Raw genomic sequence first — 53355 nt, 5'->3', positions numbered from 1 at the left:
AAGGAAAGTTTAAATAATAAAGGAATCAATCGTCTAATTGAGATTTATCGTAATTAAATAAAATATCCTAAATAGTCATAATTATTATTTAAATGAACCTTTCCATATCTATATCTATTTAATTTTTTTAGTAATGCGAATTAAATCATTTATTTAGACTAATGTTGAATTTTTTTATCACTATAAATTGTGTGAATATGACACCAAATTACTTTGGTGAATGACTTCTGTTTGGGCTGAATTAGCACATTATAAAAACTGAAGGGCGCTAGTTAAAGTGCAATGAAACAATAGCTCCTAGGAGGTGAATAATGTCAGCTAAAGCAGTGAATGTGAATGATATTATTGATCGTGCAAAATTTTCAGGTTTCCATTTTCAAGTTGTTGCTTGGTGTTTACTAATTATTTTATTTGATGGTTATGATTTGGCAATTAATGGTGTGGTATTACCATTATTAATGGAAGACTGGGGCTTAAGTTCTGTGCAGGCGGGTATGCTTGCCAGTACTGCCCTAGCCGGCATGATGTTTGGTGCAATGATATTTGGCTCCTTAGCAGATAAAATTGGCCGTAAAAAAGTCATTATGATCTGTATTGTGCTTTTTAGCGGGCTTACCTGTGCAGGTGGTTTTGCATCAAATCCAACGGAATTTGCGATTTTACGTTTCCTTGCAGGACTTGGAATTGGTGGGGTAATGCCAAACCTTGTTGCGCTGACATCTGAGTATGCACCACAAAAAATGCGCAGTACCTTAGTAACCACAATGTTTAGTGGTTATGCTGTGGGTGGTGTAATGGCTGCATTGTTAGGTGCGTGGTTTACTCCAAGTTTTGGTTGGCAAATTATGTTTTTTATTGCCGGTATTCCATTGTTGTTACTACCCGTTATTTGGAAGTTTTTGCCCGAGTCTTTGACTTTTATTGTGCAACAAAACCGTCAGGCGGAAGCACGTAAAATTGTTCGTCGTTTAGCACCAACAGTGATAGTAAAAGAAGATACAACTTTTGAGTTGCATCAGGTTGATGTGCCAGAGTCTGCAAATGTTGTGAGCTTATTTAAACGTGGGCGCGCAGTAAATACCTTGTTATTTTGGCTGGCGTTCTTCACCTGCTTACTGACTATGTATGCTTTAAGCAGTTGGTTACCGAAGTTAATGATGGCAGCAGGCTACTCAATGGACAATAGCTTGATGTTTATGATGGTGATGAACATTGGTGCTGTGATTGGTATTGTGGGTGGAGGGATCTTGGCTGATCGCTTCCATTTGAAACCTGTGCTGATGTGCTTGGGCATGATGGGTGCTGTTGTAATGAGCTTGATGGGCTTCCAATCGAATCAATTCCTTTTATATATTTTAGTATTCTTGGCGGGTGCTGCATCCATTGGTTCGCAAATGCTGCTTTATAGCTATGTCGCTCAGTACTATCCACTTGCTGTTCGTTCAACGGGGATTGGTTGGTCGTCTGCGATTGGTCGTATGGGTGCAATCATTGGACCAATTTTAATCGGAAGTTTGTTAGGTATGAATTTACCTGCTCACTTTAATTTTATTGCAGTGGGTTTACCTGTGTTGATTACTGCTATTGCGGTTGCACTGATTATGCATGAAGATGAATCTGAAAAGATTGGTGCAAGTCAGCCTGCGATTTCGAAAGCTTAAGAGTCATTTAATTGAAAGCCTCCAAATTGTGGGGGCTTTTTGTTATATTGTTTTAATCTTAATAAATTAAAAGAAATTTAAAAAATGAGTTTTTTTGAAACGATTGGGTTGGGACTTTTAACAAATTTTCTGAGTGACCTTTTAAAGAAAAAACTCAAGTTTAAGATGAACAGGACTGATGTAGATAAAATCGCTGATCGCTTAAATTTAGTTTTGTCATTAATGAATGAAGGACGAGATGAAAAATTTACTGTAGCTCAGTTTAGTAAAATTTTAGAATTAAAAAAAGTAGGTGATTTAGAGAAGTACTTTATAAATATTGAAGAACCAGAGTTAGAATTTTTAGAAATTTTTTCCCAAACATTTGCAATTAATTATGAGTGGTTAACAGAAGGAAAAGGACATCCGTTTAAGTGCGATCAACAAATTTATATAAGTATTTACGATTGCTTAGAACGCATTGATCAAATAAAACCATTTATTATTTATTTTGTAAGATCCCAAAGTTTGCGTGGTGAAACTTGTATTCTATTAGAAGTTAGAGAGCATCATTTTATTGTTCTGAATAGCTATATCCATTTTAGTGAACAGGTTGGATTTGGTGGAAGTTGTGAGCTGGTAGCATTTAGGAAATTAGTGATGGAGTTAATTTTAGTACGTAAATATATAACTAAAGGTGTGATTGTTTCAGATCAAAACTTTAAAAAGTTGTATAAAGGGGAAATTCATCCGAAAGTTGCGTTAATGGCACGTAAGGGTAAATTTGAACATTGGCATGATGATTTTACTGATATTGATAACCAAAGATATGGTTATCGGCATCATGGTAAGTATGATAAGAACTTTAAAGATGCATTTAATATTGTGAAAAATAATATTGAAAAAAATGGAGAGCTTTAATATTTGTTGACCACAGAGTACTTTATGCATTTAATAAATCCAAAGCTTTGGAATAAAATATATGAAACTCAACTCATTCTCCCCAATTCCTGAAAACGATGATGAACTGCACTTACCTGAATTGGTGTATTGGGCGTCTTTAGGTGAACTAGCTGAAGTAGAAAAAAGTCTCGCCAATGGTGTAGATGTGAACTCTACTGATGATGAAGGTTATAGCGCCCTCCAAGCGGCGGCTGAAAATGGCTATCTAGATGTGGTAAAACTACTGGTTGAAAAAGGTGTGAATGTCCACTACAAAGGTGAATATACTGCGCTTCAACTGGCTGAAATGGCTGAACATGTAGAAATTATTGAATACTTAAAAAGTCTGTAACTTTTAAAAATGAATAAAAGAGCCTGCTCAATATCAGGCTCTTTTTTTTTGCATCTTAAATGCACGAATTGGATTCAATTTCTTTCAATATCACTTGATTAAAAGCGGGAAGATCCTTTGGACTACGTAAGCTGATGAGCGTCCAGCCACCTACTTTACATTTGTGAACGGCTTCATCGACCCATATAGCACCTGCATTTTCCAGATCGAGTCTTATATTCTTATGCGAAGTCAGATGCTTAGTTTTAATCTGTTCAGCTTTAATCAAAACTAAAGGCGCATGACAAATCACAGCTATTGGTTTGGCTTTGTTGCTAAAACTTTGGATAATTTCGAGAGCTTTGGGATGTTGGTGTAATAGATTGGCATTAACTGCACCGCCGGGGATAATCAGCAAACCGTAGTCGTCATAATGAACATGATCCAAATTGACGTCTGGAGGATAGCTTGCTGCCGATTCTGAGTCCATTTTAACAGTTCGAACATCGCGAGCTTCAATCGCGGCATGAATGCATTCTATGCCTTTGGACTGTAGAAAATGGAGAGGCTGAATTAGCTCATCATGCTCTACGCCTACATTTGAGGTTATAAACAATACTTTTTGAGTCATATAAACCCCCTAAAAAATGTCTATGCTTTAGCCTAACAAAGCAGCATGATTCAGATGTTTTGATTTAACGGACTCTTGTAAGTAAGTGAAAGCAGCCGATGTAGTGTTTCGTGTAATTCTGGACTGTGTGAAGGTTTTAATGATCCTTTTCAATAATTGATATGCATTAAGACATCCATAAAGTCTAAAACTAGACAGGAAATGAAAAACAATCTGCTCAAAAAATGTAGGTTTTTCGAATTTTTTATGCTATAAAAAATAAAACGGCACAAAAATTGCTTATAAAGCGTGCTTTAAAAATAGCTGTATTGATGAGTAGAGTTTTATGAAGTTATCGGTTGGATTGAAAGTTTCGAACTCTTTGTCGTTAACCCCCCAATTACAACAAGCTATTCGATTGCTTCAATTGTCGAGCCTTGAACTTGAACAAGAAATTCAGATTCAACTCGACAGCAATCCACTCTTAGAAAAAGTAGAAGAACAGTCATCTATCGAAAGCTTATCCAGTGTGCAAGAGCAAGAACAGGATAAGAAAGATTTGACCAACGAACTCAACGCCGACCATTTACCCGATGATTTACCGGTCGATACCGACTGGGATGATGTCTATACCCATCAACCGACCAGTTTGGGCGCAGCAGAGTTTGAAGAACGAGAAGATAATCGCCAAGGTCATTTGGGCTTAAAAGAGCATATGCTCGAGCAAATCAATCTGTTGCATTTTTCGCAAGTAGATATGTTGATTGCTTATTGCATTATTGACTCGTTGGACGATAAAGGTTTTTTAGACAGTGATATTTCAGAAATAACGACTTCAGTTCAACATCTTTTAACCAGTATGGACTATGACGACGAAGTCGAAGATGACGAAGTGGTTGTGGTGCTCAAGCATATTCAGCGTTTAGACCCACTTGGCGTTGGGGCGCGGAATCTTGCAGAGTGCTTAATGGTACAGTTGGAAGCCTTGCCGATGCAGACCGCATGTCGAAATGATGCCATGAATCTGCTGAAAAACTATGAACTATTGATCAGCAATGAACTGGCAAAACTAATCAAACAAACAGGTTTAAATCAAGAGCAGCTCAAGTGTGCGGTTGATTTATTGAAAACGCTAAAAGCACATCCAGGACTTGAGTTTGAAGATAAAGACTCGGATTATCAAATTCCTGATGTCGTGGTAATGAAGAAAAACGAACAATGGCAAGTGGCTTTAAATCCTGATGTGATGCCAAAACTTCGTGTGAACTCGTTTTATGCCAATATGATTAAGCGTGCAGATCAAAGTGAAGATAATCAGTATTTACGTAATCAAATGTTGGATGCGAAAAACTTTATTAAAAGTGTCGATGAACGCCATAAAACTTTACTGAAAGTGGCGACGTGTATCATTGAACATCAGCGTGCATTTTTAGAAATTGGTGCTGAAGGGATGAAGCCTTTGGTACTTCGAGATATTGCAGAAGAAGTTGAATTGCATGAGTCGACCGTTTCTCGGGTGACCACCAACAAATATATGCTGACACCACGCGGCTTGTTCGAATTGAAATATTTCTTTTCAAGTCATGTGGGGACTACTTCAGGCGGTGAAGCATCTTCAACTGCAATTCGCGCCAAGATTAAAAAATTGATTGCTGAAGAGAATGCACGTAAGCCTTTGTCAGATAACGCAATTGCCAATCTGTTAAAGGACGATGGAATTGATGTAGCGCGTCGGACAGTGGCAAAGTATCGTGAATCGTTACATATTCCATCATCTTCAGAACGAAAAGTCTTGATCTAAAATTTAAAATCTGACTATTCTAGAGGTTCATTATGACAACATAATGAACCTCTTTTTTCTTTAAGGAATGGCTAAAATGATTTGATGCTTCAATGTGTGCTGGTTATTTTGCAGTCATTAAATCGTCTTGGCTTTTCCTCATTAATCCTAATGAAGGTGAGGGATAGATATATGCAAATAACAATTCGTGGACATCATTTGAGCATTACCCCAGCTATTGAAGATACCATTCGCTGCAAATTTGCAGAAATGACCAAGCATATTGATCAGGTGAACAGTATGCAGGTGAAATTAACCAAGGATCATCAGGTCGATAAGCATACTAAAAAAGGCAGTAGCAATCATATTGCAGAAGCAATTATCCGTTTACCGGGCATTGAATTTTTTGCTCAGGCTTCAGCAGATGATATGTATACGTCGATTAAAAAATTATCAGAAAAACTAAAAAGACAGCTCGATAAGCACCGTAAAATGCAGCAGGTTTACCAACCGATCGCCATTTAGTTTTATTTTTATGCAAAAAGAGGTTTTTTAAAACCTCTTTTTTTATATATAAAGTGTGCGGGTTTATGATTTATTTTTCAGATTTATAGTAAAATGGCAGGTTTTTACACCGTTGGTCCTATAAGAGGTCTTTGTGATGAATAGTGAACAGCTCACTGAAATTTTAAAAGCTGCTTTTCCTGAAGCTGAAGTTGCAGTTAGTGGGCAAGGCGGAAAGTTTGACTTACGTATTGTCGACGACCAATTCGAAGGCAAACGTCCTGTTGCACGTCAGCAAGCTGTTTATGCACCATTAAATTCTTATATCGCAAGTGGCGAAGTGCATGCGGTGACTATTCGTGCAATGACTAAAGAAGAATGGCGTAAAGCAAGCTTATTCGGAGCTTAAAATTAGATGGATAAATTTTTAATTCAAGGTGGCACTAAGCTCGAAGGCGAAGTTCGTATTTCGGGTGCTAAAAATGCTGCCTTGCCGTTGCTTGCAGCAATGATTTTGCCTGAAACCCCAACCAAGCTCACCAACGTGCCGCATTTAAAAGATGTCAATACTTTGGTGCAGTTGATTGGTGGTCTAGGCATTACCATGACCTACGAAGGTGACACGGTTACTGCGGATACCTCAACACTGGACAATCAGTTTGCACCGTATGAGTTGGTGAAAACCATGCGTGCATCTATTTTAGTGCTAGGCCCATTGGTGGCGCGCTATGGTAGTGCAAAAGTGTCTTTGCCGGGTGGATGTGCGATTGGCTCGCGCCCAGTCGATCAACATTTAAAAGCTTTAGAAGCTTTAGGTGCAGAGATTGAAGTTGAAGCGGGTTATGTACACGCTAAAGTTGATGGCCGTCTGAAAGGTGGTGAAGTCATTTTTGATATGGTGACCGTGGGTGGTACTGAAAATATCTTAATGGCTGCGGCATTGGCCGAAGGCGTGACTACGATTCGTAATGCGGCACGTGAACCTGAAATTACTGACCTTGCGAAAATGTTGATCGCGATGGGTGCAAAAATTGAAGGATTAGACACAGATACCTTAGTGGTAACAGGTGTTGAAAAACTACATGGCTGTGAATACGCTGTGGTTGCTGACCGTATTGAAACAGGTTCGTATTTGGCTGCTGCGGCCATTACTGGTGGTCGTGTAAAAACCACACATACTGATCCAACTTTGATGGAATCGGTCTTAGAAAAGTTTGAAGAAATGGGCGCGGAAGTGACCCGTGGTGATGATTGGATTGAACTGGATATGATGGGTAAACGCCCGAAAGCAGTGAGTTTCCAAACGCTTCCACATCCTGATTTCCCAACTGATATGCAAGCACAGATTATGGCGGTCAATGCTATTGGTCGTGGTTTTGCTACTATTTCTGAAACGATTTTTGAAAACCGTTTTATGCATGTACCTGAATTGTCACGTATGGGTGCCAATATTCAGGTCGAAGGTAATGATGCTGTCGTGACGGGTGTAGAGAAACTTTCTGCAGCACCTGTGATGGCAACAGATTTACGTGCTTCTTTCTCTCTAGTGTTAGCTGCACTTGCTGCTGATGGTGAGACGCTGATTGATCGTATCTATCATATTGACCGCGGTTATGAAGATGTCGAAGCGAAATTACAAGGTATAGGCGCCCAAATTAAGCGAGTAAGTTCATGAGCGATATGAGAAACGATGATCCAAATTTTGACGTAATGGGCAATTTTGATCATGGTTTAACATTGGCATTGAGTAAAGGTCGTATTTTAAAAGAAACCCTGCCTTTACTTGAAACGGCTGGAATTAACTTACTGGAAGATCCTGATAAGTCACGAAAGTTAATTTTCCCAACCACCCATAAACAAGTCCGTATTTTAATTTTACGTGCTTCTGACGTACCTACCTATGTGGAAAATGGTGCGGCTGATATCGGTGTTGCGGGCAAAGACGTGCTTATGGAACATGGCGCGCAAAACGTTTATGAACCGCTCGATTTAAAAATCGCAGTATGTAAACTGATGACCGCGGGAAAAGTTGGTATGGAACGTCCAAAAGGGCGTTTAAAAATTGCCACTAAATACGTAAACTTAACCCGTCAGTACTATGCAAGCTTAGGTGAGCAAGTCGATGTGATTAAGTTGTACGGTTCAATGGAGCTTGCACCGTTGGTGGGTTTGGGCGATTACATTGTTGACGTGGTCGATACTGGGAATACTTTACGTGCCAATGGTTTAGAACCTTTGGAAGAAATTTGTAAAGTGTCTTCACGTCTGATCGTGAACAAGGCAAGTTTCAAACGTAAGCAAGCATTGTTAAACCCAATTCTTGCACAGTTAGAAACAGCAGTCGCTGAACGTGAAGCGTTAAAAAACAAATAAGTTGATCTTTTTTGTTTAAAGAAACCGCTATCGATGATGGCGGTTTTTTTGTACCTGCTCATTTTTTAATATTTTTATTGGATTGAAATACAATAGGATTGAATTTGGGCCAGTTGATTCAAATTGTTAAAATTATAGACATCACAAGCAGAAATTCGCGATGTCTGCTGGGTGTCATGAAATTGCGCTTCCCCTTGAACAATCACATGATGACCCGTTTGATGAATTGCTTGAATATGGAACTCATGCGCGACCGTCGTAAAATAATGCTCGATAGACTGGCAATGCTTGAGCACTTGATCAAAACCTGAAAGCCGTTGTTCACCCACAATTTCCCATGTAATGGTTTCTGAAAAATGCTGTTGGATTCGACTAAATTGCCCCGTTGAAAAGTATGTGGCTATGTCCGTGAGGGTCATCTCGTTTTGCCTGTTTTTTAGTCATGTTTAATAATTCTAGTTTAAAAATATTGAATCAGATTCATTTCCCGATGAAGTTAAAAGTAATTTTTCATTACACTCCGTGTTTAGCTGGAGGATTGTTGCCCACAAAATACAGGAAACAAGGTAAACTAAAGCTTCCCTTTATTTTCATTGTGGATAAATTGATGCGACGTTTATCGACTCAAGATCAGAACTTTAAACAAGTCTTTGCTGATTTGTTGGCTTTTGAAACCGTGAGTGACCCAGAACTTTTAAAAACCGTAGATCAAATCATCGCTGATGTTCGTCAGCATGGTAATGCTCATGTTCTTAAACTCACTCAACAGTTCGATCGACATCCCGCGCATCAATTCTCAGATTTAGAACTGACCCAAGAACAATTAAAAACTGCTTTTGAGGGTTTGAGTACTGAAGTCCGTGAGGCGTTAGAGTTTGCTGCAAACCGTATTCGTGAGTTTCACCAAGCGCAAAAACAAGAAGGCTGGACCTATTTGGATGCCTTGGGGAACACACTTGGGCAAAAAGTAACGCCTTTAGATCGCGTTGGTATTTATGTACCAGGGGGCTTGGCATCTTATCCGTCTTCTGTGTTAATGAATGCTGTGCCTGCGCATGTGGCGGGTGTACCTGAAATTATTATGGTGGTGCCTGCACCGAATGGTGAGTTGAATCCTTTGGTGTTAGCAGCTGCTTATTTGGCTGGTGTCAGCCGTGTCTTTACCATTGGTGGGGCACAAGCGGTTGCGGCTTTAGCTTATGGTACAGAAACGATTCCAGCCGTGGATAAGATTACAGGACCGGGCAACCGTTTTGTCGCGGCTGCGAAACGTGCAGTATTCGGACAAGTCGGTATCGACATGATTGCAGGGCCGTCTGAAATTTTAGTCTATGCCGAAGGCGTAAATAACGCACAATGGCTGGCGATGGATTTATTGTCCCAAGCTGAACACGATACTGTGGCACAAGCAGTGTTTATCACACCGGATGAACAGTTATTAAATGAAGTAGAATTGGCTATTGAAGCGCATTTGCAAGCGTTGCCTAAAGCTGAGATTGCACGTACTTCAATTGCCAATCGTGGCGCATTAGTGCTTGTGAAAAACCGCGCTGAAGCAGTTGAACTAATTAATCAAGTCGCGCCTGAGCATTTAGAACTGTGCCTAGATGAAGCACAGGAAATGGCTGAAGATATTCGCCATGCAGGCGCAATCTTTATGGGGCGTTATACGCCAGAAGCGATCGGTGACTATTGTGCAGGGCCAAATCACGTTTTGCCAACTTCAGGTACCGCACGCTTTTCCTCGCCGCTGGGTGTATATGATTTCCAAAAACGTTCAAGTTTGATTATGTGCTCTGAGCAAGGTGTGAAAACTTTGGCGAAAACCGCGGATATCTTAGCGCAACAAGAAAACTTAGATGCGCATGCGCGTTCGGCACGTTATCGTTATCAATAATATAAATTTAGATCCCTCATTTGTTCAGTAATGAACGTTCCGTTCCTCTCCCTATGGGAGGGGTTAGGAGAGGGGAAAATATTTAATTCAGTTTGGGACATCATAAACCTCTCCCAAACCCTCTCCTAGAAGGAGAGGGCTTATATAAAAGTAAGTTGAGTGCATAAATGAGATAGACAATGTCTAACATTACCACAGAACAAATGCGTTTTTGGAGTCCTGAAGTACGTGAATTAGAACCGTATGTACCAGGCGAACAACCGAAAATTCAAAATTTATTGAAGCTCAATACCAATGAAAATCCATATCCACCCTCACCAAAAGTGGTGGAGGCTGTTCAAGCAGTCTTGGTAAACTCAGCAGATGTATTGCGTTTATATCCAGATCCAGACGCTGCTGCATTAAAGCAGGCGATTGCGAAACAACAAAATGTTGTGGTTGAAAATGTCTTTGTTGGCAATGGTTCAGATGAAGTCTTAGCACATATTTTTAAAGCATTTTTTGTGCAAGAGCTGCCTGTACTTTACCCCGATATTACCTATAGCTTCTATCCTGTTTATAGCCAATTCTTTGGGGTCAAAACCAAAATTTTGCCACTCAATGATGACTTTGAAATTGTGGTGGATGACTATAAACAAGCCAATGGCGGCATTATTATCACCAATCCAAATGCACCAACCAGTATTGATATTGGTTTAGCTGCAATTGAGGAAGTACTTCAAGCCAATCCAAATTCAGTCGTGGTCATTGATGAAGCTTATGTAGACTTTGGTGCTGAATCGGCAGTCAGTTTGGTGGAAAAATATGAGAACTTGGTGGTGTGCCAAACCACGTCTAAGTCTCGCTCACTGGCGGGTTTACGGGTTGGTTTTGCGATTGCTCAACCGCATTTGATTGCGGCACTTGAAGCGGTGAAGAATAGTTTTAACTCTTATCCGATGGATCGTTTTGCGATAGCCGCTGCGGTTGCATCATTTGAAGATCAAGCTTATTTCGAAGCACAAAATCAAAAAGTGATTCAAAGCCGTGAACATTTGGTTGAACAATTGACCGCACTGGGCTTTAACGTTTTACCATCAAGTGCCAACTTTATCTTTGCATCATTGCCTACCAAAGATGCTGGTCAATTAGCGGCTGAATTACGTGAACAAGGTATTATTGTGCGTTATTTCAATAAACCGCGTATTAACCAGTTTTTACGTATCACAGTTGGAACTGATGAACAAAATCAACGCTTAGTCGATACATTGAAAAATGCTATTTTAAAATAAACTTTCAACAGTTTTGATCTTTGAAAAGTGAACGTTCATTAATATGAAGGTTCACTTTTTTATTTTGGAGGCTATTCAGTGTCCGTTTGTACAAAGGTATTGAGTAAATTAAGCAGTGCTGAGACCTTGTCAAAGCATTCTTGGTATTCAGCCTCATACTCTGATGCAATAGTGATTCCACCGCCAGCCCAAAGCGAAACCTCATCTTGGAATTTTTGAATAGAACGAATCAGAATGTTCCAAGAACCCGTACCATCAAAATTAAAATAACCCATTGAGCCACAGTACGCTCCGCGTGGGGCACCTTCGAGTTCTTCAATAATCTGCATCGCTCGAATTTTAGGCGCGCCTGTAATAGACCCGCCAGGTAGCGCAGAGAGCAGCACATGAAAGGGATGAACTTCTGCTTTCAGTGTTGCTTCGACTTCGCTGACCATATGATGGACTTGATTAAAGCTTTCAATATTAAACAGTTTAGGTGTTTTGACTGAGCCCGTTTCTGCGTAAACACTCAAGTCATTACGCAGTAGATCGACAATCATCACATTTTCAGCTTGGTCTTTTTCAGAAGTCATTAAGCGTTGTTTAGATTGTTCATCTAAGACTGGATCTGCATAGCGCGGCATGGTGCCTTTAATCGGCTTGGTAATGATTTTTCGATGGGTTTGAAAATCAATAAACAACTCGGGCGAACAACTTAAGAGTTCAAAATCATCGCTACGGAGATACCCCGAGTAAGGTGCATCGGTCAATTGCCAAAATGCTTCGACTGCACTTAGGAGTCGACCATGTGCCTTGGCTGTGAACTCTTGTGTCAGATTGATTTGATAGCAATCCCCAGCTTTGATGTAATCCTGTACTTGCTGAAAGGCTTGTTTGTATTCGGTTTTAGTCCAGCGTGCTTGGCAGATCGATGCGAGTTGGAGTGGATGGCTTAAGGCCGATGGCTGGAATAAATACGATTCAATTTTGCGATAAATGTGTTCAGCTTGTGAATCACTACTGCAAAATAGCCAGCCTGCATCAGTCCATTGTAGATAACTGCTGTATAAACCTAAAAATAGGCTTGGCTGTGGCTTAATTTGAACAGGAACGTGTTGCTGGGCGGCATAATCATAACTGACGAATCCAATGAGTCCGCCACTAAAAGATGCTTCTTTTTGTTCTGAGTTTGGCTGAATATTACTGGAAATGTCTATTTCTTTGTCATCGTGGATGTAACAAAAATCCTGAGTGCGTTGAAAGAAAAAGTGCTGGTTTTTTTGAAAAACTTGATAACGCTCAGGTAAAAAAGCAATGACAGGTGCATCGACATTTTGTAAATAGACTAACTGTGTGAGCTCATTCAATGCCTGTAGTATATGAGATACAGAGAGGCTTGAATCACAAATTATCTTTTTAAATGATTGGCTTAGAGTCATGCTAACGCAAATAGGATTAAAAAATTCAGGCTATTTTACCTCATTGTACGTGTACGCATAGAGGAAATACCGTTTATCGGTAAGCTATGGATTGCGACCAACAGCAGTTGATCAAAAAATCACTCGCATATAACTTAGTTCAGGCAATGAAGTCACTCAAGGATAGATGTTAATACTGGGTCAAAATAAAAAAAGCAGTAGTTAACATCGAGTGATTGGTATCACAAAAATAAAGCTCTTAGGAGAGGAACAAGATGAAAATTATTACTAAACTTGCTTTAGTTTCTTCAATGGCAATCAGTGTAAATGCGATGGCAATGCAAGCAATGGATGACGCTTCGCTCAGTGCCGCTACAGGTCAAGATGGTCTAAATATCGGTATCGGTATTTCTAAAATCGAAATTGGTAAGGTTTTTGTTCATGATAATGATGGTTTAGCGACTACATCTCTAGGTGGTACTTCAACTGCTGGTGCTATCGTTATCCAAGGTAATGGTATAGCGGGTGATACGCTGGAAAATCACGGTATTGTTATTGGTGCGAACTATGATAATGCAGGAGCATATTTACTTCCATCTCGTAACTTAGCTGATTTGCAAATTGACACAGATGCAAACGGTGGTAATGCATTTATTAACATTGCAGCTCAAGTTTCAGGTTTAGATATTAAAATTGGTCAAATTGGTGTAGTTGCTTCGGCTGATGTTCCTACAACAGGAGCAACCTCTATCCGTCGTGGTGGTACAGGTACGGTGAATCCGATTTTAAGTGGTTTATCACTGAAAACAGGTCCAATGTCTGCAAACATCCAACTAGGTGCTGCACCGCAAGGCGCAATGATCCAATTAAATGCGACGATGGTTGGTGGTTTAGAAATTAAAAACTTAGGTATTTTAGATAATTCAACTAAAACAGCAACGCGTGCTGCAGGTGAAATCTTTGTTGAAAGCATTAAAGTTGCAGATGCAAACTCTCTAGATTTAACACTGAATCAAAAAATTAGTGTGATTGGTGAAGAAGGTGCGAATAAGGGCTATATTCGTATGATTAGCACAAGTGGCGCGCACGATACTTATGTTAAAGGTGTACATTTGGGTAGCCGTAATGCTGCATCTATTGGTGATGTAGAAGTTCAAGGTATGCAAACATACTTTAGTCCTGCTGCAGGAGTGTATACACCAGGTGCTGTGATTACTATTTCTGGTCACTAAAATTAGCCTTTAGAAAAGCGCGTGAATTCACGCGCTTTTTTTCTAAAATATATTCATAAAAAATGCAAAAAAGACTATTTTTTTTAGATAAAACACAGTATCTTCTTGAATGTATGGATATAGAGTATTAACTCTAAAAACAAAAAATGGGCGGGATGCCTATATATTATTAAAAAAAGTAAAAAGCTATGTTAGAGATCGCATTAGGCTCAGCAATGATGTATTACTTTGCCACCGAAGCCTTTGATATTAAGAAAAAACCAGCGGAAGCGGTTTACTATACTGAAGTTTTAGACTCTCGAAATGCATCTTTTACCAGAATGCATCATGAACCTGTCCTAATTAATCCTGCTGTAGAAGACCAATTTCGAGGCATTGTCCGTCAAGCTTATGACTATAGTTGTGGCTCAGCAGCACTGACCACCTTAATCAATGGCTATGTCGGTGCTCAACTTACAGAACAACAAACCATGGATGGCTTGCTTCGCTATGGCGAATATGAGCGAATTATTGAGCGTCGTAGTTTTTCTTTATTGGACATGAAACGCTTTGTGACTGCACTTGGTTTAGAAAGTGGAGGCTACAAGGGGGAATTTGAAGATTTGGTCAAGCAAGGTCAACCTGCCATTGTTCCAATCTCTTATGCTGGTTTTAAACATTTTGTGGTGTATAAGGGCTATAAAGATGGACGGGTCTATGTTGCCGATCCTGCCTTAGGAAATATTAGTTTTGATGAACAACGTTTCAAGGATGTTTGGGAAAATAACACGTTGTTTTTAATTAATGTTCCGACTGAAATGCGTAAAAATATGTTGGCTTTACAGGAAGCCGATCTGCGACATGTAGATGATGCTACGGTCAATCGCTATGCACTCGTCGATATTCAATATCCGCAACACTATATGGAAAAAATAGCCGATCGTGCATCTACAATTCGCCTAGAGCGTAATAAAAATAAAGAGTCGGAATATTATGGACAGCCGACATACAATTTTCTCAGGCTTTATTATAAAAACAAATAAAGTGTGAAAAAAATAAAACAAGAACAATGGTGTAGGTAAGGACAATGATGAAGACATGGATGAATAAAACACTCCTCGCAGTGAGTGTGCAGATGATTCTTGGGGTGGCCTATGCTGCGGAAGAACCGAGCTTAGGAGAGTATGAAGCAGTCGGTGAAACCGTTGAGGTAGAACAAGCTACTGAGCAGGCGCAAGATCAAGTTGGATCGGATCAACCCACTGTGCCTGCACCACAAGAAAAGCCAGCATCTGTAAACACTGGAAGTGTTGAGCAAGCAGCGTCTTCTGCGTTGCAACAGCAAGAGGGTGATGCAACTAAAGAGACCAACTTAGAAGAAGTTTTTACCTCAAATGAACGTCAGTATTCATTAATTAAACAAGGTGAGATTTCATCTTATTACGACATCGATTATACCTATTACCGAGATACTCAACTTGATTTAGAGATGGCACAAGGTCAGCTCTATCAACTGCGGGTACAAGAAAATGCAACGCACAGTTTAACCAATACTTTTACGGCACAATATGGTTTAAGAGATAACTTAACGTTAACGGCATCATTGCCTTTGGTTGCCAAAACTGACTTATTAAAAGACACCTCTACAGCAGGTCTTGGGGACATTTCCTTTGGTGCTCGTTGGGAACCTTTTCCACTCAAAGCTGGCCGTTTGCCATTGATTTTATTTGGTAACGTTTCTACCAAAACTGGCGATAGCCCTTATGAAATTAATGCCACTTCAGACTTAGCAACAGGCAAGGGATATTATTCAGCAGGTGTTGGGGCAAGTACGCGTAAATATATTGATCCCGTGGTGCTGTTTGCATCGGTCTCTGCGAACTATGGTTTCAAAGAATCGGGCTTAGATCAGCGCCGTGGTAGCCGTGTGATTGAAGCGTTTGAACCAGGGATTAGTGGTGGTTTTGCCTTCGGTTTTGCCTATTCCTTTAACTATGATGTCTCAATGACAATGTCATACCAACAAAGTTTCAATACTGGGGCTGAATTTACCTACAGCTCAGGGGAGCGTTACTCTCCAGCAGATCAAACCAGTTCAACTTTTGCGATTTCCTTAGGTGTACGCATCTCACCTGAAACGATTGTGAATGGGACGGTTGGCCTTGGTTTAACAGAAGATGCACCTGATGTGTCATTAGGGTTGTCTTTCCCGTTAGATATTCTTGGTTTTGGAAAAAAGCTTAAATAATAGGGGAGTCGTATGAAAAATATCCGACTTAGCCCTTTGGTGTCTGCCATATTATTAACGGGCTATTCTAGTGTTACATTTGCTGCTTTAGGGCAAAACTTATCAGTTGATATTCGCTCTTTGGCTATGGGCAATGCAGTCACTGCTGATCCACCTGGGATCAGTGCCATTCACTTTAACCCAGCAGCACTGACCAAAATTGAAGGCTTACAAACGGATGTGCAGGGTATTCTCGCTGATTTTAATATCGAGCGTGAGTTCTCTGTTCCCGCAGGTTATAACGTGTTTGGCTATTCAGATGATCCAATTGTTTGTAATGATGGGCCTGAAGTTGATGCCGATATCTGTACCGACTTCAAAGGGCCAGTCCGCGGTGATGTTGAATACCCGAGCTTATATGTACCTGGTTTGAAGAAAATGGTGGACTTGGGTAAAGGTATGCCTGTGGCTGCCCCGACTGCGGGTATAGCATATAATCCGCCAGGCTCTAAAATGACGTTTGCAACTGCCATGTATGCGCCATTAATTGCAGGATTCGGTGCGGAAGATGGCAATCCCGGTAACTTTATGGGACAACAAGTTGCGCTAGAACGGATCACCTATTTATCACCGTCTATGGCCTACCAAATCAATGATCAACTTTCCATTGGTGGTTCAATTGGGATGTCTTATCAAGCTTTGGCATTAAAAAATGATCTACGTTTTCCCAATGAGTTGATTGGGATGTTGCGGATGATTGATGATGTTGTCTGTACTCCATTTAAAGAAAACTCTGATGTGATTACCGACATTCTCTTGCTGGGCATGTGTAATGCTGAAGAGGGAATGAATCCTTTTGGGCGCTTTGGTCAACTCGAACTTTCAGCAGAACAGTCTCTGAGCCCAAGCTATAACTTGGGTGTGCTGTGGGAGCCAACAGAAGATTTTAGTTTTGGTGTAGTCTACCAAAGTGCTGCCAAAATGCGGATGAAAGGTAAATATCACATAGACAATGCTAAAGCACCACAAGAACTCATTAAAGGGTTGATGTCCTCCCCAACAGGGCAGATTCTGGCTGCTGTTTTAGGTTTTCCAAGTTCTGTACCATCCAGTGAGTCGGGTCTGGTATCGATGGATTTAGAATATCCAGCACATTTCCAAGCGGGGATTAAATATAAGCTTTTACCCGATTTACAAGTTAATGTTGATGTGGGATGGACCGATTATAAAGCATGGGACAAATTTAAATTTGAATTTGACCGTCAAGTTTCGGCGCTCAAAATTGCAAAATTGCTTTCAGCCAATATTTCAGATAGTAGTTTGGCTTTGCCTTTGGCATTTGAGTCACCATGGAACTACGGTATTGGGATTGAATATTCAGCAACAGATCGTTTAAAACTCCGTGCAGGCTATGAGCCACGGACCAGTGCGATACCTGATGATAAACGGAATACGATGGTGCCGATTAACAATGCACGCTTGTTTGGTTTGGGTGTTGGTTATCGTTTTGATGCAGATACTGATTTAGATCTATCGATTGGTTTTTTGCAAAGCCGAGATAAAATTCCTGCAAATTCTAGTAGCTTAGCGAACCAAACTGGGGTAAATAATATTTTATTAAACCCGTATGCCGGTTTAAATGTAAAAACAGATACAACCATTACGATTTTAGGGTTGAACTATAGAACACGGTGGTAAGCACATTGAATACAATAAAAAGGATTTTATTGCCCTCATCACTATGCTTATTGGGTTGGATTTCGAGTGAAAGTTTTGCGGGAGAGTTTTTTACGATTATTGGTCCAGATGGTAGACCGATGGTGGTACAAGGCAAAGCCAGTGAGTCCCCAGATAAGCAAGTGAAACAGGGTCGTAAGCAGGAAGAAAAGGAAACGCGTGAAGTCTCTGAGGTCAGAGTACCAGTACTAATGCCCGCTCAGGAATTTGCACCACAGCCGATACAGCCAATAACCGAAATGAAGGCTCATTTACCAGATACAAAGCCTGCACCAAAAAAGAAACTTTCTGCTGAGAAGCAAGTCACTTCTTCTACAGTGATTCAGGCTGAGCGTCCATTCAGCAAAACTGAAACCAAGGTGCTGGTTCAACAAAAAGTGATTGAAACCACTCAGCAGATCCCGCAAGCCCCAGTGAGTAGTACTCAAACCATTAAGCCTGCATCAACGCCTCAAAGCATAACTCATACGGATTCGGTAAGTGCAGAGAAATCAATTGCATCCTCAAGCATGTTTAATCAAATGGATGGAACTGATTACGTTCGCAACGAATATTTAGAAGACCGTGAATTTAACTTAGAAGGCAAACGTCGTTTTTATACCATGCCTGAAGGAGTGATTGATCATAAAACTGGAGCGACTCGTTTTCAGGTCATTGAGCGAGAAAAAGGAGTGAGTAAATCTGTCCTTAACGCTATGTTTAAACCCAAGCAAAAAGAAAACTTAGCCCCGATTGCCTTAGCATCGACCTATTACCGAATGTCACAACAAGACACGATCACTAGCTTAGGACAAACTTGTTTTAAGGATAAAAAGCTGAAAAAAGCAAAAAGCTTACAAGCCAATCACGATATTAATGTTTGGCCGAAAAAGCCGATCAAAGAAAATTTTGAATTTGAAATCATCAAAGTGGATAGCAATATTCAAAATATTCAATTAAATTCGTATGCATCTACACAAAATAATCCCACATTTTATTGGCCTTTTGCTGTGTTCTTAGACCAAAATGCCTGTGTGCTTGAAGGGGTAGGAGGGTTTAAAAATGATGAAAACTCACCCTCTATGCTATCGCATGAAATGATTGCAGGTATTTTACATGTACCTGAGCAAAGCCATTACTTACTGTTGACACCACTCTCTTCTGCTGTAGATGTCGAACATAAAGTTCTAACCAATCACGGTCAGTTAAAATTAATCGCAATTCGCTAAAAATAAATAGAGTATGAAAATGAAAAAACAAATTTTATGGCCATTTACCTTGTCGACATTGGTTGTTGCCTTAGCTGGTTGTGGTGGAGAAAGTGCCAATGTGAATCCGGAGCCGAATCAAGTGAATTCTGTCAACGGAAGCTGTTTGCTGAAAGATAAAAACTGTGTTGAGTTTGCCTTGGATTATCCAGTTGATGGGATTAACTTTGTCTGTAGTAGCGACCCCGATAATACGTATATGACTTTGATGGAGCCGAAAACCAATGCGGCAACAGGCCGCTGCTCTGAAGGGGACAAAATTCACTTCTTGTTGACTGGAAGTTCGGATAAACAAGTCGAACTCGGTACAGTTCCTTTGTCTGAAATTGGCAATGTGAGTACGGTTTCAGCCTCACTGCCACGCCTTAGTATTTTAGATATGGCAAAAGGGTTAAATGGTGGAACGGCTGCAACCAGTTTGAGTCCAAACGATAAGACCGTAAAAATTGCGATGGCTTTGGCGAAAATTTTTCAAGCTTTAGGTCTAGAGCGTGGTGCTGGGGTGGTTGGAGATGTACAACCTTTTGGTATTTTAGCCTCTAAAAAAGCAGACTTATCACTCCTCTTGGCATCAATTAGTGCTGAAGATTATGCATCAGGAGCATACGTAGATAAAATCCGGCCATGGATTGATGTCAGTCAAGTCAGCAATGAGGATGCTTTTAAAGTGGTCCAAACATTGGTGCTCATGAATAACTCTGCCACCTATCAAGCGGACTTCCCGATTTTTGCAAATGCTCTATCGGACAAGACAGGGATTGGTTTACCGCAAGGCTTATATGGTTGTAATGCTACAGACTGTAAGACTAGTCCTGCTAATCTTCGTCATTTAATTGGAAGCTTTATTATTCTAACGGATCGACAAGGTTATACCTTTGGTTCAGGTGTACAGTGGCGTGGACCATTAAAAGAACAATTAGGCAGTGATTTGGCAACCAGTGTGACGGTCGATTTACTGAAAAATATTGAACCTGCCAAAATGAATGCTTTAGCACAAACGTCTTGGATTAACCCCTTAACTAAAAGTATTCAGCAACCATTTAAGTTTAATCTGACAGATCCAAATTCGGATGATTTCACCATTACCCAAGGCAAGCTGTTTAATGACTATCTAATTGCAGGGACGGAAAAATTTTATAAGCAATTAACCAAGGATCCAAATGCTAGCCCATCATCCTATGGTTTATGGCAGCAAAACTATGGCACAGATACCTTCAAAGGTTCATTTGATGCCTTTAAAATTTTTCCAATTGGCTATTTAGATAATGATGTATTTAAGTCTAAGAACAATGTGGCGGCTGGGCAGAAGTATATTTTTCCACTGTATGCCAACTTAATTTTTAAGGCAAATAACTCTAGTGATAGCCTAGCCTTAGGTATTGCAATTGATGAATCGGGTGATATTCGTACTGATATGCAGTCCGCTAGTAATAAAGCGACGGCATGTACACCGCTACTAACAACGGGTGCAACCTTAACGACAGATAACAATCAAGTACAGTACCGAATTGGAACACTGGGTGCGACAGATACTTCAAATAAAGCTGTAACCTTCCGTATCCTCTTGGCAAATCCTATCTTTGATAAAATTGATGGCGCAGTTATTGGCGCAAATACCAATATTGTGAGTGATGTAAATAGTGAAGGAAAACAAGCATCTACAGTGATTGGTGGGGCACGTGTTAATCTAGGCAATTTATTGTCTGCCAATGTTAATGAAAGTGCTTATATTTCCCTCAGTGATTTTTCTGGTGCAGGGGTAAAGTGGACCAATATCTATAAGGCGTATTTGAATAACTATTATGAAAAAAATAGCATCGCCAATCGAGCGGCCGCAGACTTCCGTGAAGGCGAAGTTTCAATTGAAATTGCTGATTGCTATAAAGTGTTAGCAAAATAATATCGTTGTAACACAAAAAAAGCCTATCATCGATGGGCTTTTTTGATATTAGGCAACATTAACCTGTATGGTCTAAGCGTGTACCTAGGGTTTCGAGATGAAAATTAAATTGATTACTTTTACGGTCGGCAAAATAGTGACGTAAGGTATGTTCGACACTTGGGAAAGCCAGTTCTGACCAAGGAATTTCATCTTCTTCAAATAAACGACATTCAATGCTTTCTTCGCCAGCACCGAATTTTCCATCCACTAAGTTCGCTTTAAAGAGCACATAAATTTGACCAATACGCGGAATATTGTACAAGCAATATAGCTGTTCAATTTCAACTTCCGCTTCAGCTTCTTCACGGGTTTCTCGTGCAGCACCTTGTTCCATGGTTTCAAACAACTCCATGTAACCTGCTGGTAAAGTCCATAGCCCATAACGCGGTTCAATAGCGCGGCGGCATAACAATACTTTATTTTCCCAAAGTGCGAGTGCGCCACAAATCACTTTAGGGTTCACATAATGAATAGAACTACAAGAGGTGCAAACACAACGTAATTGATGGTCGCCAAGAGGGATTTGTTCTGTTGTTTTTTGTCCGCAATTGCTGCAAAAGTCCATATTCATCATCAATGATAAAGTTCAGACTCAGCATAACTTAAAAATTAAATTTTGGCATCATTTCTCTTTTTTCAGTATCAAATTCAGCTATGATGAAAAAAAGAATGATGGGGACGACGTTCAATGGATGAACATTCATTAACACGCATACTGCAGCAACAGTTACGGTTTTCAAGCAAAATTAAATCGGCAGATGCAGCTGTGTTAATCGCGATCACCAATGAAGACGATCCCAAAGTTTTACTGACCCGCCGCTCTGTTTACCTATCTAATCATGCTGGTGAAGTGTCTTTTCCTGGCGGAAAAAGAGATCCGCAAGATACCAGTAATATCGTGGTTGCCTTGCGTGAAGCTTATGAAGAGACCGCATTGAATCCTTTTGATGTACAGCTGCTCGGTGATTTGCCAATGCAAAAAGCCCGTAATGGCATGCTAGTCAAACCTGTGGTCGGGCTGATTCCGCCTGAAGTCGAATTGGTTGCCCAGCCGACAGAAATTGATCGTATTTTCTTTGCATCACTCAAACAGCTGATGGAAGTACCTGCGGTGCCTTATGAAGTTCGTTTTGCCCATCAATCTCTCTATTTTCCCAGTATGCGGGTGGAAAATGAAATTGTTTGGGGGCTGACAGCACGGATGTTGGTTACATTATTTCAATATGGTTTAGGCTACCATAAAGAGTGGCCATTTTTAGTCAATTCACCGACTTTTCGGTTCCCCAAGTAAGTTGAGTATTTTAAGGAAAAAATATGTTGTACAAATTTAAAGGTCATGCCCCACAAGCAATGCATCAACCATGGAATGGCTGGGTTGCGGAAAATGCCACAGTCATCGGTCAAGTCCAATTGGGGCAGCAGGTCAGTATTTGGTTTGGGGCGGTCGTACGTGCAGACAATTGCAAAATTCGTTTAGGGGACTTTACCAATATTCAGGAAAATGCGGTTTTACATACCGATGCTGGGATTGAAATGAATATTGGCAATTATGTCACGATTGGGCATCAAGCCATGTTGCATGGTTGCACAGTGGGGGATAATAGTCTGATTGGGATTAATGCTGTCGTTTTAAACAATGCTGTGATTGGGAAAAATTGTATTATTGGCGCGAATGCACTGATTCCGGAAGGTAAAGTCATTCCAGATAATTCTCTGGTTATGGGCTCACCGGGTAAAGTCGTCAAAACTTTGGACGAAACGGCTGAGGCTCGTTTGAAAATGAGTGCACTGCATTATTCAGAACACTTTAAACAATTTATCGATTTAGAGCCGGCACAGTTATAAGCTTACTTTTTCCCATTCAGCCTAGATTTTTCTAGGCTTTTTTAGCTCTGTTTTGAGAACATCTCGCCTAGTGCTTTTGAGTGGAGTATCATAGCCACGTTTTTATAGATTAAATCATTAAGGTTGTGCATGAAAGTGCTGGCATTGGAATCTGCAAATGAGCAGTGTTCCGTCTCTATTGTAGATGAAAATCAAGAACTTTTTTTCCAATTGGATACGCGCGCAAAAGCACAAACGCATACGATTCTCCCAATGATTGAACAAGGGTTTTTACAGTTGGATATAAAGACAGAAGATTTGTCTTGTATCGCTTTTAGCCGTGGCCCAGGTTCTTTTAGCGGCGTTCGTATTAATGCCGCCGTGACTCAAGCTTTGGCATGGTCGAATGATTTGCCTGTGGTTCCTGTTTCAACTTTACAAGCGCTCGCACAAGCTGCACATCGTGTGCACGGTCTAACCACAGTCACCGCAGTTTTAGACGCTCGCATGGGTGAAGTCTATATTGCAAGTTTTCAATTAGATACGGACGGCATCATGCAAGCCGTCGATGAAGAACAGCTTCTAAGCTATGCCGCGGCTACTGAATGTACACCGTTTACTTTAGTTGGTTCAGGCGCAACCTTAATTGATCCATCACAAATACAATACAAAGATTTAAGTGCAACTGCGCAAGATATTGCCACAATTGCGCGCAAGAATGCACAGCAACAACACTGGGTGAGTGCTGAACTTGCACTTCCAGTCTATTTACGTGATAACGCTTGGAAAAAAATCCCGGAACAGGGCAAAGCATAATTAGGGTTTTTTTATGGATCTTTTACTGCTGCTCAAAGCGGCAATTATGGGTATTGTTGAAGGTATTACTGAATTCTTACCCATTTCGAGCACTGGACATTTAATTTTAGCTTCAGAACTCATGAATTTCTGGACCAAAGAAAAAAGTGATGTCTTTGTGATCGCCATTCAAATGGGGGCAATTGCAGCCGTCATTTATGAATATTGGGCACGTTTGTGGGGGGCAGCAACGGGGATTTTTAGTGGTGAACCCCAAGGTCGCCGTCTCGGGATTGGGTTAATTTTAGCGTCGATTCCTATTGTGCTGATTGGTCTGACATTTGGTCAAACGGTGAAAGAGCTTTTATTTAATGATATTGCCATTGCTATTGGTTTGATTGTGGGTGGCTTGATTATTATTTGGATTGAAAAGCATCCACCACAAGAGCGCGTGCATGAAGTTGAAGACCTGAGTGTAAAAGATGCGATTTGGATTGGTCTGATTCAAGTACTGTCTTTAATTCCAGGGACATCACGTTCGGGGGCAACCATTATTGGCGCGATGTTCTTAGGTGTATCGCGCAAAGCAGCCACTGAGTTTTCATTCTTCTTGGGTATTCCAGTAATTATTGGTGCGGGTCTGTTAGATTTGTACCAAAGTGCGCATGTGTTTGACGGACAACAAGATTGGATCGTATTGGCAACAGGCATTATTGTTTCTTTTATCTCGGCTTTACTGTTGATTCGTGCTTTAGTCGCTTATGTGGCGAAGCGTGATTTCATGATTTTTGCATGGTATCGCATCGCTTCAGGCTTAGTGATTCTACTGTTTGCCTTTACGGGTTGGAAGTTATGGTAGGCCCAATGCGCTTATATGTGGAACAAGAGCATTTAGAAAAAGCACAGCACTATGTTGCTGTGCTTTTTTCTCGTGGTGTCGAAGTCAGCATCGAAGTCGCCGAAAAGTTAAATGCACGTTTCTTCCGTTTTCATCCTGAACTGGGTCTGTGTGCTGATGCCGATGGGCTTTGGCTTTGTGCCAATGGCATGAAAATGCAGCCGGATTGGAAAGCTGAAGTTCCACGTTTAAAGCGTGCGTCGTTAAAGTCTGAAATGATTGCTCGTGCTTGCCACTTGACTGAAAAACCTAAGCTCATTGATGCAACGGCAGGGCTTGGGCATGATTCACTGCTCATGGCACATTTAGGCGCCAATGTCACTTTGGTAGAACGCCATCCCATTTTATTCACCTTGTTAGAGTCAAGTAAGGAACAGGCTTTGCAGGATGCATTTTTAAACCCTGTAGTGAATAGAATTGACTTGGTTTTTTCAGATTCCGCACAGTATTTGCAGCAGCAAGCAGAGCAGGGCAATACGGTTGATGTGGTTTATCTAGATCCGATGTTTCCACAACGTGATCAAAACCAGCAAGCGGTAAAAAAACAGGCACAAGTGAAAAAGCAAATGCAGCTTTTACATATGTTACTGCCTGAAGATGGTGAGATGGATTTGGGCGATCATCTGCTTGGCTTAGCGCAAAAAGTGGCAAAACGGGTGGTGGTCAAACGTCCTCGCTTGGCCGTATTTTTGGCAAATCAAGAAACCACTCATCAGTGGTTGGGTGACGCCTGCCGTTTTGATGCCTATTTTCAGCATGAACGCTTAGACTGAAGTGGAAGACTGCTTCAAAAGTATGCAAAGATTTGTTATATAGTTAAAAACATCATTGATAAAATGCTGATCAAGCATAAACTTAGTGTGTCCCTACGCAAGTCACAATTTAATTAGAATCTTATGATCGACTTCAAACCCTCCATCAACTTTTGGCATGATTTTAAAAGCAACCAAACTGCGGGGATGTGGTTGTTTCTAGGTTCACGACGCTCTTTGCAAATTGTCCATCCTTCGATTATGCAGCTCATCTTTTGGGGGATTTTAGGTGGCTCAGCCAATACTTTATTTAGCTGGTTGAGCGCAGGAGAGATCGGTGACTTTAACCCACAAGGTTTGGTCAGTTATGCACTTTGGCCTTTTATTGCCCTGATTGTCGGGATTTTTCTGTCTCAACGGGTGAATAATCCGCGTTTGATGTTGGTACCAGCACTCCTTTGGTTGGTATTGGATACGCATATCGCGTTATTACAAAGTTTTATTCAATATTTGGGCATGATTGATGTCCTGCCGTATTTCTTCTACGACTACCTGCCGAATGTGTTCATGGTACTGTTTGTTTGGCAGAGTTTGGCGGTGGTTTGGGTGTTTTCACGTGAACTGAAATGGCCTTGGTGGGAGCGTGCTCTGATTGTCTTGGCTACGCTGTTTACCCTTGTGGTTTGGCAAATGTCAGTGACCAGTCAGCCGATTTGGAAGGTAGAAGAAACGCCACCAACCTTTGCAGAAGATGCCTTCTATGCACAAAGTCGTTTACTGAATAAAGCACTAGACTCTGTGCAATATGGCGAATTTGCCCAGTCACATTGGTACTTCCTTGGTGTGGCAGGAGCGAGTTATCAAGATGTATTCCGTTCGGAAGTCGAGCGAATAAAAGAACAGTTCGACACGCGTTTTGGTACGTTGGGCCGTTCGATGGTGTTGGTGAATAACCCTGCTACACGAACAGAAATTCCGATTGCCTCTAAACACAGTATTGAAATGGCACTGCGTCGTATGGGACAGCAGATGAACCGTGAAAGCGATGTGTTATTTTTATATATGACTTCGCATGGTTTACCGAACCAGTTCGAAATGGAAAATGCACCTTTAGACTTAACTCAGGTCGACCCGAAATGGTTACGTGAAACCTTAGATGCATCGGGCATTCGCTGGCGTGTGATTGTGATTTCATCGTGTTTCTCTGGGAGTTTTGTGCCTGCACTGCAAAATGATAATACCTTGATCATTACTGCTTCAGCGGCAGACCGTCAGTCTTTTGGGTGTACCAATGAAGCCGATTATACTTATTTTGGTCGGGCGTTTTTCGATCAAGCAATGCGTGAACAAAACAGTATAGAAACTGCTTTTAGCCAAGCACAAAAAACCGTGAGCCAATGGGAAACAGCACAAGGTTTTGAACCGTCTGAACCACAGTGGTCGATGGGTAAAAATATGGAGCTGATGCTCCCACAACTTGAACAGCGCTTGTTTCCACCTAAAGCTGTTACAAGCCCTTAATTTGGATCTAAAAAGGAACCCTGATGGAATTAGTACAATCTAACCGTAGTTTTGATGGTGAACAGCGTATTTATCGATTTAATTCCATCAGCCTTCAAGGCGAGAGCAGGTTTGGTATTTATTTACCCGCTCAAGCGTTAGCAGGGCAAGCGTGTCCAACATTATTTTATTTGGCAGGTTTAACCTGTACCGAAGAAACCTTTGCCATTAAAGCGCACGCACAGCGTTTAGCAGCACAGCTAGGTCTGATTTTGGTAACGCCTGATACTTCGCCTCGTGGTGAACAGGTTGCGCAAGGTGATCATTGGGATATTGGGCAAGGGGCAGGTTTTTATATTAATGCCACTCAAGCGCCGTGGGCCGAGCATTTCCAGATGGAAAGCTATGTCGCTGAAGAGTTGTATGATTTAGTGATTCAGCAATTTGCTGTACAAGCTGAGCGTATTGGGATTTTCGGGCACAGCATGGGTGGGCATGGTGCTTTAACCTTGGCCTTGAAATATCCTGAGAAATTTAAGTCTGTGTCTGCATTTGCTCCGATTTGCGCACCAAGCCAATGTCCTTGGGGCGAAAAAGCGTTTTCCAACTATTTAGGTTCAGATCAAGCTGAGTGGTTGAAACACGATGCAACCGCTTTGGTGCAAACAAAAACAGCTCATTTTGCCGATATTTTAATTGATCAGGGTTTGAGTGATCAGTTTTATAGCCAGCTCAATCCTGCATTATTTCAGCAAGCCTGTCAGGCTGCGGGCCAGCCACTGACGCTGCGCGAACATGCAGGCTATGACCATGGTTATTACTTTATTCAAAGTTTTATTGATGATCACCTGCAGTTTCATGCCGTACAGCTCGAATCTTAAATCTTGATTTGTCATATTTATTCTTAATTTTTGACTAGAAATCATCCAGCACTGGCATTAACATGGTTGTGTGATTGATTTTTTGTTCTTAAAAAATAAAACAGTAAAATAATAGATAGGGTATACATGCAAAATTCAGAGGCATCTTTGCCACCTGTAGAGGCTTCTTTTGAAGCAAGCTGGCCACCTCCACCAGCCGTTCCCACGGAAGAGCCAAACGCCTATTTGGGACAGACCTTTCGTTTCCAATTCCGTGGTAATGCCCGAGAGTACTTTGGCATTTGGATTGTGAATATCTTATTGACCATTGTTACCTTCAGTTTATATGCACCTTGGGCGAAGGTTAGACGTTTACGCTATTTTTATGGCAACACAGTGTTTTATCGCCGCAAGTTTGACTTTACGGGTGTACCTACACGTATCTTGATTGGTCGAATTATTGCATTGGGCGTGTACTTTGGTGCTTCAGCTTTGGCTCAGGTATCTTGGCAAGCTTCTTTAATTGGTTTCCTCATCATATTTCTACTTGTACCGTGGTTGGTACGTTCTACTATTCGCTTTCGTGCCAGAAATAGTAAATTTGGCAATAGCCGCTTTTATTTTACAGGCACGACTAAAGAAGCCTATATCTTGGCGCTGAAAGGCATTTTGATTTACATCTTTACTCTCGGGATCTTTTTCCCAGTGCTGTTTTGGTATTTTAAAAAATACACGCTGGATAATTTACAACTCGGGCAGTTACGTTTTGAGCTACATGCCGATTGGCCTGACTATATGCGTGCCATGTACGTCCCTGTGTTTTTGTTTATTGGAATCGTGTTTGTTTTAGGATTATTCGTTGCCTTCACTCTTCAAGTGGGGAGCAGTTCTCCAACCCAGTTTGGGATCATCGTGGCGGTGATTTATATGATTGCTGCTTTTATGATTTGGCCGCTGATGATGGCGCGTATTTTTATTACCACATGGAATAAAGCCACGTTGGGGCGTAGCCCTTTCCAAACGGACTGTGGTCAGATGCATTATGCATGGATCGTGATGACCAACTGGATTTTAAAAATCCTCTCGCTCGGTTTGTTATCGGCATGGGCTGCGGTACGTTTATATCAGTATCAAATTGAGTCATTAACTTTAACCCTAAAAAATGATCCAGATCATATGTACAATTTGGCTCAAGATGACCCGAATGCGATAGCTGAAGAGCTGAGTGATATTTTTGACATCGATATTTCGCTGTAACGAGGCTTAAATGCAGGAACAAAACATCACCTTTTATGATGGGCAGATTTCTAAGCCTTATCTAGCCACGATTGCACCGATTGATAGCGAAACGGTCTTGATCTGTTATAACCAACAGCAGCGTCGTTATTACTATGCAGATATGCAGTTGATTGGGGCATTGGGGCAGATACAACCTGTGATTGAGTTGAAAGATGATGCAAGGATTGAATTTCCACAAGCATTGCCTGACTGGTTTGAGCTGAACAAAAAGCATGTACAGCATTCGATTTGGAAATTAGAGCGTTCACCAAGTCTCATCTTATTTAGTGTGGTGTTTGTTGCCGCTTTTATCTTCGCCATTTTAAGATGGGGCATTCCAAGCGCAGCACATTATGTTGCGATGCAACTGCCTGCCGATACCATCTATAAACTCGGCGATGAAGCGCAAGAACAAGTGTTTAAGCTGACGGCACCTTCGACTGTCCCTCCTGCACGTCAAAAACAAATCATACAAAGCTATCAAGACCTTGTTGCCAATGGGCAACCTGCCAAAGTACTGTTTCGTGCAGGCGGACAAATTGGAACGAATGCTTTAGCGCTGCCAAACAACACCATTATTCTGACCGATGAACTTGTCAACCTTGCCAAAGATGATCATGAAATTATTGGCGTTTTAGCACATGAGCAAGGGCACTTGGTCGAGCGACATAGCCTCCAGCAAGCCTTATCCAGTTTAGGTTTTAGTGTGCTGTTGATTGCGGTGACGGGGGACAGTTCGGCCTTATTTACAACTCTGCCTGTGGCTTTGGTTGGTGCCAGTTATTCACGCAATTTTGAAAGTGATGCGGACTTGTATGCCATGCAAGTGTTGGATAAAAACCATATCTCCAGCTTACATTTGGCAAACTTTTTAGCGCGTATGGAAGATGATGCACGTGCCGAAGAGGAAGGAAAGCAGCCGCAAGGGAAGTCCGAAGAAGAGGAGGAAGGAGGCATTGGTTCATTTTTCCAAAGTCACCCTGCGACCCAAGAGCGTATTGCGGCAATTCGCCAATTTAACCAACAGCAACGCTTATCAAACTAATTCATTCAGCCGCTGACTTAAACTTGTGTCCATGTTGCCGTGAGTGGCGTTTGTCCCATACGGATCAGGTGGTCTAAGACTACGTGCTCTAAGTGACTCAGTTTCTCTTCACTCGCCTCAATGCTGACATGTAAATGTTCGGCTTGAGGGCCTAACTGTACGCGGGCTTCAGGCATGATAATGGTAAAACTACTGGGTTCTTGTTCGATTTCAAACTTATGTTTCCAGTGATTTACCAGTCGTTTTGCAATTCGAGCCGCATCTGTCGTGACAATATCCACAGTACTTTTCATATTTACCTCGTCGATTGATCTCTTACCATAACAGTTTCAAGTCAAATGAAAAGTTGAATGTTGCAACGCTACGTTGCAAATTTAGAAAGCTTAACGCTTTCTTTTTTCACAAGTCCCAGTTCAAAAGCTGAATTTGCTATAATGCCTTTATTCCCTTATGTATAAGCCAGGTACACGCATGTCCAAGCCTTATTTAATTGCACCATCTATTCTCTCTGCTGACTTTGCCCGTTTAGGTGAAGACGTTGAACATGTACTTGCAGCAGGTGCAGACGTGGTTCACTTTGATGTGATGGATAACCACTATGTGCCAAACCTGACTTTTGGTGCGGGTATTTGTAAGGCACTCAAGAACTACGGCATTAAAGCCCCGATTGATGTGCATTTGATGGTTAAACCTGTCGATCGCATGATTGGTGACTTCTTAGAAGCAGGCGCGGACATTATTACCTTTCATCCAGAAGCCTCTGACCATATTGACCGTTCTTTACAGTTGATTAAATCAGGCGGTGCAAAAGCGGGTCTAGTATTTAACCCAGCAACGCCGTTACATTATTTAGATTATGTGCTCGATAAAGTCGATCAAGTTTTGCTGATGAGTGTGAACCCAGGTTTCGGTGGTCAAAAATTTATTCCGATGACTTTAGACAAACTGCGTGAAGCACGCAAAATTATTGATGCTTCAGGGCGTGATATACGCTTAGAAGTGGATGGTGGTGTGACGCCTGCAAATATTCGCGAGATTGCAGAAGCGGGTGCAGATATGTTTGTTGCGGGTTCAGCTATTTTCGGAAAACCAGATTATAAAGCTGTGATTGATGATATGCGTGCGGAGCTTGCAAAAGTGGGTGCGGTAAAGGTTTAAGCTCGCAGGTATAAATACCATGCATTCTGTGGATAACTTTATGGATAAAGTGGTGGATATCTATGTTGATAACGATATGGATAACTTGATTAATATTCAAACGTTTACACAGCAATGGTTTAGTATTTAGACGTTAAATGTATAAAAAGGACTCATTTTAGTCCTTTTTTATGCTGTGAAAGCCTGATTGTTACTGATGATTTATTCATCTGTACTTAAAAATAGCGCTGTTTAAAAAATAACTTTATTGTTTAAGTCTACTGAGGTGCTAAACCGTCGCAGTAATTGAATTTAAATTTATAATCTTGTGTATAAGCCATTCTTTGCTTATCCTGTTGATTGGGATCAGCAACAAAAGGTTAGGCATTTACATGCAAAGAGCGTTTTGTTGCGTTTAAATATCATTCTTCACTGACTAAATAGGATTGATTGTGCGTTCATTGCTCAAGACACATTCTTGGTTTGTCTTACTCATTACCTTGGTAATGGGGTGGAGTGGTATTACCCAAGCTTCGGCAGCGCCGGTGCATCAAATGATGCAGCTCAGTATGCAGGCTGCAACCAGTGAGCAAAGTTCAGCGTATGAAGCAGGTATGCAAAGCATGCTCGACTGTCATCAAACGAAGTCATCGAGTCCAGTCTCTGGACATCAAATGCATATGGCTCAGACCGACATAACAGCGAAGAGCAACTGTCATGCTTCGGATATGCTGCAAAATAAGCAAGTTCAGTGTCAGGAGTGTGCACAGTATCACTGCCAAACAACGCTGACACTTTTAGAGGCTGAACTGCTTGCAGTGGTTCAGCTTGAAGCCGCTTTAGCACAATCATCCCCCCATTTTCGTTATCAAGCTCAACATCTAGTGGGCTATTGGCAAGAAATTCTACGTCCTCCCAAAGCCTAATCCTGATTTTTAAAACTTTATTTTTAAAATTATTAGGATTTAGTCATGTCTATTCAATTTAAACAAAGCCTCATCCTTGGGGTGTGTCTGATGTCATCTTCTTGGAGCTTTGCCGCAGTCAAAGAATACCAATTGGTGATTGATGAAAGTCCCGTCAATTTAACCGGCAAGTCGCTCAAGCGGATTAGTGTCAACGGACAGTTTCCAGCTCCCTTGCTTGAATTTGAGGAGGGCGATGATGCGGTCATTCGGGTTAAAAACAACCTCAAAAAACAGGATTCATCGATCCACTGGCATGGTTTGCTTTTGCCTGGGCTGATGGATGGTGTACCCGGTTTTAACGGGTTTAATGGTATTCAGCCGAAGAGCGAATTTGTCTATAAGTTCAAAGTGCGCCAAAGTGGCACCTATTGGTACCATGCGCATTCTAAAGGACAGGAACAAGATGGGCTGTATGGTGCATTGGTCATTTATCCCAAAGACAAAAAGCCTTTAGCTCAGCATGAAAAAGCAGAGCGTGACTATGTGGTGATGCTGTCGGACTTCCATGAGCAGAGCAGTGAACAAATTCAGAAGAATTTGAAGATTTCTGCAGAATATTATCAAAATCAGCGTGAAACCGTTGCTGACGTGTGGAAACAAGTACAGCGCGAGGGCTTAAAAGCCGCGTGGCAAGACCGTTCCATGTGGAACCAAATGCGCATGCTAAAAACGGATCTGTCCGATGTTACGGGTTATACCTTCCTCATTAATGGTAAAACCCCTGAACAAAACTGGACAGGTCTGTTTAAGCCAAATGAAAAAGTTCGTTTACGGTTTATCAATGCCTCAGCCATGTCTTTTTTTGATATCCGTATTCCTAATCTAAAAATGACCGTAGTCAGTGCAGATGGTCAACCCGTCAAACCCGTTCCCGTGGATGAGTTTCGGATTGGAACGGCTGAAACTTATGATGTGATTGTGGAGCCGAAAGCAGGGCATTATCAAATTGAAGCAGAGTCGATTGATCGCTCAGGTTACGCGATCGGAACTTTGCATAATGAGTTGACCCCAATGGCACAGAGCATACATATGCCCGCGCCACGTCCACGCTCATTGTTGACCATGGAAGATATGGGGCACGGCTCAGAACATTCAGATATGGATCATTCACAGATGAACCATGAAACAATGCCTGAAATGGATCACTCAAAGATGAATCATGAAACAATGCCTGCAATGGATCATACGAAAATGAATCATGCGGCGATGGCTGGTATGGATCATTCAAAGATGAATCATGAGACCATGTCTGAGATGGATCATACACAGATGGGTCATGCGCAACAGAACACGACAGCAAGTTCGGTACAGAAAGCTGTTACACCAGTGTATGGTTGGGCGAATGCCTCTACCCCTAAAGGTGATAAGGCATTGCAATATAGCGATCTGAAATCTTTAGCGCCTCAAAAAGATACCCGTGAGGCGACGAGCGAGTTAGTGATTCGTTTGGGTGGAACCATGGAGCGCTATTTGTGGACCATCAACGGGAAAAAGTTTAGCGACGCTGAACCGTTGAAAGTGAAGTACGGTGAGCGTATTCGGATCAAATTTATCAATGACAGCATGATGGCGCATCCGATGCATTTGCACGGTATGTTTATGCAACTGGAAAATGGACAAGCCGCGGTTGATATGCCGAATAAGCACACTTTGATTGTACCACCGGGCAAAACAGTGACCGCTTTGCTGACCGCAGATGAGTTAGGCGAATGGGCCATTCACTGTCATCTACTTTACCACATGAGCTCAGGCATGATGAATAAACTGATTGTGGCTAATGTGAGTGATAGTCAAGTGTCCACAACCCCAATTCAAGAGCAAAAAACAGCAGCTCAAGCTGAACCAAAAGGAGATGAACATGCGCATCACTAATCTTTTTTCAGGTTTTGCCCTAGCTGTTAGTGTCTTATTGAGTTCGTTAGCGATGGCTGCTGAATCTCATGCACAGCATGAAAAACAAAAAGCCAAATCTACAAGCCAAGTTCAGTCCAAAGATATGGCACATGAGCATCATCAGCATAGTGCCGATGAGCATACTCAGATGCTGAAACAGAAAAATGCGGTTGGTCTGCCTTCATCGGAGAAGCAAGCTCAGACTCAACCAAGCAAACAGTCGAAGGCTCAGAAAGGAGATCATCATGTACACCATTAATCTTTTTTCTAAAAGCATAGTGAGTAGTTCTTTCGTGTTGATGAGTGCTGCGGTTATGGCGCATGAAGGGCATCATATGCCTGCTGAAGCAAATGCAAATATGTTCATGACAACTGAGTCCGTGATGTCACAACATGCACAGCATCAGGCGATGACCACTCCAACTCAAGCTGTTCCACAGACTAGCGCACAACATGTACAGCAGATCAATCATGATTCAACAGCACATACGCATGATCACCGCAAAGAGCACGGTGCGCAAATTTATGCGGTCACTACGGTCGATAACAAATGGTTGCTGAATGAAGAAGGCGATGGTGGTTTAAAGTCTGAGTTTGAAACCCGTATCGGGACAGATGAAAATAAGTTGTTTATCAAAGTACATGCGGATAAGCAGGAAGCGCATAAGGCTGAGTATGATGCCAAAGTGCTGTATAGCCGTATGATTTCAGACTTTTGGGATGTACAGGCGGGTGCACGTTACCGAGCTGAAAAAGTGGAGCATGAACAGCAGGGATGGGATACGGAAGAAAAAGTGGATGGGGTGCTTGGCTTACATGGTTTAGCGCCGTATTTCTTTGAAACTGATGCTTACGTATATGCTGGTGCAGACAACTATGCTGCGTTTAGTTTAGAAACTGAGCGGGACTTGTTACTGACCCAAAAGCTGATTTTCAAGCCTTATTTAGATATGAGTATTATTTTCAGTGATGACTCTAAATATGCCAAAAAATCAGGCCTTAGTAATGCAGCTGTCGGTCTTGAAACACGCTATGAGATCAGCAAAAAAGTCATGCCTTATGTGGACATTGCCTATGAATATAGCAAAGGCAATGAAGCGACGGCTTGGCAGGCTGAAAGTGACGAAGAGAAAGGTTGGCAGTACGGAATGGGTCTCCGCTTTAAATTTTAAGCAAGAAGTTTAGATTTAAAGTGAATATCTAAGATTGCACCAAGGTTGTGCTGAAAGAGTGATCTGCTGGTTCAGATCACTCTTTTTTGCGCTTTAATGATTTCTAAGTGTGAAAATAATTCATTTTGGTGCGCTCTTTGCTATAATTTGAGGCATATTTAGGAGGAACGACCTCCCTCATATTGAGAAAATTCGTCAGGACGGCCTGACTCTAGTGAAGAGGAGTCAGTAGCATGGCTTGGGTTTTTCTGATCTTTGCGGGTCTGTTTGAAATCGTTTGGGCATATTCAATGAAGCTGTCTGAAGGGTTTAGCAAACTTACACCCAGCATCATTACCATTGTGTTCATGATTTTAAGTTTTGGTTTACTGGCCTATGCAATGCGAACCTTGCCGCTAGGGACCGCGTATACCATTTGGACAGGAATTGGTGCGATTGGATCTTTCTTGGTGGGGATTTTTATTTTAGGTGAGCCAGCAACGGCTATGCGGATGTTTGCTGCGGTGCTGATTGTATCGGGCCTGATTTTGATGAAACTCTCATCAAGCTAAATTCATTCAAATATGTAGAGCTTCAAGCGATCCTTCGTTTGAAGCTTTGTTGTTTCTGCTCTATGTAAAAGGTGTGTGACGTATGGCGTGGGTGATTTTAATAGTTGCAGGTTTGCTCGAAGTGGTTTGGGCTTATGCAATGAAAGTATCGGATGGTTTTACTAAACTGACGCCGAGTATTTTGACCCTTGTATTTATGGTGGCCAGTTTTGCGCTGCTGTCTTATGCCATGAAGACCTTACCTTTGGGCACTGCCTATACCGTTTGGACAGGGATCGGCGCGATTGGTTCATTTTTGGTTGGTATTTTGATTTTGGGTGAACCTGCTAATGCCATGCGGATGCTCGCAGCGGTTTTAATCATTTCTGGGCTTGTACTGATGAAACTTTCATCGTCATAATGTTGCATACATAGACAATTTTTGTGGTGAACCATGCGCTTATTTTTTAAATATATGCCATCTCCTGTCGGGATATTGAGACTGGTGGCACATGATCAAGCCTTGGTTGCCGTATTGTGGGAAAATGAAAACCCAAAACGGGTACGTTTAGCTGAGCTGATCGAACACAATCAGCATCCGATTTTGTTGGAAACAGAGAAACAGTTGAGCGAGTATTTTGCGGCAAAGCGTCAGAATTTTGATTTGCCTTTGGATTTTGCGGGGACAGATTTCCAGAAGCAAGTTTGGCAGGCTTTATTGCAAATTCCGTTTGGTGAAACTCGAAGCTATAAAGATATTGCGTTAGAGATTGGCAATGTAAAAGCCGTTCGTGCTGTGGGCGCAGCCAATGGTAAAAATCCGATTTCAATTATTGCGCCGTGTCATCGGGTGGTAGGTGCGAATGGAAAATTGGTCGGCTTTGCAGGTGGTCTGGACAATAAAGATATTTTACTCAAGCTTGAGAAAATTGCGGATTAAGCTCGTTTTCGGAGTTTTTAAGCTTGTTTTTTTATTTTAATAATTTAAAAATCAGTACTTTGTCTTTTAATCTGTATTCTTTTAAAGAATCGTGTCTTTAACTCAAATAACGATGAATAATATGATAAGTCAAATTGTGGGGAATGTGTTTTCAGAGCTGTGGTGGATGCTACTGATCTTGTTCGGGATTGGTCTTTTAAAAGTGTTTAAGCCCTATCTGAAAGGAAAATTCGGCGAGTTCGCAGTTCAAGCGCATGTAAAATTATATTTGGATGAGCGTTATACTTTAATTAACGATGTGACTTTGCCTGATGAGCAGGGCGGAACGACTCAAATTGACCATATTGTATTGAGCCCCTTTGGTGTTTTTGTGATTGAAACCAAAAACTATAAGGGATGGATTTTTGGTGGTGAACGACAAAAGATGTGGACGCAGAAAATTTATAAAAAGAGCTTTAAATTTCAAAATCCGCTGCATCAAAATTATAAACACGTCAAAGTACTGCAAAGTGTGTTGCAAGATATTGTCGATGTAGATTATATCCATTCTGCTGTGGTGTTTATGCCTGAATGCGAGTTCAAAACTGCAATGCCCAGTACGGTATTTAGAGGTAAAGCATGGGTCGATTATATTAAGACCTTTAAAACAGAAGTGATTCCAGCGATGAAACTGAAACGGATTCAGCTTCGGATTGAAAAAGAAGTGTTAGAAAAGTCATGGAAAACCAACCGTGAGCATGTCGCACATTTAAAACAACGCCATCAAGATGGTTAAATACTCCATTTCAAAGCTGACTCATTCATTTTGTGCCGAAAATAAAATCTAGAATTTAAAAAAAGCCAGTCCATGAAGAAATGGACTGGCTTTTACCTTTGCAGTTTTTTCTAACTTAAAAACGCTTTGGAATTTTTTGACCGCCTTCAACAGGTGTTTCTGCCTGTTTTAATACACCAAAGAGCCATGTTTCGGCATGATGTACTGCGACTTTAACACTGTCACCTTGCGCCAAACGACCTGCAATAAAACTCGCCAGCGAACAACCTGAACCGTGATATTCGCCTGCTAAACGCGGGCAGCGAGTTTCAGAAATGAGCTCGCCATTCACAAACAGGGCATTACGAATATAGTCAGGTGTGTCTTCATGACCACCTTTGACCAGTACCGCTTTGGCACCCATTTCAAACAGTTTTTGTGTCGCGGCGTCTAAGTCATCGAGACCCGTTAACGCCCGTAATTCAACTGTATTTGGGGTAATAATGTCCGCCAATGGGATCAGTTCAACAAAAGCTTTGACCAAGGTGGCTTGATCACCCAGTGAACCTCCACTGTTGGCCACCAAAACAGGGTCGAGCACATAATTGTACTCAGGATGTTCACGTAGAAACTCAGCCAGTGCTGCAATATTATCTGTGGTGCCTAACATGCCAGATTTTACGGCTTTAATCGGTAAATCACCGACAACAGCGTGCGCCTGAGCTAACAGCAATTCTTTTGACGTCGCTTCAAAGCCAAACACTTGTTGCGAGTTTTGAACAGTGAGTGCTGTACACGCAATGGCTGCATGCGCACCACTTTGACCAATCGCTTCGATATCGGCCTGTAAACCAGCACCACCTGAAGGGTCTAAACCAGAAAAGCACAGTACGGTTGCGCGCACAGAAATATCCTTGTTGCGAAAATTTGCGATAGTATAGGCAACTTTAGCAGAACTCTCGATAGTATTTTATTTAAAGCCCAAGAAGGATCAGCTGTGATTAAACATATTTTGCTAGATTTAGATGGAACATTAACAGATCCGAAAGTTGGCATTACCACCAGTGCGCGTTATGGCTTAAACAAAGTCGGACACCCCATTGCTGAAGATCTAAACATTGACTGGATTATTGGGCCACCACTAAAAGCATCTTTGGCAAAACTCTTAAATGTTACAGTGGACGATGTTTTGGCAGAGCAAGCTTTATTGGGCTATCGTGAGCGTTTTGCGGTGAAAGGTTTATATGAAAACCATTTATTTGCCGATGTTGAACCGACCTTAAAAAAACTGACCGAGCAGGGCTATCACTTATATTTGGCGACAGCAAAACCAGAAGTCTATGCCCGTCAAATCTTAGAGCATTTCAATTTACTGCAATACTTCGTGCATCCTTATGGCAGTGAGCTGAACGGTGAGCGGACCAATAAGGGAGAGTTGATTGCTTATATTTTAGAAAAAGAGCAGTTAAAAGCGGAAGAGTGTCTGATGGTTGGTGATCGTGAGCATGACATTTTGGGTGCACGTCGCAACGGCATTGAAACCATTGCGGTGGAATACGGTTATGGTTCTGATCAAGAGTTGACGGAAGCAGCACCTAAAGCACGAATTAAAACCTTTGCCGATATCTTGGACTTGATTTAACGCAGATAGGATTTAATGCGGACAGGATTTAAAGAACGTCTTTTCGGCTGCGCACGACTTTTCTATATTGAAATAGTCGTGCGCAGGGATTAAAAATTAAAGTCCTAACATTCGTCTAATTTCATTTGCTAACAGTGCAGGATTGACCTGTTGATGGGGAATGGTAAGGCTGTTGAAGCCATCACCACGAAATTTACGATCCACTTCCAAAAGCACATGGGTTTGATGTTGCTCTGCCACAAAGGACACTTCAACTTCATTGATGCTGTTGAACAATTGCGTAGGTTTAAATTCAAGTTCTTGATAACAACCAATGCTCGAGTGGAAGCCGTTGCCACGTAGTTGGCCTTTTTCAACATCGACGGTCATCAACTGAAAACCGCATTGCTGCATGGCTTGAATAAATGCCTGCATGCTTGGTGTCGGTAAAATCTGTAAATAGTCTTTATCCGTTGCATCGAGCCCCCAGTCCACATCTAAATGCGTATGTAACCACACTCGGGTTTTATTGATGCGGCAAGGCACATCTGTAACTGGTGTTTCAAAGGGCAGTTGAATTGAAAAAGGAAATGCATGTGACTGATGGGCTTGTAACTCAAAAGCCCCGCTAATGTGCCATTCAGCAATACTTAACGCGCTATTGTATTCAGCATCATCTGACTCAACCTCGGCTATGGTCATGAGCTTTAAATAAATACCGTTGATAATTTTATTAGACGCGGCACCTTTAAAAATAACCTCACCCTGAATGGCTTGACCCGCTTGTGGTGCGGTGGTGTGTAGACGAGTATCCACTTGAATGCCTTGTAAGCCAAGACTAGACATGAGTTTGTTAAACATGGTGCAGAACTTCCAATAGGGAATCGATAGATTTTAAACATTTAAAGTGAATGCATTTTTAAGATGCATATTTTTAATAAGCTGTTAGCGAATGTCCAAATAAAAACTTTCTTTGACTTCTTCCATCACAATATAACTGTGCGATGATGCTGAAGAGGGCAGTTTTTTTAGTAAATCACCCAATAGGCATCGGTAAGCACTCATTTCTTTTAAACGGGCTTTGACTAAATAATCGAATTCACCTGAAATCAGATGGCATTCTAAAACTTCAGGGATTTCGACCAAGTCACGTGCCACTTGATCAAACACATCGCCAGACTTGGCCGACAGCTTAATCTCTAAAAACACCAATAAGTTTCGATCGACCAGTTGTGGATTGAGGCGTGCGTAGTAACCCATGATAATACCGTCGCGCTCTAAGCGTTTGACACGTTCCGAACACGGTGTGGTTGAGAGGTTAACGCGAGAGGCCAATTCACTAATCGCAATTCGTCCATCATGCTGCAAAATGTCTAAAATCTGCTGATCAATCCGATCTAATTTACGCATTATAAATTTCCTATGTTTAGAATTTTAGCGCGACAAAAATGGCGATTTACCTAGATTATAATGTTAAAAACAGTGAAAAAAACTATTAACCTAAAAATATACTAGTTAAATAAACTAGTGTGTGTGTAAGGGATCAGTCATGCGTGTAATTGTCTTAGGTAGTGGTGTCATCGGTGTTGCAAGTGCGTATTACCTTGCACAACAAGGCGCAAGCGTTACGGTTTTAGACCGTCAAGCTGGTCCTGCTGAAGAAACTAGCTTTGGTAACGCAGGGCAAATCTCTCCAGGTTATTCTACACCGTGGGCTGCACCCGGTATTCCGTTTAAAGCCGTAAAGTGGATGTTCCAACACCATGCACCGTTAGCGATTAACATCGATGGTAGCATGTGGCAGTTGAACTGGATGGCACAAATGTTGAAAAACTGCAATCCACAAAGCTATGCTATTAACAAAGAACGTATGACGCGTGTTGCTGAATACAGCCGTGACTGTTTACGTGAACTGCGTAAAGAAACAGGCATTCACTATGAAAACCGTGCGAAAGGAACTTTGCAGGTTTTCCGTAATGAAGCACAGCTTGATGCAGTACAACGTGACATCCAAGTGTTAAAAGAATGTGGCGTCGACTATGAACTATTATTAAAAGATGACTTAGCCAAAGTCGAGCCAGCTTTAGCCTATGCCAAAGACAAACTGGTTGGTGGTTTACATTTACCGAATGATGAAACAGGTGACTGTTACCTATTTACCAATGCTTTGGCAAACCTTGCGAAAGACATGGGCGTAGAATTTAAATTTAACCAAAATGTTGAAAAACTAGTGGTTGAAGGAGATGAAATCAAAGGCGTAGTGGTTGATGGTCAAGTGCTTACAGCAGACCGTTATGTGCTTGCTTTTGGTAGTTATTCACGTGATTTCTTAAAACCATTGAATTTGAATTTGCCTGTCTATCCTGTCAAAGGCTATTCATTGACGATCCCAATTGTTGATCCTGCATTTGCACCGCAGTCTACGGTGCTTGATGAAACTTATAAAATTGCCATTACGCGTTTTGACCAACGTATCCGTGTGGGTGGTATGGCTGAACTGAGTGGTTTCAACCACGGTTTAAACCAAGACCGCCGTGCGACCTTGGAAATGGTGACTCAAGACTTATTCCCAGGTGGAAATTTAGCTGAAGCAAGTTTCTGGACCGGTTTACGTCCAATGACACCAGATTCTACGCCGATTATTGGTGCAACTCGTTTTAAAAACTTATTCTTGAATACAGGACATGGCACCTTGGGTTGGACCATGGCATGTGGTTCAGGCAAGCTTATTAGTGACTTGGTGATGAATCATCAACCAGACATCAGTACTGAAGGTCTATCGATTCAACGTTATCCTTCAGCAGCCTAATCCGTTTTAGGTCATATTGATTCAAGGAAGAAGAAAATGCCACGTCCAATTGCTGCAGTGATTCATATCCAATCACTGCAGCATAATTTAAATATTGCTCGCACGAAAATGCCGAATAGCCAAGTCTACGCGGTGGTCAAAGCCAATGCCTATGGTCATGGGATTGAACGTGTCTATCAAGCATTCAAATCTGCTGATGGTTTTGCGCTGCTCGATTTGGCGGAGGCGAAATGCATCCGAGCTTTGGGCTGGACAGGTCCAGTTCTGTTACTCGAAGGTATTTTCTCAGAGCAAGATCTATTTGACTGTCATGAGCTGGGTCTAAGCTTCAGTATTCATAGTGAATATCAACTCGAATGGTTAGCGCGTTTTCCTTTAGAGGCGCAGTTCGATGTTTATTTAAAAATGAACAGCGGCATGAATCGTTTAGGTTTCCGTCCTGAACAGTACCGTCAAGTGTGGCAGCAGCTTTCCAGCTTGCCTCAAGTTCAGCGTTTGACTCATATGATGCATTTTTCGGATGCCGATGGTGAGCGTTTCGGGCGTGACGGCATTGCGCATCAATGTCAGTTATTTGATGAGATTACCCATGATCTGCCGGGTGCGCGCTCAGTCAGCAACAGTGCATCTATCTTACGCCATCAGCAGCTGCAGTCGGATGTAATCCGCAGCGGCATCATGCTGTATGGCAGCTCTCCAGATTATCCAAGCCACTCGATTCAGGACTGGGACTTGCAACCAGCCATGAGTTTGCGCAGTGAGCTGATTGCTATTCAGCAGTTAAAAGCAGGCGATAGTGTCGGTTATGGCTCAAAGTTCATTGCTGAAAACGACATGCGTGTGGGTATTGTGGCTTGTGGTTATGCCGATGGTTATCAACGGATTACCGCAACAGGTACGCCTATTTTAGTCGATGGACAACGCAGTAGCTTGGTCGGACGGGTCAGCATGGACATGTTAGCAGTCGATTTATCTCACCTCCCAAATGCCCAAGTTGGCAGCGAAGTGGTGCTGTGGGGTACATCGAAACAGGGCACTGTGCTTAGCATTGATGAAGTCGCAGCAGGTTCAGGCACGATTGGCTATGAGCTGATGTGTGCTGTCACTGCACGTGTCAATTTTATCCAAGATTAAATTTTATTTTTATACAGTTTCATACAAGGAAAGACCTATGTCACATTCAGACATTCAAAAATTCAATACCAACGAAGTCATGAGTGCAGTCACTGTGTTTAATCAAGTGGTGTATTTGTCAGGGCAAGTGCCAAAAAATACCGACAATGATGTCGCAGGTCAGACCCGTGAAATTTTAGCAACGATTGATGAGCTTTTAGCTTTGGCAAATACAGATAAATCACGTTTGTTATCTGCTCAGCTTTACATCAAAAATCTCTCTGATTTTTCAACAGTCAATGCGATTTGGATTGATTGGATGAATGGTTGTGTAGCGCCTTCACGTGCCACGATTCAGGCTGATTTGGTTAATCCAAACTGGTTGATCGAAATTGCAGTGACAGCTGCACAAAACTAATTTTTTAAACTCTCCCCGTGTATATCAGCGCTTGGGTTTCAACCGAAGTGCTGATGAGCGTATAAATGCCGCCCGTTAGGATAACGAGCACTGTATGAACATGGTTTATACGCAAAAAAGGACTTTAACAGGATGTTAAATTATGACGACTACCCCACAAGCTGACGGTGCAAATGCATCATCGCATGAATTACAACGGAAATTATCCAACCGTCACCTGCAATTGATTGCCATTGGTGGCGCGATTGGTACGGGCCTGTTCATGGGTTCGGGAAAAACCATCTCTCTTGCTGGTCCTTCTATTCTGATCATTTATATGATTATCGGGACCATGTTCTTTTTCCTAATGCGTGCATTGGGCGAAATTTTATTGTCAAATTTGCACTATAAGTCGTTTATCGACATGGCTCATGATCTGATTGGGCCGGGTGCGGGCTATTACATCGGCTGGTCGTATTGGCTCGGTTGGGTCTTGGTCGGTATTGCGGACTTGGCCGCCATTATTAACTATCTCGGCTTTTGGCTCCCGCCAGACATGGCCTTTACTCCCATGGGGCAGGCTTTAATCAGTGTCGGCTGTGTGCTGTTTGTCCTTGGGTTAAATTTGCTGACTGTGAAACTCTTTGGTGAAATTGAATTTTGGTTTGCTTTAATCAAAATTTTAGCCATTTTAGGGCTGATCGTGATTGGTGGCTTTATGGTGTTTAGCCATTTCCAAGCACCGGGCGGTTCAGTTGCAAGCTTCAGTCATGTTTGGTCACATGGTGGTATGTTCCCTCAAGGTGGCAGTGGCTTTTTAGCAGGTTTTCAAATTGCACTCTTTGCCTTTGTCGGTGTAGAGCTGATTGGAACCATGGCTGCTGAAACCAAAGATCCTGAAAAGAACTTACCGAAAGCAGTGAATGCGATTCCAACCCGTATCATTTTGTTCTATGTCTTGTCATTATTTGTGGTGATGTCGGTGACGCCGTGGAATCAAATTCCTGCGGATCAAAGTCCGTTCGTTTCACTATTTTTACATGCAGGTATCCCGACTTCAGCCATCATTATGAACTTGGTGGTGCTGTCTTCAGTGATGTCTTCAATGAATAGTGGCGTGTTCTCTACATCACGTATGCTGTTTGGTTTGGCAAGAGAAGGGCAAGCACCACAGAGTCTAGCGCGTTTATCAAAACGTGCGGTACCAGCAAAAGGCTTATTCTTCTCATGTGCTTTTATCATGGCAGGTGCGGCGCTACAGTACTTTGTACCAAATACGGTTGAAGCCTTTACATTAGCCAGTTCATTGTGTGTGATTCTGTTCATTAGTATCTGGAGCATTATTATGGTGTGCTATATCCGCTACCGTAAATTGCGTCCTGAGCTACATGCAAAATCGACCTTTAAAATGCCGGGCGGTGTTTGGATGTCTTATGTGGTCTTAATCTTCTTGTTCTTTACGTTGATTATTTTGAGTCTAGAGGCGGATACTCTTCGCGCACTCATGATCAGTCCACTATGGGTGATTATTTTAGCCGTGACGTATCAATTGCTGTACAAACCGCGTATGAAAAAACGTCTGTTAGGGCAGCAACTGGATAACTAATTAACATTTATTCTTTACTCTTGATATTTGAAAGAAAGCCCTGCAAAAGCAGGGCTTTCTTTTTGCTTGAGCTGAATCAATAGGTTCTAATTCAGTGTTAGATCATTGTATGATTTTATATATAAAAGCTGTCTAAATCAGGTGATTTCACTTTAAATGAGGCACTTTAAAATTTTAATAATGATTTATGCGTAATTATAAAATCGACATTCTGCGTGGTGTGTCCATCCTATTGGTGCTGATTCATCATTTCAATATCCCTTATAAATTACACGATACCTTTCTCGGCATCCCCATTGGGAGTGAGAGCTTAAGTACCTTGATTGCAAGAAATGGCAACTATGGTGTGACCATGTTTTTTGTCATTTCAGGTTTTTTGATTACCCAGCATACCTTACAGCGTAGTGGGTCTTTGGCGCAGATTAAGCTGAAAGATTTTTATATCCGTCGTATTGCCCGCATCATGCCGTGTCTGGTGTTATTGGTTGCGATGGTCAGTGTGCTCGGAAGTTTAGGGTTGCAACCCTTTCTCAATCAGTCGCCCAATGGCGTAGAGGTGTCCTATGCTGTGACTATTCTTTCAGCTTTGAGTTTCTGGATGAATCTACTGATTATTGAATACGGCTGGGTGAACTATGCCTTGGGCGTATTGTGGTCTTTATCGGTTGAAGAGGTCTTCTATTTAGCATTTCCTGTCCTGTGTTTAGCACTGGGTCGAGGCAAAGGCTTTATTGTTTTTTTGCTCGCTGTCATCGCGTATGCACCGTATTTTCGTGCACTCCATTTTGGCGAGGAAAGCGGCGCTTATCTGTATCATTATTTCTCCAGCTTTGATGGAATTGCCATTGGCTGCCTCACCGCAATTTATGCGCAACATTTTAAAGGTACCATTTACAATCCCAACGTAATTGTTGCTGTGACAACGTTTCTGATGGCTGGTTTATATTTTTATGCACCCATCAAAGAGGTGAGTATTTGGGGCATCAGCGTATTTGCGCTACTTACGGCGTTACTCATATTGTGTTTTACCCAAGACCCGAAAGTTAAACCTACCTCATCCACGGCCCGCAGTTTGGTCTGGATTGGACAGCGTAGCTATGAAATGTATTTGTTTCACTTAATTGTTCTCGGCTTAATGAAAGTGGTGTATTTCCCAAAAGAAACTTTAGCGGCTGAAAAGCTGATGTTGTTGCCTGTTTATTTTATCGCGGTGTTTATTTTGAGTTGGGCGATTGAGAAATATTATTCGACCCCGCTCAATTTAAAAATTCGTCAATCTTGGATACGCTCGTAGCGCGGATCTTTAGCTGCGCTGTTAATTTTTTATAGGCATTAAAAAGCCCCGAATCAATCGGGGCTTTTTAAGTGTGGGATTTTAAAATGTCGGTTTAACCACGACTAAAATCACCACAGCAAATAAAATGAGGGTCGGCATTTCATTAAAGAAGCGCCAGAACTTGTGTGACTTGTAGTGCGCATGACCAATCAATTTCTTACGGTAATAACCGCAGACAAAATGGTAAATCACCAACAGTCCAACCAAGCCGACTTTGAGGTAGAACCACAGGGCTTCATGGTAGTGGCGCGTTGCATCACCCCAATCGACCAAGAAATGTGCCGTGATCAGTGTTGCAATCATCGACGGCCACATAATGCCACGGTACAACTTACGTTCCATGACCTCAAAACGTTGATGACTGACGGCATCATCACTCATGGCATGGTAAACATAGAGCCGTGGTAAGTAGAATAATGCAGCGAACCAACACACCACGGCAATAATATGTAATGCTTTTACCCACAAGAAAGCATCAGAAGGAGCATCCATCAAGTCACCCTAAAATGGGCGGCTTAGCCTTCCCACTTTTTGAAAATGAGACATGCATTTACGCCGCCAAAACCGAAACTGTTACTCATCACAGTATTCAATTTTGCGTCACGTTTTTCAAGCACGATATCAAATGGTTTTGCGCCTTCATCCAGTTCAGTCACGTTGATGTTTGGTGCAATAAAGTCATTTTGCATCATTAGGACTGAGTAGATCGCTTCTTGCACGCCAGCAGCACCTAAGCTATGACCTGTCATTGATTTGGTTGAGCTCAGTGGAGGAACTTGACCTTCGCCAAATGCACGTTCCATTGCTTTTAATTCAGTGATGTCACCCGCAGGCGTTGACGTACCATGCGTATTCACATAGTCAATTTTGTCTACGCCGTGTTGTTTTGCTTCTTCAAGTGCCATCAGTACACAACGTGTCGCACCTTCACCCGATGGCGCAACCATGTCTGCACCGTCAGAGTTTGCCGCATAGCCCACAACTTCAGCCAAAATGTTGGCACCACGTGCTTGCGCATGTTCTAAAGACTCAAGCACTACAAAACCGCCACCGCCAGCAATCACGAAACCGTCGCGGTCAGCAGAGTATGGACGAGACGCTGTTTCTGGCGTGTCATTGTACTTCGAGCACAGTGCGCCCATGGCATCAAACAACAAGCTTTGAGACCAGTGATCTTCTTCACCGCCACCCGCAAGCATTAAGTCTTGTTTACCCAATTGAATCAGGTTGTAGGCATAACCAATTGCATCAGCAGACGTTGCGCATGCGCTGGTAATGGTGTGTGCAACACCTTGCATTTTAAAAGCAACACCAACGTTTGCCGTAATGGTGTTCGACATATTACGTGGTACGAAGAACGGACCAACTTTACGTGCGCCTTTGGTGTCTAACAATTCTTTCATTTCAACTACAGATGCAGTTGAACCACCACCTGAACCGCCCGCGATACCATAGCGTGGGTTGCCACCAATTTGCTCTGCTGTTAAGCCTGCATTTTCAACCGCAGCAACTGCAGCATTGTATGCATACATGGCACAAACACCCATAAAGCGTTTTAGCTTACGGTCGATACCATCAAAGTCTTGTTCAGCAGCAGCGCTGATATGACTTTTAAAATTGAGTTCAGCATAGGTTGGGTTAAAACGTGTCCCAGAAATCCCGTTTTGTAATGCATGAGTAACTTCTTCCAAAGTATTACCGATACATGAGTTGATACCCATGCCAGTGATTACTACACGTTTCATTTAAAGATCCCTTATATGGTGGTTTTGCAGAGTTACGCTTAAAGATGAATCAACAATTTATTTCTAAGCCAATTGCAACTCTTATGTTTTCAATGCAGATCATAATAGCAGAAAGAATTTTTAATTCTTATGGCAAATCCTATGCCAATTTGACTTGTCTTAAAATCGGGAGCAGGGCATTTCAAATTTACTAAAAGATACATATTGTTATTGAGATAAATGCGTACTACACCTAGTATTTAGCTAGAAATCAAAGATTATAAAATACGGAGTACGGAATGGCCGATTCAAACAATAAACAGCGCAGTGGTTTCTTTTCAAATGCCTTCGGAGTGGCTAAAAAGCTCAGCCATACAGGTTTAAACATATTAAACCAAGTAAGCCCAGATACGGTCTCAGCACTGACCAATGCTACAACTGGTAATAGTGCGAGTACAAAAACAAAATCGAAAAATAAGCGTTATGAACAGCCCCAGCAAGTCTTAAAAGACCATCTGCCGACAGTATCACGTCATTTATTAGGGCGTCATTATGTCAACGTAAATCGAGTCGCGCATTTTGTGTCGCCACAACTTTCCGATAAAGCCGCAGATTATTTTTTTAGCCAGCTTAATCAATTTAGCTCGAGTATGAGCTCGGTCGATGCCGTTTTAGATGAAGCGGGCGTGCGTGATTTAGAAATGTTGACCCAAGATGTCGACCGTTCAAAGCGGATTAGTCAGGCACTGTCCGAACAAAATAAAATTATTGCTATCTTGCAAGGTGCACTGACTGGAGCAACGGGCTTTGTGGGCTCAACCGTAGATGTCCCTGCTTCCTTGGTGATGTCGTTACGTATGATTTACCAAGTGGGACGTTCTTATGGTTTTGACTTAAGTAAAGAATCCGATCAAGACATCGTCCAGTTTATTTTTAAACAGATTGATCTTGGGCTGATTGCAGAAAAACAAACTTTGTTGATGGCGATAAAAGCCATTTCAAGTACCTTGCAAACGCACGATGTCTCTCAGTTACAACAGCTTTTAGGTTCAAGTAATGAGATTGAAGCCTTAAAGAAATGGTTGACCAATGCCGATGGTCAGCTGAAATGGGGGCAGTCGATTGCTAACCTCTCGCTACTGAATAAGTTAGCCAAACTTACACCAATTGCCAGTGCAGGGGTAAGTGCAGTTTATAGTTTGCGCCTTGTTGATGATGTACACCAAAAAGCACAACTGGTTTTTTCACAAGCCCGCCAGTATATCATCCAACAAAAAGATACCAGTCTGAGTGCTTTAACAGCATATGAACGCTCACTTGAGCTTTTGGTGAAAGCCTCACCACGACTGCTGTCACAGCGCAGTACATCAGATACCGATAGCTCAGATTTGAAGCTTGGGGCTGAAGTGGAGTTAAATGGTCATCAAAGTATTGCTAAGGTTAAAATCCAGAAAAAGTCCGACAAAGTCACAGCGCCTGTCGCAACCGAAGAGCGTGTTCAACAAGGGCTAGAACAGCTCGCAGATCAAATGGTTGAACCCCATGATGCTGTCACACCGCAGCAACCAGCCCTACAAATAGAAGAAGATCTTGCAGACTTATATGCAATGGATGAGGTTGAAGACACCACACACAACAATCGTGAGTCTTTTACGGAAAATGAACCTGACATAGCTTCAAAAGTGGCAGCGCAACCTGCAGTAGAGCCGACAGAAAAAAAGGTTACAAAAAGACGAAATGCTCCAAGTAAAAAATAAACCTTTTAAAATAGATAGAAATTTGTAAAAGCCCTGATTTGGTCAACATTACATGTAGTTTGAAATGTTGACCATTTTTACGTCTTAGCTTACAATTGCATGCCCTCAAAAAGTCGTCTTTTTTTGGGTTTTTTATTAACGGGAGAATTGCCAAATGGCAACAACAAATCAGTTGATCCGTAAGGGTCGTACGACTTTAGTTGAAAAATCTAAAGTTCCTGCGTTGAAGGCTTGTCCACAACGTCGTGGTGTTTGTACACGTGTTTACACAACTACACCTAAAAAACCTAACTCAGCAATGCGTAAAGTTTGCCGTGTGCGTTTAACTTCTGGCTTTGAAGTTTCAAGCTACATCGGTGGTGAAGGCCACAACCTACAAGAGCACAGTGTTGTTCTTATCCGTGGTGGTCGTGTTAAAGACTTACCAGGTGTACGTTACCATACCGTTCGTGGTTCTTTAGACTGTGCTGGTGTGAAAGATCGTAACCAGTCTCGTTCTAAATACGGTACTAAACGTCCTAAGAAATAATCTTTCGAGATTAACTTCTTAGTTCGCTAGAACTGCAATCCTTTATCGTCTCGCTTGTCTGATTTCTGCATTAATTTTGTGAAATTCAAGCGACGTGTAGTAAGGCCAGCGAAAGCACATGACACTTTGTGCTACGGCTGGATTAACCTGAAGTGTCATATATATAGGTAGTTTAAAATGCCAAGACGTCGCGTAGTTGCTGCTCGTGAAATCCTTCCGGATCCTAAGTTCAGCAGCCAAACAATCGCTAAATTCATGAACCACGTAATGCAAGATGGTAAAAAATCTATTGCTGAAAGTATCGTTTACGGTGCTTTAGACCGCGTTCAAGAAAAAAACAAAGTAGACCCAGTTGAATTTTTCGAGACTACTCTTGAAAAAGTTCGTCCTATGGTTGAAGTAAAAGCACGCCGTGTTGGTGGTGCTACTTATCAAGTACCTATGGAAGTACGCCCATCCCGTCGTACTGCTCTAGCTATGCGTTGGTTAGTAGATGCTGCTGCTAAGCGTTCTGAAAAAACTATGGCTTTACGTCTTGCTGGTGAGTTGCTTGATGCAGCTGAAGGTAAAGGCGCAGCGGTTAAAAAACGTGATGACGTGCATCGTATGGCTGAAGCCAACAAAGCATTCTCTCACTACCGCTTCTAAGCGACTAAAACAGCCCCTATTCAGGAGGGTGATAGCTTGGCTTACGCCAAACTGTCATCGAATCGCTTTAAGCTGTTCGTCAGCTTAAAGCGCCTGTTTTAAACAACAAAATTTAGGAATGCAAGAAATCATGGCTCGTCAAACCCCAATTTCTCGTTATCGTAACATTGGTATTTCTGCGCACATTGATGCTGGTAAAACCACGACTACAGAACGTATTTTGTTCTACACAGGTGTATCTCACAAAATTGGTGAAGTACACGATGGTGCAGCAACTATGGACTGGATGGAGCAAGAGCAAGAACGTGGTATTACCATTACTTCTGCTGCTACGACTACATTCTGGTCAGGTATGTCTAAACAGTTCCCTGAACACCGTATCAACGTAATTGATACACCGGGACACGTTGACTTCACAATTGAAGTTGAACGTTCTATGCGTGTTCTTGATGGTGCGTGTATGGTTTACTGTGCTGTAGGTGGTGTACAACCTCAGTCTGAAACTGTATGGCGTCAAGCGAACAAATACCAAGTGCCTCGTTTAGCATTCGTGAACAAGATGGACCGTACTGGTGCCAACTTCTTCCGTGTTGTTGAGCAAATGAAGACACGTTTAGGTGCATCTCCAGTACCTGTAGTAATCCCTGTTGGCGCTGAAGAAAACTTCCAAGGCGTAATCGACTTGATCGAAATGAAAGCGATCATTTGGGACGAAGCTTCACAAGGTATGAAGTTTGAATACGGTGAAATCCCGGCTGAACTTCAAGCTACTGCTGAAGAATGGCGTGTAAACATGGTTGAAGCTGCTGCTGAAGCTTCTGAAGAGCTAATGGACAAATACCTAGAAGAAGGCGATCTTTCTAAAGAAGATATCGTTAATGGTCTACGTGTTCAAACTTTGGCTTGTCAAATTCAACCAATGCTTTGTGGTACAGCATTCAAAAACAAAGGTGTTCAACGTATGTTGGACGCAGTAATTGAATTCTTACCATCGCCTACAGAAGTTAAAGCGATTGAAGGTGTTCTTGACGATAAAGCTGAAACTAAAGCGATTCGTGAAGCATCTGACGAAGCTCCGTTCTCTGCACTTGCGTTCAAAATCATGAACGATAAATTCGTAGGTAACTTAACTTTCGTACGTGTTTACTCTGGTGTTCTTAAACAAGGTGATTCTGTTTATAACCCAGTTAAATCTAAACGTGAACGTATCGGCCGTATCGTGCAAATGCACGCGAACGATCGTCAAGACGTTGAAGAAATTCGTGCGGGTGATATCGCTGCGTGTGTAGGTCTTAAAGACGTAACTACAGGTGATACACTTTGTGATGAGAAAAATGTCATCACACTTGAGCGTATGGAATTCCCAGAGCCAGTAATTGCATTGGCTGTTGAACCAAAAACTAAAGCTGACCAAGAAAAAATGTCAATTGCTTTAGGTCGTTTGGCTAAGGAAGATCCATCATTCCGCGTTCGTACTGATGAAGAGTCAGGTCAAACAATCATCGCTGGTATGGGTGAACTTCACCTTGACATTATTGTTGACCGTATGAAGCGTGAATTCGGTGTTGAAGCAAACATTGGTAAACCAATGGTTTCTTACCGTGAAACGATCAAAAAGTCAGTTGAACAAGAAGGTAAATTCGTTCGTCAAACTGGTGGTAAAGGTAAATTTGGTCACGTATACGTACGTTTAGAGCCAATGGATGCTGATGCTGGTAAAGACTACGAGTTCGCTGAAGAAGTTGTTGGTGGTGTAGTTCCTAAAGAATTCTTCGGTGCTGTGGATAAAGGTATCCAAGAGCGTATGAAGAATGGTGTCCTTGCTGGTTACCCAGTTGTTGGCATCAAAGCTACATTGTTTGACGGTTCTTACCACGATGTCGATTCGGACGAATTATCGTTCAAAATGGCAGGTTCTTATGCCTTCCGTGACGGTTTCATGAAAGCAGATCCTATCTTGCTTGAACCGATCATGAAAGTTGAAGTAGAAACTCCAGAAGACTACATGGGCGATATCATGGGTGACTTAAACCGTCGTCGTGGTATGGTTCAAGGTATGGATGACTTGCCTGGCGGTACTAAAGCAATTAAAGCTGAAGTTCCACTTGCAGAGATGTTTGGTTACGCGACTCAAATGCGTTCTATGTCTCAAGGCCGTGCAACATACTCTATGGAATTTGCTAAATATGCTGAAACTCCACGTAACGTGGCTGAAGGCATTATTTCTAAATTCCAGTCTGGCGGTAAAAAAGGTGACGACGAGTAATCTTTCGATTACTATAAGCCCAAACTAATTCATAGTTAAAAACCAAGTGCTCATGCAGTGATCCTGCATGAGTAGTTTAAAAAGGAAGATC

At 41.9% G+C, this 53355-nt stretch carries 54 protein-coding genes; 44 read left to right on the top strand and 10 right to left on the bottom strand.

Going from position 1 to position 53355, the window contains the following annotated elements; genetic code table 11:
• Positions 1-311: 311 nt before the first annotated feature.
• From ACF8FD_RS06960 to ACF8FD_RS06950, 3 genes are all read left to right on the top strand, one after another.
• A complete protein-coding gene (locus ACF8FD_RS06960) occupies positions 312-1661 on the top strand; it encodes an aromatic acid/H+ symport family MFS transporter (RefSeq protein ID WP_281963680.1) in 1350 nt (449 codons plus the stop codon).
• Positions 1662-1745: 84 nt separating this feature from the next.
• Positions 1746-2561 carry a hypothetical protein gene (locus ACF8FD_RS06955; RefSeq protein ID WP_392453289.1) on the top strand — a complete coding sequence of 272 codons (816 nt, stop codon included), beginning with the start codon at positions 1746-1748 and terminating at the stop codon, positions 2559-2561.
• 61 nt (positions 2562-2622) lie between these two features.
• On the top strand, positions 2623-2934 hold the full coding sequence (locus ACF8FD_RS06950; RefSeq protein ID WP_281963682.1) for an ankyrin repeat domain-containing protein: 312 nt from the start codon (positions 2623-2625) through the stop codon (positions 2932-2934).
• A 55-nt stretch (positions 2935-2989) separates the two neighbouring features.
• Here ACF8FD_RS06950 and ACF8FD_RS06945 read toward each other — a convergent pair whose 3' ends face one another.
• The gene (locus tag ACF8FD_RS06945) at positions 2990-3544 is read right to left on the bottom strand and encodes a DJ-1/PfpI family protein (RefSeq protein WP_392453288.1); all 555 of its coding nucleotides are present in this window, start codon (positions 3542-3544) and stop codon (positions 2990-2992) included.
• Between the two features lie 325 nt (positions 3545-3869).
• Here ACF8FD_RS06945 and ACF8FD_RS06940 point away from each other — a divergent pair, with 325 nt between their 5' ends.
• From ACF8FD_RS06940 to hisG, 5 genes are all read left to right on the top strand, one after another.
• On the top strand, positions 3870-5324 hold the full coding sequence (locus tag ACF8FD_RS06940; RefSeq protein WP_005400217.1) for an RNA polymerase factor sigma-54: 1455 nt from the start codon (positions 3870-3872) through the stop codon (positions 5322-5324).
• A 171-nt stretch (positions 5325-5495) separates the two neighbouring features.
• Positions 5496-5828, top strand: a complete 333-nt coding sequence (gene hpf, locus ACF8FD_RS06935; RefSeq protein ID WP_004695021.1) for a ribosome hibernation-promoting factor, HPF/YfiA family — start codon at positions 5496-5498, stop codon at positions 5826-5828.
• Between the two features lie 136 nt (positions 5829-5964).
• Entirely contained in the window at positions 5965-6216 is a 252-nt protein-coding gene (gene ibaG, locus ACF8FD_RS06930; RefSeq protein WP_004695019.1) for a BolA family iron metabolism protein IbaG, read from the top strand.
• Positions 6217-6222: 6 nt separating this feature from the next.
• Entirely contained in the window at positions 6223-7482 is a 1260-nt protein-coding gene (murA, locus tag ACF8FD_RS06925) for a UDP-N-acetylglucosamine 1-carboxyvinyltransferase (protein WP_005400214.1), read from the top strand.
• A complete protein-coding gene (gene hisG, locus ACF8FD_RS06920; RefSeq protein WP_004984172.1) occupies positions 7479-8180 on the top strand; it encodes an ATP phosphoribosyltransferase in 702 nt (233 codons plus the stop codon). The genes murA and hisG overlap by 4 nt, the downstream gene beginning before the upstream one ends.
• 74 nt (positions 8181-8254) lie before the next feature.
• Here the strand turns inward: hisG and ACF8FD_RS06915 are convergent, their stop codons facing one another.
• Positions 8255-8599, bottom strand: a complete 345-nt coding sequence (locus ACF8FD_RS06915) for a nuclear transport factor 2 family protein (RefSeq protein ID WP_281963684.1) — start codon at positions 8597-8599, stop codon at positions 8255-8257.
• A gap of 176 nt (positions 8600-8775) precedes the next feature.
• Between ACF8FD_RS06915 and hisD the strand changes: the two genes are divergently transcribed.
• Positions 8776-10077: a histidinol dehydrogenase gene (hisD, locus tag ACF8FD_RS06910; RefSeq protein WP_281963707.1), complete on the top strand. Its 1302-nt coding sequence runs from the start codon at positions 8776-8778 to the stop codon at positions 10075-10077.
• A 179-nt stretch (positions 10078-10256) separates the two neighbouring features.
• Positions 10257-11348, top strand: a complete 1092-nt coding sequence (hisC, locus tag ACF8FD_RS06905; RefSeq protein WP_281963685.1) for a histidinol-phosphate transaminase — start codon at positions 10257-10259, stop codon at positions 11346-11348.
• A 71-nt stretch (positions 11349-11419) separates the two neighbouring features.
• Here hisC and pabB read toward each other — a convergent pair whose 3' ends face one another.
• Positions 11420-12769: an aminodeoxychorismate synthase component I gene (pabB, locus tag ACF8FD_RS06900; RefSeq protein WP_392453287.1), complete on the bottom strand. Its 1350-nt coding sequence runs from the start codon at positions 12767-12769 to the stop codon at positions 11420-11422.
• A gap of 254 nt (positions 12770-13023) precedes the next feature.
• On the opposite strand from pabB, the gene ACF8FD_RS06895 reads away from it, so the two are divergent.
• From ACF8FD_RS06895 to ACF8FD_RS06870, 6 genes are all read left to right on the top strand, one after another.
• Positions 13024-13980 (top strand): DUF6160 family protein, encoded by a 957-nt coding sequence (locus ACF8FD_RS06895; RefSeq protein WP_281963687.1) that lies wholly within the window; start codon positions 13024-13026, stop codon positions 13978-13980.
• 188 nt (positions 13981-14168) lie between these two features.
• Entirely contained in the window at positions 14169-15002 is an 834-nt protein-coding gene (locus ACF8FD_RS06890) for a C39 family peptidase (RefSeq protein WP_004695004.1), read from the top strand.
• Between the two features lie 47 nt (positions 15003-15049).
• Positions 15050-16207, top strand: a complete 1158-nt coding sequence (locus ACF8FD_RS06885; RefSeq protein WP_392453290.1) for a hypothetical protein — start codon at positions 15050-15052, stop codon at positions 16205-16207.
• Between the two features lie 12 nt (positions 16208-16219).
• The gene (locus ACF8FD_RS06880) at positions 16220-17884 is read left to right on the top strand and encodes an OmpP1/FadL family transporter (RefSeq protein WP_234304010.1); all 1665 of its coding nucleotides are present in this window, start codon (positions 16220-16222) and stop codon (positions 17882-17884) included.
• Between the two features lie 29 nt (positions 17885-17913).
• Positions 17914-19131, top strand: coding sequence for a putative pilus assembly protein FilE (gene filE / locus ACF8FD_RS06875; RefSeq protein ID WP_281963689.1), 1218 nt, complete (start codon positions 17914-17916; stop codon positions 19129-19131).
• 19 nt (positions 19132-19150) lie between these two features.
• On the top strand, positions 19151-21070 hold the full coding sequence (locus ACF8FD_RS06870; RefSeq protein WP_281963690.1) for a flagellar protein FilF: 1920 nt from the start codon (positions 19151-19153) through the stop codon (positions 21068-21070).
• A 58-nt stretch (positions 21071-21128) separates the two neighbouring features.
• Here ACF8FD_RS06870 and ACF8FD_RS06865 read toward each other — a convergent pair whose 3' ends face one another.
• Positions 21129-21677 carry an NUDIX hydrolase gene (locus ACF8FD_RS06865; RefSeq protein WP_392453286.1) on the bottom strand — a complete coding sequence of 183 codons (549 nt, stop codon included), beginning with the start codon at positions 21675-21677 and terminating at the stop codon, positions 21129-21131.
• Positions 21678-21800: 123 nt separating this feature from the next.
• Here ACF8FD_RS06865 and ACF8FD_RS06860 point away from each other — a divergent pair, with 123 nt between their 5' ends.
• From ACF8FD_RS06860 to ACF8FD_RS06820, 9 genes are all read left to right on the top strand, one after another.
• The gene (locus ACF8FD_RS06860) at positions 21801-22403 is read left to right on the top strand and encodes a CoA pyrophosphatase (RefSeq protein ID WP_178927789.1); all 603 of its coding nucleotides are present in this window, start codon (positions 21801-21803) and stop codon (positions 22401-22403) included.
• A gap of 23 nt (positions 22404-22426) precedes the next feature.
• Positions 22427-22957 carry a gamma carbonic anhydrase family protein gene (locus tag ACF8FD_RS06855; protein ID WP_392453285.1) on the top strand — a complete coding sequence of 177 codons (531 nt, stop codon included), beginning with the start codon at positions 22427-22429 and terminating at the stop codon, positions 22955-22957.
• A 129-nt stretch (positions 22958-23086) separates the two neighbouring features.
• Positions 23087-23752 (top strand): tRNA (adenosine(37)-N6)-threonylcarbamoyltransferase complex dimerization subunit type 1 TsaB, encoded by a 666-nt coding sequence (tsaB, locus tag ACF8FD_RS06850; protein WP_392453284.1) that lies wholly within the window; start codon positions 23087-23089, stop codon positions 23750-23752.
• A gap of 13 nt (positions 23753-23765) precedes the next feature.
• Positions 23766-24590 carry an undecaprenyl-diphosphate phosphatase gene (locus tag ACF8FD_RS06845; RefSeq protein ID WP_058869001.1) on the top strand — a complete coding sequence of 275 codons (825 nt, stop codon included), beginning with the start codon at positions 23766-23768 and terminating at the stop codon, positions 24588-24590.
• Positions 24584-25402, top strand: coding sequence for a class I SAM-dependent methyltransferase (locus ACF8FD_RS06840; RefSeq protein WP_392453283.1), 819 nt, complete (start codon positions 24584-24586; stop codon positions 25400-25402). Before ACF8FD_RS06845 ends, ACF8FD_RS06840 begins: the two co-directional genes overlap by 7 nt.
• A 123-nt stretch (positions 25403-25525) precedes the next feature.
• Positions 25526-26902 (top strand): C13 family peptidase, encoded by a 1377-nt coding sequence (locus ACF8FD_RS06835; RefSeq protein ID WP_281963692.1) that lies wholly within the window; start codon positions 25526-25528, stop codon positions 26900-26902.
• A gap of 23 nt (positions 26903-26925) precedes the next feature.
• Positions 26926-27762, top strand: coding sequence for an S-formylglutathione hydrolase (gene fghA / locus ACF8FD_RS06830; protein ID WP_281963693.1), 837 nt, complete (start codon positions 26926-26928; stop codon positions 27760-27762).
• Between the two features lie 126 nt (positions 27763-27888).
• Entirely contained in the window at positions 27889-28998 is a 1110-nt protein-coding gene (locus ACF8FD_RS06825) for a YjgN family protein (RefSeq protein WP_281963694.1), read from the top strand.
• 10 nt (positions 28999-29008) lie between these two features.
• Positions 29009-30064 carry a M48 family metallopeptidase gene (locus tag ACF8FD_RS06820; RefSeq protein ID WP_281963695.1) on the top strand — a complete coding sequence of 352 codons (1056 nt, stop codon included), beginning with the start codon at positions 29009-29011 and terminating at the stop codon, positions 30062-30064.
• 17 nt (positions 30065-30081) lie between these two features.
• Here ACF8FD_RS06820 and ACF8FD_RS06815 read toward each other — a convergent pair whose 3' ends face one another.
• A complete protein-coding gene (locus ACF8FD_RS06815) occupies positions 30082-30357 on the bottom strand; it encodes a DUF2218 domain-containing protein (RefSeq protein ID WP_281963696.1) in 276 nt (91 codons plus the stop codon).
• Positions 30358-30535: 178 nt separating this feature from the next.
• Here ACF8FD_RS06815 and rpe point away from each other — a divergent pair, with 178 nt between their 5' ends.
• From rpe to ACF8FD_RS06770, 9 genes are all read left to right on the top strand, one after another.
• Positions 30536-31222, top strand: coding sequence for a ribulose-phosphate 3-epimerase (gene rpe, locus ACF8FD_RS06810; protein ID WP_281963697.1), 687 nt, complete (start codon positions 30536-30538; stop codon positions 31220-31222).
• A gap of 431 nt (positions 31223-31653) precedes the next feature.
• Positions 31654-32127: a hypothetical protein gene (locus tag ACF8FD_RS06805; RefSeq protein ID WP_205667083.1), complete on the top strand. Its 474-nt coding sequence runs from the start codon at positions 31654-31656 to the stop codon at positions 32125-32127.
• A gap of 45 nt (positions 32128-32172) precedes the next feature.
• On the top strand, positions 32173-34041 hold the full coding sequence (locus ACF8FD_RS06800; protein ID WP_205667082.1) for a copper resistance system multicopper oxidase: 1869 nt from the start codon (positions 32173-32175) through the stop codon (positions 34039-34041).
• The gene (locus ACF8FD_RS06795; RefSeq protein WP_205667081.1) at positions 34028-34321 is read left to right on the top strand and encodes a hypothetical protein; all 294 of its coding nucleotides are present in this window, start codon (positions 34028-34030) and stop codon (positions 34319-34321) included. Before ACF8FD_RS06800 ends, ACF8FD_RS06795 begins: the two co-directional genes overlap by 14 nt.
• Positions 34308-35234, top strand: coding sequence for a copper resistance protein B (locus tag ACF8FD_RS06790; RefSeq protein ID WP_205667080.1), 927 nt, complete (start codon positions 34308-34310; stop codon positions 35232-35234). The genes ACF8FD_RS06795 and ACF8FD_RS06790 overlap by 14 nt, the downstream gene beginning before the upstream one ends.
• A 233-nt stretch (positions 35235-35467) precedes the next feature.
• Positions 35468-35785: a quaternary ammonium compound efflux SMR transporter SugE gene (sugE, locus tag ACF8FD_RS06785; RefSeq protein WP_005400191.1), complete on the top strand. Its 318-nt coding sequence runs from the start codon at positions 35468-35470 to the stop codon at positions 35783-35785.
• Positions 35786-35867: 82 nt separating this feature from the next.
• Complete coding sequence (gene sugE / locus ACF8FD_RS06780) at positions 35868-36185, top strand: quaternary ammonium compound efflux SMR transporter SugE (RefSeq protein ID WP_010325989.1); 318 nt, start codon at positions 35868-35870, stop codon at positions 36183-36185.
• 33 nt (positions 36186-36218) lie between these two features.
• Entirely contained in the window at positions 36219-36704 is a 486-nt protein-coding gene (locus ACF8FD_RS06775) for a methylated-DNA--[protein]-cysteine S-methyltransferase (RefSeq protein WP_205667079.1), read from the top strand.
• 121 nt (positions 36705-36825) lie between these two features.
• Positions 36826-37479: a nuclease-related domain-containing protein gene (locus ACF8FD_RS06770; protein WP_392453282.1), complete on the top strand. Its 654-nt coding sequence runs from the start codon at positions 36826-36828 to the stop codon at positions 37477-37479.
• Between the two features lie 115 nt (positions 37480-37594).
• On the opposite strand, the gene ACF8FD_RS06765 is transcribed toward ACF8FD_RS06770, so the two are convergent.
• The gene (locus ACF8FD_RS06765; protein ID WP_062034173.1) at positions 37595-38362 is read right to left on the bottom strand and encodes a hydroxymethylpyrimidine/phosphomethylpyrimidine kinase; all 768 of its coding nucleotides are present in this window, start codon (positions 38360-38362) and stop codon (positions 37595-37597) included.
• A 93-nt stretch (positions 38363-38455) separates the two neighbouring features.
• Between ACF8FD_RS06765 and ACF8FD_RS06760 the strand changes: the two genes are divergently transcribed.
• Positions 38456-39100 carry an HAD-IA family hydrolase gene (locus tag ACF8FD_RS06760; protein ID WP_205667078.1) on the top strand — a complete coding sequence of 215 codons (645 nt, stop codon included), beginning with the start codon at positions 38456-38458 and terminating at the stop codon, positions 39098-39100.
• Between the two features lie 96 nt (positions 39101-39196).
• Here the strand turns inward: ACF8FD_RS06760 and ACF8FD_RS06755 are convergent, their stop codons facing one another.
• Together ACF8FD_RS06755 and ACF8FD_RS06750 are read right to left on the bottom strand one after the other, a co-directional pair.
• Positions 39197-39940 carry a sporulation protein gene (locus ACF8FD_RS06755; protein ID WP_205667077.1) on the bottom strand — a complete coding sequence of 248 codons (744 nt, stop codon included), beginning with the start codon at positions 39938-39940 and terminating at the stop codon, positions 39197-39199.
• A gap of 84 nt (positions 39941-40024) precedes the next feature.
• Complete coding sequence (locus ACF8FD_RS06750) at positions 40025-40489, bottom strand: Lrp/AsnC ligand binding domain-containing protein (protein ID WP_114837148.1); 465 nt, start codon at positions 40487-40489, stop codon at positions 40025-40027.
• Positions 40490-40628: 139 nt separating this feature from the next.
• Here ACF8FD_RS06750 and ACF8FD_RS06745 point away from each other — a divergent pair, with 139 nt between their 5' ends.
• The 5 genes from ACF8FD_RS06745 to ACF8FD_RS06725 all read left to right on the top strand — a co-directional run bounded on the left by ACF8FD_RS06745 (position 40629) and on the right by ACF8FD_RS06725 (position 46298).
• Positions 40629-41888 carry a D-amino acid dehydrogenase gene (locus ACF8FD_RS06745; protein ID WP_004694945.1) on the top strand — a complete coding sequence of 420 codons (1260 nt, stop codon included), beginning with the start codon at positions 40629-40631 and terminating at the stop codon, positions 41886-41888.
• Between the two features lie 36 nt (positions 41889-41924).
• Positions 41925-43022 carry an alanine racemase gene (gene alr / locus ACF8FD_RS06740; RefSeq protein ID WP_205667076.1) on the top strand — a complete coding sequence of 366 codons (1098 nt, stop codon included), beginning with the start codon at positions 41925-41927 and terminating at the stop codon, positions 43020-43022.
• Positions 43023-43059: 37 nt separating this feature from the next.
• The gene (locus ACF8FD_RS06735; RefSeq protein ID WP_004694941.1) at positions 43060-43419 is read left to right on the top strand and encodes a RidA family protein; all 360 of its coding nucleotides are present in this window, start codon (positions 43060-43062) and stop codon (positions 43417-43419) included.
• Positions 43420-43561: 142 nt separating this feature from the next.
• A complete protein-coding gene (locus ACF8FD_RS06730; protein WP_004984251.1) occupies positions 43562-45004 on the top strand; it encodes an amino acid permease in 1443 nt (480 codons plus the stop codon).
• A 187-nt stretch (positions 45005-45191) separates the two neighbouring features.
• A complete protein-coding gene (locus ACF8FD_RS06725) occupies positions 45192-46298 on the top strand; it encodes an acyltransferase family protein (RefSeq protein ID WP_392453281.1) in 1107 nt (368 codons plus the stop codon).
• Positions 46299-46379: 81 nt separating this feature from the next.
• Here the strand turns inward: ACF8FD_RS06725 and ACF8FD_RS06720 are convergent, their stop codons facing one another.
• Positions 46380-46832 (bottom strand): CopD family protein, encoded by a 453-nt coding sequence (locus ACF8FD_RS06720; RefSeq protein ID WP_005011820.1) that lies wholly within the window; start codon positions 46830-46832, stop codon positions 46380-46382.
• 23 nt (positions 46833-46855) lie between these two features.
• Complete coding sequence (locus ACF8FD_RS06715; protein ID WP_004694933.1) at positions 46856-48085, bottom strand: beta-ketoacyl synthase N-terminal-like domain-containing protein; 1230 nt, start codon at positions 48083-48085, stop codon at positions 46856-46858.
• 278 nt (positions 48086-48363) lie between these two features.
• On the opposite strand from ACF8FD_RS06715, the gene ACF8FD_RS06710 reads away from it, so the two are divergent.
• The 4 genes from ACF8FD_RS06710 to fusA all read left to right on the top strand — a co-directional run bounded on the left by ACF8FD_RS06710 (position 48364) and on the right by fusA (position 53264).
• Entirely contained in the window at positions 48364-49821 is a 1458-nt protein-coding gene (locus ACF8FD_RS06710) for an EcsC family protein (RefSeq protein ID WP_392453280.1), read from the top strand.
• A 154-nt stretch (positions 49822-49975) separates the two neighbouring features.
• Positions 49976-50350: a 30S ribosomal protein S12 gene (gene rpsL / locus ACF8FD_RS06705; protein WP_002050319.1), complete on the top strand. Its 375-nt coding sequence runs from the start codon at positions 49976-49978 to the stop codon at positions 50348-50350.
• Positions 50351-50527: 177 nt separating this feature from the next.
• Entirely contained in the window at positions 50528-50998 is a 471-nt protein-coding gene (gene rpsG, locus ACF8FD_RS06700; protein ID WP_004694929.1) for a 30S ribosomal protein S7, read from the top strand.
• Between the two features lie 130 nt (positions 50999-51128).
• The gene (gene fusA, locus ACF8FD_RS06695; RefSeq protein WP_010326001.1) at positions 51129-53264 is read left to right on the top strand and encodes an elongation factor G; all 2136 of its coding nucleotides are present in this window, start codon (positions 51129-51131) and stop codon (positions 53262-53264) included.
• Positions 53265-53355: the final 91 nt, after the last annotated feature.

This window comes from Acinetobacter sp. TYF_19 (assembly GCF_043105125.1).
Taxonomy (GTDB): Bacteria; Pseudomonadota; Gammaproteobacteria; order Pseudomonadales; family Moraxellaceae; genus Acinetobacter; species Acinetobacter johnsonii.
Note: the sequence above shows the minus strand (reverse complement) of the source record. Positions and strands in the feature narration are given on the sequence as shown.

Bases quoted from the DNA above. Each gene is read 5' to 3' on its own strand.
- ACF8FD_RS06960 (WP_281963680.1), top strand. From the start codon at position 312: ATGTCAGCTAAAGCAGTGAATGTGAATGATATTATTGATCGTGCAAAA.
- ACF8FD_RS06955 (WP_392453289.1), top strand. From the start codon at position 1,746: ATGAGTTTTTTTGAAACGATTGGGTTGGGACTTTTAACAAATTTTCTG.
- ACF8FD_RS06950 (WP_281963682.1), top strand. From the start codon at position 2,623: ATGAAACTCAACTCATTCTCCCCAATTCCTGAAAACGATGATGAACTG.
- ACF8FD_RS06945 (WP_392453288.1), bottom strand. From the start codon at position 3,544: ATGACTCAAAAAGTATTGTTTATAACCTCAAATGTAGGCGTAGAGCAT.
- ACF8FD_RS06940 (WP_005400217.1), top strand. From the start codon at position 3,870: ATGAAGTTATCGGTTGGATTGAAAGTTTCGAACTCTTTGTCGTTAACC.
- hpf (WP_004695021.1), top strand. From the start codon at position 5,496: ATGCAAATAACAATTCGTGGACATCATTTGAGCATTACCCCAGCTATT.
- ibaG (WP_004695019.1), top strand. From the start codon at position 5,965: ATGAATAGTGAACAGCTCACTGAAATTTTAAAAGCTGCTTTTCCTGAA.
- murA (WP_005400214.1), top strand. From the start codon at position 6,223: ATGGATAAATTTTTAATTCAAGGTGGCACTAAGCTCGAAGGCGAAGTT.
- hisG (WP_004984172.1), top strand. From the start codon at position 7,479: ATGAGCGATATGAGAAACGATGATCCAAATTTTGACGTAATGGGCAAT.
- ACF8FD_RS06915 (WP_281963684.1), bottom strand. From the start codon at position 8,599: ATGACCCTCACGGACATAGCCACATACTTTTCAACGGGGCAATTTAGT.
- hisC (WP_281963685.1), top strand. From the start codon at position 10,257: ATGTCTAACATTACCACAGAACAAATGCGTTTTTGGAGTCCTGAAGTA.
- pabB (WP_392453287.1), bottom strand. From the start codon at position 12,769: ATGACTCTAAGCCAATCATTTAAAAAGATAATTTGTGATTCAAGCCTC.
- ACF8FD_RS06895 (WP_281963687.1), top strand. From the start codon at position 13,024: ATGAAAATTATTACTAAACTTGCTTTAGTTTCTTCAATGGCAATCAGT.
- ACF8FD_RS06890 (WP_004695004.1), top strand. From the start codon at position 14,169: ATGTTAGAGATCGCATTAGGCTCAGCAATGATGTATTACTTTGCCACC.
- ACF8FD_RS06885 (WP_392453290.1), top strand. From the start codon at position 15,050: ATGAAGACATGGATGAATAAAACACTCCTCGCAGTGAGTGTGCAGATG.
- ACF8FD_RS06880 (WP_234304010.1), top strand. From the start codon at position 16,220: ATGAAAAATATCCGACTTAGCCCTTTGGTGTCTGCCATATTATTAACG.
- ACF8FD_RS06870 (WP_281963690.1), top strand. From the start codon at position 19,151: ATGAAAAAACAAATTTTATGGCCATTTACCTTGTCGACATTGGTTGTT.
- ACF8FD_RS06865 (WP_392453286.1), bottom strand. From the start codon at position 21,677: ATGGACTTTTGCAGCAATTGCGGACAAAAAACAACAGAACAAATCCCT.
- ACF8FD_RS06860 (WP_178927789.1), top strand. From the start codon at position 21,801: ATGGATGAACATTCATTAACACGCATACTGCAGCAACAGTTACGGTTT.
- ACF8FD_RS06855 (WP_392453285.1), top strand. From the start codon at position 22,427: ATGTTGTACAAATTTAAAGGTCATGCCCCACAAGCAATGCATCAACCA.
- tsaB (WP_392453284.1), top strand. From the start codon at position 23,087: ATGAAAGTGCTGGCATTGGAATCTGCAAATGAGCAGTGTTCCGTCTCT.
- ACF8FD_RS06845 (WP_058869001.1), top strand. From the start codon at position 23,766: ATGGATCTTTTACTGCTGCTCAAAGCGGCAATTATGGGTATTGTTGAA.
- ACF8FD_RS06840 (WP_392453283.1), top strand. From the start codon at position 24,584: ATGGTAGGCCCAATGCGCTTATATGTGGAACAAGAGCATTTAGAAAAA.
- ACF8FD_RS06835 (WP_281963692.1), top strand. From the start codon at position 25,526: ATGATCGACTTCAAACCCTCCATCAACTTTTGGCATGATTTTAAAAGC.
- fghA (WP_281963693.1), top strand. From the start codon at position 26,926: ATGGAATTAGTACAATCTAACCGTAGTTTTGATGGTGAACAGCGTATT.
- ACF8FD_RS06825 (WP_281963694.1), top strand. From the start codon at position 27,889: ATGCAAAATTCAGAGGCATCTTTGCCACCTGTAGAGGCTTCTTTTGAA.
- ACF8FD_RS06820 (WP_281963695.1), top strand. From the start codon at position 29,009: ATGCAGGAACAAAACATCACCTTTTATGATGGGCAGATTTCTAAGCCT.
- ACF8FD_RS06815 (WP_281963696.1), bottom strand. From the start codon at position 30,357: ATGAAAAGTACTGTGGATATTGTCACGACAGATGCGGCTCGAATTGCA.
- rpe (WP_281963697.1), top strand. From the start codon at position 30,536: ATGTCCAAGCCTTATTTAATTGCACCATCTATTCTCTCTGCTGACTTT.
- ACF8FD_RS06800 (WP_205667082.1), top strand. From the start codon at position 32,173: ATGTCTATTCAATTTAAACAAAGCCTCATCCTTGGGGTGTGTCTGATG.
- ACF8FD_RS06795 (WP_205667081.1), top strand. From the start codon at position 34,028: ATGCGCATCACTAATCTTTTTTCAGGTTTTGCCCTAGCTGTTAGTGTC.
- ACF8FD_RS06790 (WP_205667080.1), top strand. From the start codon at position 34,308: ATGTACACCATTAATCTTTTTTCTAAAAGCATAGTGAGTAGTTCTTTC.
- sugE (WP_005400191.1), top strand. From the start codon at position 35,468: ATGGCTTGGGTTTTTCTGATCTTTGCGGGTCTGTTTGAAATCGTTTGG.
- sugE (WP_010325989.1), top strand. From the start codon at position 35,868: ATGGCGTGGGTGATTTTAATAGTTGCAGGTTTGCTCGAAGTGGTTTGG.
- ACF8FD_RS06775 (WP_205667079.1), top strand. From the start codon at position 36,219: ATGCGCTTATTTTTTAAATATATGCCATCTCCTGTCGGGATATTGAGA.
- ACF8FD_RS06770 (WP_392453282.1), top strand. From the start codon at position 36,826: ATGATAAGTCAAATTGTGGGGAATGTGTTTTCAGAGCTGTGGTGGATG.
- ACF8FD_RS06755 (WP_205667077.1), bottom strand. From the start codon at position 39,940: ATGTTTAACAAACTCATGTCTAGTCTTGGCTTACAAGGCATTCAAGTG.
- ACF8FD_RS06750 (WP_114837148.1), bottom strand. From the start codon at position 40,489: ATGCGTAAATTAGATCGGATTGATCAGCAGATTTTAGACATTTTGCAG.
- ACF8FD_RS06745 (WP_004694945.1), top strand. From the start codon at position 40,629: ATGCGTGTAATTGTCTTAGGTAGTGGTGTCATCGGTGTTGCAAGTGCG.
- alr (WP_205667076.1), top strand. From the start codon at position 41,925: ATGCCACGTCCAATTGCTGCAGTGATTCATATCCAATCACTGCAGCAT.
- ACF8FD_RS06735 (WP_004694941.1), top strand. From the start codon at position 43,060: ATGTCACATTCAGACATTCAAAAATTCAATACCAACGAAGTCATGAGT.
- ACF8FD_RS06730 (WP_004984251.1), top strand. From the start codon at position 43,562: ATGACGACTACCCCACAAGCTGACGGTGCAAATGCATCATCGCATGAA.
- ACF8FD_RS06725 (WP_392453281.1), top strand. From the start codon at position 45,192: ATGCGTAATTATAAAATCGACATTCTGCGTGGTGTGTCCATCCTATTG.
- ACF8FD_RS06720 (WP_005011820.1), bottom strand. From the start codon at position 46,832: ATGGATGCTCCTTCTGATGCTTTCTTGTGGGTAAAAGCATTACATATT.
- ACF8FD_RS06715 (WP_004694933.1), bottom strand. From the start codon at position 48,085: ATGAAACGTGTAGTAATCACTGGCATGGGTATCAACTCATGTATCGGT.
- ACF8FD_RS06710 (WP_392453280.1), top strand. From the start codon at position 48,364: ATGGCCGATTCAAACAATAAACAGCGCAGTGGTTTCTTTTCAAATGCC.
- rpsL (WP_002050319.1), top strand. From the start codon at position 49,976: ATGGCAACAACAAATCAGTTGATCCGTAAGGGTCGTACGACTTTAGTT.
- rpsG (WP_004694929.1), top strand. From the start codon at position 50,528: ATGCCAAGACGTCGCGTAGTTGCTGCTCGTGAAATCCTTCCGGATCCT.
- fusA (WP_010326001.1), top strand. From the start codon at position 51,129: ATGGCTCGTCAAACCCCAATTTCTCGTTATCGTAACATTGGTATTTCT.